General features: G+C 63.4%; 43 protein-coding genes, 2 rRNA genes, 1 other RNA gene and 1 riboswitch (1 of these 47 cut by a window edge). Of the genes, 19 read left to right on the forward strand and 27 right to left on the reverse strand.

Going from position 1 to position 41,826, the window contains the following annotated elements:
* Positions 1-962, reverse strand: the 5' portion of a protein-coding gene (locus tag ABNW52_RS11720; RefSeq protein ID WP_349587891.1) for a SulP family inorganic anion transporter. 748 nt of this gene lie to the left of the window's left edge; 962 of the gene's 1,710 nt are visible here — the first part of the coding sequence; it begins with the start codon at positions 960-962; the stop codon falls past the left edge of the window.
* Positions 959-1,297, reverse strand: a complete 339-nt coding sequence (locus ABNW52_RS11725; RefSeq protein WP_349587893.1) for an ArsR/SmtB family transcription factor — start codon at positions 1,295-1,297, stop codon at positions 959-961. The genes ABNW52_RS11720 and ABNW52_RS11725 overlap by 4 nt, the downstream gene beginning before the upstream one ends.
* A 111-nt stretch (positions 1,298-1,408) precedes the next feature.
* On the opposite strand from ABNW52_RS11725, the gene ABNW52_RS11730 reads away from it, so the two are divergent.
* The 12 genes from ABNW52_RS11730 to ABNW52_RS11785 all read left to right on the forward strand — a co-directional run bounded on the left by ABNW52_RS11730 (position 1,409) and on the right by ABNW52_RS11785 (position 10,329).
* Positions 1,409-2,269: an MBL fold metallo-hydrolase gene (locus ABNW52_RS11730; RefSeq protein ID WP_349587896.1), complete on the forward strand. Its 861-nt coding sequence runs from the start codon at positions 1,409-1,411 to the stop codon at positions 2,267-2,269.
* Positions 2,270-2,317: 48 nt separating this feature from the next.
* Positions 2,318-3,310, forward strand: a complete 993-nt coding sequence (locus ABNW52_RS11735; RefSeq protein ID WP_349587899.1) for a DUF2804 domain-containing protein — start codon at positions 2,318-2,320, stop codon at positions 3,308-3,310.
* Between the two features lie 130 nt (positions 3,311-3,440).
* The gene (accB, locus tag ABNW52_RS11740) at positions 3,441-3,887 is read left to right on the forward strand and encodes an acetyl-CoA carboxylase biotin carboxyl carrier protein (RefSeq protein ID WP_349587902.1); all 447 of its coding nucleotides are present in this window, start codon (positions 3,441-3,443) and stop codon (positions 3,885-3,887) included.
* Positions 3,888-3,950: 63 nt separating this feature from the next.
* Positions 3,951-4,613 carry a 5-oxoprolinase subunit PxpB gene (gene pxpB / locus ABNW52_RS11745; protein ID WP_386107775.1) on the forward strand — a complete coding sequence of 221 codons (663 nt, stop codon included), beginning with the start codon at positions 3,951-3,953 and terminating at the stop codon, positions 4,611-4,613.
* A complete protein-coding gene (locus tag ABNW52_RS11750; RefSeq protein WP_349587905.1) occupies positions 4,606-5,550 on the forward strand; it encodes a 5-oxoprolinase subunit C family protein in 945 nt (314 codons plus the stop codon). The genes pxpB and ABNW52_RS11750 overlap by 8 nt, the downstream gene beginning before the upstream one ends.
* 13 nt (positions 5,551-5,563) lie before the next feature.
* Positions 5,564-6,301 (forward strand): 5-oxoprolinase subunit PxpA, encoded by a 738-nt coding sequence (pxpA, locus tag ABNW52_RS11755; protein WP_349587908.1) that lies wholly within the window; start codon positions 5,564-5,566, stop codon positions 6,299-6,301.
* A gap of 64 nt (positions 6,302-6,365) precedes the next feature.
* Positions 6,366-6,812, forward strand: coding sequence for a GNAT family N-acetyltransferase (locus ABNW52_RS11760; RefSeq protein WP_349587911.1), 447 nt, complete (start codon positions 6,366-6,368; stop codon positions 6,810-6,812).
* 120 nt (positions 6,813-6,932) lie between these two features.
* The gene (locus ABNW52_RS11765; RefSeq protein WP_349587914.1) at positions 6,933-7,502 is read left to right on the forward strand and encodes a beta-class carbonic anhydrase; all 570 of its coding nucleotides are present in this window, start codon (positions 6,933-6,935) and stop codon (positions 7,500-7,502) included.
* Positions 7,502-8,209: a nicotinate-nucleotide adenylyltransferase gene (gene nadD, locus ABNW52_RS11770; protein ID WP_349587916.1), complete on the forward strand. Its 708-nt coding sequence runs from the start codon at positions 7,502-7,504 to the stop codon at positions 8,207-8,209. The genes ABNW52_RS11765 and nadD overlap by 1 nt, the downstream gene beginning before the upstream one ends.
* Before the next feature lie 287 nt (positions 8,210-8,496).
* Positions 8,497-8,865, forward strand: coding sequence for a ribosome silencing factor (rsfS, locus tag ABNW52_RS11775; RefSeq protein WP_349587919.1), 369 nt, complete (start codon positions 8,497-8,499; stop codon positions 8,863-8,865).
* 71 nt (positions 8,866-8,936) lie between these two features.
* A complete protein-coding gene (rlmH, locus tag ABNW52_RS11780; protein WP_349587922.1) occupies positions 8,937-9,407 on the forward strand; it encodes a 23S rRNA (pseudouridine(1915)-N(3))-methyltransferase RlmH in 471 nt (156 codons plus the stop codon).
* Between the two features lie 229 nt (positions 9,408-9,636).
* Entirely contained in the window at positions 9,637-10,329 is a 693-nt protein-coding gene (locus tag ABNW52_RS11785; protein ID WP_349587925.1) for a lytic transglycosylase domain-containing protein, read from the forward strand.
* 60 nt (positions 10,330-10,389) lie between these two features.
* Here ABNW52_RS11785 and holA read toward each other — a convergent pair whose 3' ends face one another.
* The 13 genes from holA to ABNW52_RS11850 form a co-directional block, all read right to left on the reverse strand.
* The gene (gene holA, locus ABNW52_RS11790) at positions 10,390-11,403 is read right to left on the reverse strand and encodes a DNA polymerase III subunit delta (RefSeq protein WP_349587928.1); all 1,014 of its coding nucleotides are present in this window, start codon (positions 11,401-11,403) and stop codon (positions 10,390-10,392) included.
* Positions 11,384-11,923 (reverse strand): LPS-assembly lipoprotein LptE, encoded by a 540-nt coding sequence (locus ABNW52_RS11795; RefSeq protein WP_349587931.1) that lies wholly within the window; start codon positions 11,921-11,923, stop codon positions 11,384-11,386. Before ABNW52_RS11795 ends, holA begins: the two co-directional genes overlap by 20 nt.
* An 82-nt stretch (positions 11,924-12,005) precedes the next feature.
* Positions 12,006-14,621: a leucine--tRNA ligase gene (leuS, locus tag ABNW52_RS11800; RefSeq protein ID WP_349587934.1), complete on the reverse strand. Its 2,616-nt coding sequence runs from the start codon at positions 14,619-14,621 to the stop codon at positions 12,006-12,008.
* Positions 14,622-14,781: 160 nt separating this feature from the next.
* Complete coding sequence (locus ABNW52_RS11805; RefSeq protein WP_349587937.1) at positions 14,782-15,594, reverse strand: sulfite exporter TauE/SafE family protein; 813 nt, start codon at positions 15,592-15,594, stop codon at positions 14,782-14,784.
* Positions 15,594-16,052 carry an EVE domain-containing protein gene (locus ABNW52_RS11810; protein ID WP_349587940.1) on the reverse strand — a complete coding sequence of 153 codons (459 nt, stop codon included), beginning with the start codon at positions 16,050-16,052 and terminating at the stop codon, positions 15,594-15,596. The genes ABNW52_RS11805 and ABNW52_RS11810 overlap by 1 nt, the downstream gene beginning before the upstream one ends.
* Positions 16,053-16,233: 181 nt before the next feature.
* On the reverse strand, positions 16,234-16,755 hold the full coding sequence (locus tag ABNW52_RS11815; protein WP_349587943.1) for an anti-virulence regulator CigR family protein: 522 nt from the start codon (positions 16,753-16,755) through the stop codon (positions 16,234-16,236).
* Between the two features lie 97 nt (positions 16,756-16,852).
* Positions 16,853-17,446, reverse strand: a complete 594-nt coding sequence (locus tag ABNW52_RS11820; protein ID WP_349587944.1) for a 5-formyltetrahydrofolate cyclo-ligase — start codon at positions 17,444-17,446, stop codon at positions 16,853-16,855.
* Between the two features lie 24 nt (positions 17,447-17,470).
* Positions 17,471-17,651, reverse strand: a non-coding RNA gene (ssrS, locus tag ABNW52_RS11825) — 6S RNA.
* Between the two features lie 28 nt (positions 17,652-17,679).
* Positions 17,680-17,994 carry a cell division protein ZapA gene (locus tag ABNW52_RS11830; protein ID WP_349587947.1) on the reverse strand — a complete coding sequence of 105 codons (315 nt, stop codon included), beginning with the start codon at positions 17,992-17,994 and terminating at the stop codon, positions 17,680-17,682.
* Positions 17,991-18,194 (reverse strand): hypothetical protein, encoded by a 204-nt coding sequence (locus tag ABNW52_RS11835; RefSeq protein WP_349587950.1) that lies wholly within the window; start codon positions 18,192-18,194, stop codon positions 17,991-17,993. Before ABNW52_RS11835 ends, ABNW52_RS11830 begins: the two co-directional genes overlap by 4 nt.
* 21 nt (positions 18,195-18,215) lie before the next feature.
* Positions 18,216-19,088, reverse strand: a complete 873-nt coding sequence (locus tag ABNW52_RS11840) for a cobalamin-binding protein (protein WP_349587952.1) — start codon at positions 19,086-19,088, stop codon at positions 18,216-18,218.
* Positions 19,085-19,615: a bifunctional adenosylcobinamide kinase/adenosylcobinamide-phosphate guanylyltransferase gene (gene cobU, locus ABNW52_RS11845; RefSeq protein WP_349587954.1), complete on the reverse strand. Its 531-nt coding sequence runs from the start codon at positions 19,613-19,615 to the stop codon at positions 19,085-19,087. Before cobU ends, ABNW52_RS11840 begins: the two co-directional genes overlap by 4 nt.
* Before the next feature lie 7 nt (positions 19,616-19,622).
* The gene (locus ABNW52_RS11850; RefSeq protein WP_349587957.1) at positions 19,623-21,590 is read right to left on the reverse strand and encodes a TonB-dependent receptor; all 1,968 of its coding nucleotides are present in this window, start codon (positions 21,588-21,590) and stop codon (positions 19,623-19,625) included.
* Between the two features lie 120 nt (positions 21,591-21,710).
* Positions 21,711-21,912: riboswitch (cobalamin riboswitch) on the reverse strand.
* Positions 21,913-22,059: 147 nt separating this feature from the next.
* Between ABNW52_RS11850 and cobT the strand changes: the two genes are divergently transcribed.
* From cobT to ABNW52_RS11880, 6 genes are all read left to right on the forward strand, one after another.
* Positions 22,060-23,097 carry a nicotinate-nucleotide--dimethylbenzimidazole phosphoribosyltransferase gene (gene cobT, locus ABNW52_RS11855; protein WP_349587958.1) on the forward strand — a complete coding sequence of 346 codons (1,038 nt, stop codon included), beginning with the start codon at positions 22,060-22,062 and terminating at the stop codon, positions 23,095-23,097.
* Positions 23,094-23,702 (forward strand): histidine phosphatase family protein, encoded by a 609-nt coding sequence (locus ABNW52_RS11860; protein WP_349587961.1) that lies wholly within the window; start codon positions 23,094-23,096, stop codon positions 23,700-23,702. The genes cobT and ABNW52_RS11860 overlap by 4 nt, the downstream gene beginning before the upstream one ends.
* A gap of 22 nt (positions 23,703-23,724) precedes the next feature.
* A complete protein-coding gene (locus ABNW52_RS11865; RefSeq protein ID WP_349587964.1) occupies positions 23,725-24,546 on the forward strand; it encodes an adenosylcobinamide-GDP ribazoletransferase in 822 nt (273 codons plus the stop codon).
* Between the two features lie 186 nt (positions 24,547-24,732).
* On the forward strand, positions 24,733-27,744 hold the full coding sequence (locus ABNW52_RS11870) for a beta strand repeat-containing protein (protein WP_349587966.1): 3,012 nt from the start codon (positions 24,733-24,735) through the stop codon (positions 27,742-27,744).
* Between the two features lie 58 nt (positions 27,745-27,802).
* Positions 27,803-29,479: a type I secretion system permease/ATPase gene (locus ABNW52_RS11875; RefSeq protein WP_349587968.1), complete on the forward strand. Its 1,677-nt coding sequence runs from the start codon at positions 27,803-27,805 to the stop codon at positions 29,477-29,479.
* A complete protein-coding gene (locus ABNW52_RS11880) occupies positions 29,472-30,761 on the forward strand; it encodes an HlyD family type I secretion periplasmic adaptor subunit (RefSeq protein ID WP_349587970.1) in 1,290 nt (429 codons plus the stop codon). The genes ABNW52_RS11875 and ABNW52_RS11880 overlap by 8 nt, the downstream gene beginning before the upstream one ends.
* A gap of 133 nt (positions 30,762-30,894) precedes the next feature.
* On the opposite strand, the gene speB is transcribed toward ABNW52_RS11880, so the two are convergent.
* From speB to ABNW52_RS11895, 3 genes are all read right to left on the reverse strand, one after another.
* The gene (speB, locus tag ABNW52_RS11885; RefSeq protein WP_349587972.1) at positions 30,895-31,863 is read right to left on the reverse strand and encodes an agmatinase; all 969 of its coding nucleotides are present in this window, start codon (positions 31,861-31,863) and stop codon (positions 30,895-30,897) included.
* 176 nt (positions 31,864-32,039) lie between these two features.
* The gene (locus ABNW52_RS11890; RefSeq protein WP_349587974.1) at positions 32,040-32,657 is read right to left on the reverse strand and encodes a LysE/ArgO family amino acid transporter; all 618 of its coding nucleotides are present in this window, start codon (positions 32,655-32,657) and stop codon (positions 32,040-32,042) included.
* A gap of 58 nt (positions 32,658-32,715) precedes the next feature.
* Positions 32,716-32,976, reverse strand: a complete 261-nt coding sequence (locus tag ABNW52_RS11895) for a hypothetical protein (protein WP_349587977.1) — start codon at positions 32,974-32,976, stop codon at positions 32,716-32,718.
* A gap of 217 nt (positions 32,977-33,193) precedes the next feature.
* Here ABNW52_RS11895 and ABNW52_RS11900 point away from each other — a divergent pair, with 217 nt between their 5' ends.
* Entirely contained in the window at positions 33,194-34,366 is a 1,173-nt protein-coding gene (locus tag ABNW52_RS11900) for a helix-turn-helix transcriptional regulator (RefSeq protein ID WP_349587980.1), read from the forward strand.
* A gap of 90 nt (positions 34,367-34,456) precedes the next feature.
* Here ABNW52_RS11900 and ABNW52_RS11905 read toward each other — a convergent pair whose 3' ends face one another.
* The 9 genes from ABNW52_RS11905 to rrf (ABNW52_RS18620) all read right to left on the reverse strand — a co-directional run.
* Positions 34,457-35,221 carry a hypothetical protein gene (locus ABNW52_RS11905; protein ID WP_349587983.1) on the reverse strand — a complete coding sequence of 255 codons (765 nt, stop codon included), beginning with the start codon at positions 35,219-35,221 and terminating at the stop codon, positions 34,457-34,459.
* 218 nt (positions 35,222-35,439) lie between these two features.
* Entirely contained in the window at positions 35,440-37,401 is a 1,962-nt protein-coding gene (locus ABNW52_RS11910; RefSeq protein ID WP_349587987.1) for a PhoX family protein, read from the reverse strand.
* Positions 37,402-37,501: 100 nt separating this feature from the next.
* Positions 37,502-38,296, reverse strand: coding sequence for a YoaK family protein (locus ABNW52_RS11915; RefSeq protein WP_349587989.1), 795 nt, complete (start codon positions 38,294-38,296; stop codon positions 37,502-37,504).
* Between the two features lie 60 nt (positions 38,297-38,356).
* Positions 38,357-39,238, reverse strand: coding sequence for an SPOR domain-containing protein (locus ABNW52_RS11920; RefSeq protein ID WP_349587992.1), 882 nt, complete (start codon positions 39,236-39,238; stop codon positions 38,357-38,359).
* Positions 39,238-39,948, reverse strand: coding sequence for a type III pantothenate kinase (locus ABNW52_RS11925; RefSeq protein WP_349587995.1), 711 nt, complete (start codon positions 39,946-39,948; stop codon positions 39,238-39,240). The genes ABNW52_RS11920 and ABNW52_RS11925 overlap by 1 nt, the downstream gene beginning before the upstream one ends.
* Complete coding sequence (locus ABNW52_RS11930; RefSeq protein WP_349587998.1) at positions 39,945-40,910, reverse strand: biotin--[acetyl-CoA-carboxylase] ligase; 966 nt, start codon at positions 40,908-40,910, stop codon at positions 39,945-39,947. Before ABNW52_RS11930 ends, ABNW52_RS11925 begins: the two co-directional genes overlap by 4 nt.
* Positions 40,907-41,404: a D-glycero-beta-D-manno-heptose 1-phosphate adenylyltransferase gene (gene rfaE2 / locus ABNW52_RS11935; protein WP_349588001.1), complete on the reverse strand. Its 498-nt coding sequence runs from the start codon at positions 41,402-41,404 to the stop codon at positions 40,907-40,909. Before rfaE2 ends, ABNW52_RS11930 begins: the two co-directional genes overlap by 4 nt.
* A 144-nt stretch (positions 41,405-41,548) precedes the next feature.
* Positions 41,549-41,661, reverse strand: a 5S ribosomal RNA gene (gene rrf / locus ABNW52_RS11940).
* Positions 41,662-41,740: 79 nt separating this feature from the next.
* Positions 41,741-41,826 (reverse strand): 5S ribosomal RNA (gene rrf / locus ABNW52_RS18620); the annotation flags it as partial.

Raw genomic sequence — 41,826 nt, forward strand, 5'->3', positions numbered from 1 at the left:
CCGCCGGTCACCGGCAGGCCACCACACAGGCCGGCGCCGATATTACAGGCGCCCAGCGCCAGCAGTTCGCGGTCCGGGTCTACCGTCTCGCGCCGGGGAATGGCCAGCAATTGCGCCACCGACAGGCTCTGCACGTAGTTGATCAGGGCAATGAAGAAGGCCGGCAACACCAGCGCCGACAGGCCGCCCGCCGGCAGCGCCGGCCAGGCCAGTGCCGGCAGCCCGGCGGGAATGCGGCCAACCTGTGGCAGCTGTCCGTGCCAGCCCAGCACGCCGACGGCCAGCATGCTGCCCAGCACCACCAGCATCGGCATGCCGCGCGCCAGCAACAGCAGCGGCGACGCGCCCAGACCCAGCGCCTGCAGGCTGCGCGGCAAACCACTGCGCGCCCACCACAGCAGCAGCAAGGCGGGCACGCCCAGCAGCAGCGCGTGGGGAGAATAATGCGCCGCCTGGTGCCACAGGGTCGCGAGGATGGCCGGCAGGCTGGCACCGCCACTATGCAGCCCCGCCAGCGGTGCCAGCTGCGACAGCACGATCAATAACGCCGAGGCGGCGGTGAAGCCGGCCAGCACCGGCTCCGACAGCACATCGGCCAGAAAGCCCAGCCGGAACAGGCCGAACAGCAGCAGCATGGCGCCGGACAGCAAGGCCAGCCACACCGCCGCCAGCAGATAATCCGCCGGTGTGGCCAGCCCCAGCTTGCCCAGCGTGGCCGCCACCAGCAGCGAGGTCACCGCCATCGGCCCCACCGACTGCGCGTGGCTGCGCCCCAGCAGCGCGTACAGCGGTAACGGCAACAGGCTGGCATAAAGGCCAACCTGCGGCGGCAGCCCAGCCACCAGCGCATAGGCCAGCCCCTGCGGCACCAGCAGCAACGTCACCAGCAGCCCGGCGCTGACATCGCCCGCCAGCCACTGCCGGCGGTAATGCCGCACCCAGGGCGGCAGCCAGTCGATCATACCGTCTGCTGGCTGTCGGTCGCCGCCGTCGGCAGCGGCTGCGGTTCGCAATACAGCTGGTACAGCGTGCCCAGAATCGCCAGCGCCTGGTCGCTGGCCACGCTGTAGTAGATCCACTTGCCTTCGCGGCGGGTATTCACCAGCGCCTCGTTGCGCAACACCCCCAGCTGCTGCGACAGCGTCGGCTGGCGGATGCCGGTGAGGCGCTCCAGCTCGGACACGGTTTTCTCGCCCGGCACCAGCTGGCACAGCAGCAGCAGCCGGTCCTCGTTGGCCAAGCTCTTGAGCAAGGCCGCCGCGCGGGCAGCGTTGTCATGCAGTACAGTCAAATCCATGGCGATCCCCACTCTGTCTTCCATTACCGTGTGGCGCTGCGCCAGCAGCGCATACATTATATTTTGATATATAGTGAAACGGGTAGTTTTTGTCAGCCACCAGGAGCGGCAATGCAAGCACAAATCGCACCCTTCTTCGACCCGGTCACCGGCACCTACAGCTATGTGCTATACGACCACCCCGGCGGCCACGCCGCCATCATCGACCCGGTGCTGGACTACGACCCCAAGGCCGGCCGTACCTCGCACCGCAGCGCCCAGCAACTGGTGGACTTCATCCAGGCGCAAGGCTTGCATCTGGCGTGGATTCTGGAAACCCACGCCCATGCCGACCACCTGTCCGCCGCCGCTTGGCTCAAGGCCCGGCTGGGCGGGCGCACCGGCATCGGTTGCCATATCGATAGCGTACAGCGCGTGTTCAAGCCGATTTTCCAGCTGGAAGACGACTTTGCCACCGACGGCCGGCAATTTGACCAGCTTTTGGCCGATGGCGACAGCCTGCCGCTGGGCGAGTTGACGCTGCAGGTGCTGGCGCTGCCCGGCCACACCCCAGCCGATATCGGCTACCGGGTCGGCGATGACATTTTCATCGGCGATACATTATTCCAGCCGGACGTGGGCAGTGCACGCTGCGATTTTCCCGGTGGCGATGCCGCCACACTGTACCGCTCGGTGCAGCGCCTGCTGTCGCTGCCGGAACACACCCGGCTGTGGCTGTGCCACGACTACCCGCCGGCCGAGCGCGCCGCCAGCCCCTGCAGCACGGTGGCCCAGCAAAAAGCGGCCAACGTGCACCTGCGCAGCGGTGTCAGCGAGGCCGACTTCATCGCCCTGCGCCAGGCGCGCGATGCCACCCTGGCCGCCCCGGTGCTGCTGATCCCGGCGATACAGATCAACATTCGTGCCGGTAACATGCCGCCAATTGCGGCGAACGGGCATGCATATTTAAAGATTCCACTGAATCTGCTGTAGACTGCGGTGCTCGATCACACCACGGGCGGAGCCTGGCCGCCCACCCGCATGGCGCCAACCCTACTGCCCGCGGCCCCGCCGCGGCTGGTGCACGAACGCGGCATTCCGGCCTTCGGCATGTACCGCGGCATCGTGCCGGAGCTGTCCTGGCACGCGCTGCAGCTGCCGCTGGGGCGTCGTTTGACGCGCAAGCTGCACCACAAGCGCTGGCAATACGCCGCCTTTGCCCATGCCGACTACTTTATCGGCGTGGCGGTAGTAGATGTCGGCTGGGCCGGCAGCGCCTTCGCCTACCTGTTCGACCGCCGCCGCGGCACGCTGCTGGCCAGCTTCGACGCCACCGGCCTGCCGCTGCTGTCCACCCGGCTGGAAGACCGCGCCTTCGGCGACGCCACCTTCCGCCGTGGCAGCGACTGCATCGCCTTCCGCCATGCCGGCCAGCGGCTGGAACTCACCATCAATACCCGCGAACTGAAACTGGCGGCGCACATCGCGCTGCCCGCCGCCGACAGCGTGCTGGCCGCCATTGCCCCGGCCAACTGGCAGGCGCACGCCACCCACAAGAGCGGCGCGCTGCACTGCAGCGGCTTTGCCGAGTGCGGCGGCGAGCGCTGGCTGCTGGATGGCTGCCACGCCAGCCTGGATGCCTCCAACGGCCTGCTGGCACGCGACACCCGCTGGCAATGGGCCAGCGCCCATGCCGGGCCGCTGGGTTTCAACCTGCAGGCCGGCTATATGGGCGACGCGGAAAACGCCATCTGGCTGGACGGCGTGCCGTGGCGGGTCAGCGCCGTGCAGTTCGATTTCGATGCGGCCAACCCGCTGGCGCCGTGGCAGATCCACAGCAGCGATGGCGCGGTGGCGCTGCGCTTTACCCCGGAAGGCGCCCGCCGCGGCGACAAGAATCTGCTGCTGGCCGCCAGCCGCTACATCCAGCCGGTGGGGCGCTTCGACGGCCGGCTGCGCCACCCGCAGACCGGTGCCGTCTACCCGGTCACCGCACTGGCCGGCGTCACCGAAGACCACCATTCCCGCTGGTGAACGCCGCCGCCCGCTGGCGGCGTCTGCATGTCGACACTGATACATACTGCCAACAAAGCGCGCGCACTAATGCGGCACTATGGCAGCGGCCGCCGCCCGAGTACGGTTGGCCGCAACGAAGCGAGAGCGCATGGAACTACGCAAACTGAAGCAACTGATCCAGCTGGTGCAGCATTCCGGCGTCACCGAACTGGACATCAGCGTCGGCGGCGAACAGGTCCGCATCCGCCGCGGCTGCAGCGCCACCCTGGCGCCAGCCCTCTACCCCGCCATGGCCACCGCCATCAATGCCCCGCAACTGACGGCCGTCGCGCCCGCGGCGCCGGCGCCCAGCGTCGCCGAGCAGCACACCCAGTGCGCACCGATGCCCGGCAGCTGCTACCTGGCACCGGCGCCCGGTGCGGCGGCGTTCGTGCAGCCGGGGCAGCAGGTGCAAGCCGGCGACACGCTGTGCATCATCGAGGCGATGAAGCTGATGAACGCCATCGAGGCTGAACGCAGCGGCACGCTGCGCGCCATCCTGGTGGCCGACGGTGACGCTGTGCAGACCGGCACCCCGCTGTTCCGCATCGACTAGCGCCGCCACCGGCCGCGTGGCGATGGTACAGTGGCAGCGACCGTCAGCCGGCAAGGAAACCCCGTGACACACGCCGCAGTCCACTGCCACCTGCTGGGCGAGCGCGCCGTGGTGCTGAGCTCGCCGCCGCCCGCCACCCTCGCCTGCCAGCGCCGCATCTGGTGGCTGGCCGATGCGCTGCGCACGCACGGCGGCTTTGTCGACATCGTGCCGGCGATGAACAATCTCACCGTGGTACTGGACCCGGCGCGCCACGACGCGGAGGCGGTGCTGGATCTGCTGATGACGCTGTGGCAGCAAGCCGGCAGCGCCAACCCGCCGCAGCGGCGGCTGGACATCCCGGTGCGCTACGGCGGCGAGCACGGCCCGGATCTGGCGGCGGTAGCCGCGCACTGCGGCTTGACGGAGCAGGAGGTGATCGCCCGCCACTGTGCCGCGTGCTACACCGTATTCTTTCTTGGCTTCCAGCCCGGCTTTGCCTACCTCGGCGGGCTGCCGCCGGCGCTGGCCACCCCGCGCCGCGCCGAACCGCGGCTGACGGTGCCGGCCGGCAGCGTCGGCATCGGCGGCGGGCAGACCGGCATCTACCCGGCCTGCAGCCCCGGCGGCTGGCAGCTGATCGGCCACACCGAACTGACCTTGTTCGACCCGCAACGCGAGCCGCCGTCGCTGCTGCGGCCGGGCGACCGCGTGCGCTTCCAGCCGCTGGAGGACACGCATGCTTGAGATCATCCGCCCCGGCATCCAGACCACGGTGCAGGATCTGGGGCGCCACGGCCGGCGCCACCTCGGCATTGCGCAGAACGGCGCGCTGGATGTGCCGGCGCTGCTGCTGGGCAACCGCCTGCTGGGCAATGCGGCCAACCTGGCCGCGCTGGAAATCGCACTGGGCCCGGTGGAGATCCGCTTTGGCCGCGACGGCTGCTTCGCGCTGACCGGCGCCGACTTCGACGCCACGCTGGACGGCGAACCAGCCTGGTGCGGCTGGCGCCAGCCCTGCCGTGCCGGCCAAGTGCTGCGCCTGGCCGGCGCCCGCCACGGCATGCACGCCTACCTGTGCGTGGACGGCGGCATCGATATGCCGCTGGTGCTGGGCGCGCGCGCCACCGACCTCAAGGCCGGCTACGGCGGCCATCACGGCCGCGCGCTGCAGGCCGGCGACCGGCTGCCGCAAGGCGCCGCCAGCCAGCAGCTGGGCCGGCTAGGCGTGCGCCAGCGGCCGTGGCAGCCGCTGCTGCGCGCCCTCCCCGGCCCGGAATATCATGAATTCGACGCCGCCAGCCGCCAGGCGCTGTGGCAGCAACCATGGACGGTCAGCCCGCACAGCAACCGCATGGGCTACCGGCTGCAGGGCACGCCGCTGGTGCGCAACCACAGCGGCGAGCTGCTGTCTCACGCGGTACTGCCCGGCGTGGTGCAGGTGCCACCCGGCGGCCAGCCCATCGTGCTGCTGGCCGATGCCCAGACCACCGGCGGCTACCCGCGCATCGCCAGCGTGATCGACGCCGACCTGTGGCTGCTGGCGCAGGCGCGCCCCGGCAGCCGGCTACACTTCGTGGAATGCGACCTGGCCACCGCCCGCGCCGCGCGCGAACTGTGGCTGCGCGACTGGCGCCGCTTCGAACTGGCGGCCTGGGGCAGCGGCCAGCTACCCGCCCTTTAACCGGAACACAGTAATGCACATCGACCTGAATGCCGATCTGGGCGAAGGCTGCGGCGACGATGCCGCCATCCTGGCCTGCGTCAGCTCCGCCAATATCGCCTGCGGTTGGCATGCCGGCGATGCCGCCACCATGCGTGCCGCGGTGCGCGCCGCGCTGGCGCTCGGCGTGGCCATCGGCGCGCATCCCAGCTTTCCCGACCGCAACAACTTCGGCCGCAGCGCCATGCAGCGCACGCCGGCGCAGGTGCATGCCGACATCAGCGCACAGTTGGCCGCACTGGCCGCCATCGTGGCGGAAGAAGGCGGCCGGCTGGCGCACGTCAAACCGCATGGTGCGCTGTACAACCAGGCGGCGCGCGACGCGGTGCTGGCCGATGCCATCGCCGCCGCGGTACGCGATTTCGACCCGGCACTGAAGCTGATGGGGCTGGCCGGCAGCGAGCTGACCGCCGCCGCCCGCCGCCACGGCCTGATCGCGATCGAAGAAGTGTTCGCCGACCGCGGCTATCTGGCCGACAGCAGCCTGGCGCCGCGCGACACACCCGGCGCCGTCATTGCGGATGCCGACCGCGCGCTGGCGCAGACGCTGCAGCTGGTGCAACACGGCAGCGTGCACAGCCTGGACGGCCACCGCATCGCGCTGCGCGCCGACAGCGTGTGCCTGCACGGCGACGGCGCCCACGCGCTGGCCTTCGCCCGCCTGCTGCGGCAGCAGTTGCAGGCGCGCGGCATCGCCATCCACCCGGCCTGACGGCCACTGGTCAGCCGCGCCGCGCGCGGCGACACTGCGGCCAACCTTGCAACGGAGACCGCCCATGCCCCCGATCCTGCGCCCGGCCCGCGCCACCGATGCCGCCGCCCTCGCCACCCTGGCCACCGCACTGGGCTACCCGACCGACAGCGCCACCCTGGCCGCGCGGCTGAGCGTGCTGCTGGCGGCGCCGGAACAGCACCTGCTCTGCGTGGTCGAAACAGAAGGCCGCGTGTGCGGCTGGATTCACGGTTATCTGCGACCGCTGCTGGAATCCGACAGCTGTGTGGAAGTGGGCGGCCTGGTGGTGGCCGCCGACTGCCGCGGCCAGGGGCTGGGTGCGCGGCTGCTGGCCGCCTGCGAAGCCTGGGCCGCCGCGCGCGGCGTGGCCGAGGTCAGCGTGCGCTGCGCCGAGCATCGCCTTGATGCGCATCGCTTCTACCAGCGCGAAGGCTACAGTCATATCAAGACCCAGCTGACCTTCCGCAAGGCAGTGGCGAAATCCTCATAGCGCACGGGGTTGGCGTGCGCCGTGGTCGTGGTAGCATGGCGCCCGACCAAAATCGAGCAAACGCACCAATCCCTGCCGCCACCCGCTAGCCGCGGGCAGGCAATTGAACAGGAGTACACCATGGGCCTGCTAAACAGCCTGCTGGATCACAACCGTGCCTTTGTCGAGGCACGCGAGTACGAACAATTCGAAACCGACAAATTTCCGGACAAGAACCTGGCGGTGCTGGCGTGCATGGATGCGCGCCTGGTAGAGCTGCTGCCCAAGGCCATGGGCCTGAAAAACGGCGATGCCAAACTGATCAAGAACGCCGGCGCGCTGGTTACCCACCAGTGGGGCTCGGTGATGCGCAGCCTGCTGATTGCCGTCTACGAGCTGCGCGCCGAAGAAATCTGCGTGGTGGCACACCACGACTGCGGCATGCGCGCCATCGACCCGAACCGCATCCTGGCCAATGCCCAGGAACGCGGCGTGTCCGCCGAGACCATCGCCACCCTGCGTGGCGCCGGCATCGACCTGGATGCCTGGCTGAAAGGCTTCGACAACGTGCAGGACAGCGTGCGCCATACCGTGGCCACCATCCGCAGCCACCCGCTGATGCCGAAAGACATTCCGGTGCACGGCCTGGTGATCCATCCGGCCACCGGCAAGCTGGACCTGATCATCGACGGCAACCTGCCGCAGGCCTGATGTCCAGCGGCAAGCAGCAGCCGACAGCGGCAGCACCTGCGCACAGCGGGGCTGCCGCTGTTGCCATGCGCCGCGTCGGCATGTTCGGCGGCACCTTCGACCCGATCCATGCCGCCCACCTGCGCATGGCGGAAGCCTTCGTCGCGCAGTGCCGGCTGGACGAGCTGCGGCTGATCCCGGCCGGCAATCCCTACCACCGCGACAGCGGGCCGCAGGCCAGCGCCGAACAGCGGCTGGCCATGGTGCAGCTGGCCATTGCCGGCCGCGCCGGCTGGCAGGCCGACGACCGCGAGGTGCGGCGCAGCCGCCCGGCCTACACCGTGGAAACGCTGGAAGAACTGCGCGCCGAGCTGGGGCCGGCTTGCCAGCTGTGGCTGCTGATCGGCGGCGACTCGCTGCACCAGCTGCCCGGCTGGCAGCGCTGGCAGCACATTCTGCAGCTGGCCAATATCGCGGTGGCGGTGCGCCCCGGTTTCGATGCGGCCAACCTGCCCGCCGTACTGCAGCCGTACTGGCGGCAAGTGCCTGATTTTTCAAACAGCGCGGCTTCCGGTACAATCCGCGCCCTGACCTTGCCCCCCGTCCCCCTTTCCGCCACCTTACTGCGCCACAAGCTGGCCGGCGGCGAGGACTGCAGCGGGCTGATCGCACCCGCGGTGATGCAGTACATCACCCGCCATCGGCTATACCGGAGTACGGCAAGGTAAGGGGCGCCATGAATGGGTTCACGATCTAGCGAGCTAGGGCGAGACAAGGCGAAAGCGGCTGAGAAAGCGGAATTGACCTGGAGTCAATGAGCATTTCGAAGACGGTTTCAACGCCGTATCGCCGACGCGCAGCAGATCGTGCACAGATTCTGAAGCGTCCCGCCGCCGGGCACCCGCCCGTGCTGCCAATCGCCGCTGTCCCGCGGCACCCCGATCTTTTACGGAACCTCTGGCCGCAGCCACCGCTGCCCTGCCGCCATGTCCCGCAACGTATTGCAAGGAAAAACATGGAAGTTCAAGACATCGCCAAACTGGCCGTCGAAGCCCTGGAAGACGTTAAGGGCAAGGATATCGTCGAGCTCGACACCACCAACCTGACCTCGCTGTTCGCGCGGCTGGTGGTCTGCACCGGCGACTCCAACCGTCAGGTGAAGGCACTGGCCAACAATGTGGCCGTGACCCTGAAAGAGGCCGGCGTGGAGCTGGTGGGCACCGAAGGCCACGAAAGCGGCGAATGGGTGCTGGTGGATGCCGGCGACGTGGTGGTACACGTGATGCTGCCGGCCGTGCGCGACTACTACGACATCGAAGCGCTGTGGGGCGGCCAGAAGCCGTCCTTCAACCCGGTGGGCCGTCCGTGGAACGCTGCCGTTTAAGCTAGCCGCATGACCCGAAGTTGGCCGCATCGTCGCAAGGCGCTGCGGCCAACCTTGTTTTGGAAGCCGACATGAAAATCACGCTACTGGCGGTGGGCAGCAAGATGCCGCGCTGGGTGGACGAGGCCTTCGGCGACTACGCCAAGCGCTTCGGCCGCGACATCAGCTTCGAGCTGAAAGAGATCAAACCGGAAAAACGCGGCGGCGGCGTCACCGCCGAGAAGGGCATCGCCGCCGAGCACGAGCGCATCGTGGCCGCCATCCCGCCGCGCAGCAAGCTGGTGATCCTGGACGAGCGCGGCAAGAACTGGACCTCGGTGCAGCTGTCTGCGGCGATGAAGGAGTGGATGGCCGGCGGCGACGACATCACCATCGTCATCGGCGGCGCCGACGGCCTGTCGCAGGAGCTGAAGCAGCGCGCCGACATCATGCTGCAGCTGTCGGCGATGACCCTGCCGCACGGCATGGTGCGGGTGCTGCTGGCCGAGCAGCTGTACCGCGCCTACTCCATCCTCAACAACCATCCCTACCACCGCGAATAAGCGTCGCCGGCAAGCAACAAGTGCTTGTTTTTTCGGTCGGATTCGCCGCGGGCTGTCACAAGCTGTTTAATGGTACAGCCCGCGCCAGTGCTCGTTTCCCCGGCCCGCCGCTACCGTTTTCGCCATGCTGGCGGCGTTATTTGTAAGCATCTGTTACTGGAAATTTCGCGTTTGTCTTATTAATATGCAGACATCGGTCCGCGCGGCCACCAGGTTCTTTATTGTCATCATGATCACACGCTCACTACTGGCCGGGCTGCTGGCCGCCATGCTGCTTCCTGCCGCTCATGCCGCCGACAGCCTATCGCTTGGCAGCGATTACGATGTCCGCGCCGACGCCATCGCCCCCGGTCTGGGTGCCACCCTGAGCTACGACGTGCCGCCGGCACCGCTGCAGCCGCAGGTAATCGCCCCCAGCCAGCCGATGCCGCAAGTGAACGCGCCGGGCTACAACCGGCAGATGGCCGCGCTGTTCAACAAGCTGATCAACCGCATCGCGCAGGAACAGAAGCTCGATCCACAGCTGCTGCACTCCATCATTACCGTCGAATCCGGCTACAACCCGGGGGCCATCTCGCCCAAGGGCGCCATCGGCCTGATGCAGCTGATGCCGGACACTGCCAGCCGCTTTGGCGCCAGCAACCCGGGCGACCCGGTGGAAAACATTCGTGCCGGCGCGCGCTATGTGCGCTTCCTGCTCGCCTTGTTCAACCGCGACATGCCGCTGGTGCTGGCCGCCTACAATGCCGGCGAGGGCGCGGTGAGCAAGTACCGCAACACCATTCCGCCGTACCCGGAAACCCGCGAATACGTCGCCAAGGTGCTGGCATCGTACGAACGCCGTACCGGCCAGAGCCTACTGCCGGTGCAATACCAGCAGCAACGCGTGAAGCTGGTGATTCCGGCGGATACTTCGCTGTAAGCCTTTGCCGCCACGCATGAAAAAAGCCCGGATCGCTCCGGGCTTTTTGCTGCGCACTGCTCAGCGTGCGGCCAACCTGGCCGCCAGCCGTTTCAGGCTGTGCCATGCCTCGCCCGGCTCCACGCCCTTGATCTGGCGGTCGATGCGCGCGCATTCCGCCAGCGCCGCCATCAGCTGCTTGCCGCCGATGCGCTTCAGCGCCGGCTCCGCCACCCGCTGCTTGTCGCCCCACAGTCGCAGCTCATTCGCCATGTCGCGCACGGTACGCCCCTCCTGCAGGCCGCGCCCCAGCTTGATCAGCATGCGCACGTCCTCGGTAAACGACCACAACACCAGCACCGGCGCCTCGCCTTCCGCTTCCAGCCCGTCCAGCATGCGCGTGGCACGCGCCACGTCACCGGACAACCAGCTTTCCGACAGGTGGAACACGTCGAAACGCGCCACGTTGGCCACCGCCGCGCGCAGCTGCTCCAGCGTCAGCTCGCCCGGTGGATGCAGCAGCGCCAGCTTGTCGATTTCCTGCTTGGCCGCCAACAGATTGCCTTCCACCCGGTCGGCAAAGAAGGTGGCCGCTTCGTGACTCAGCGTCTGGCCCTGCAGCTTCAGCCGCCGCGCGATCCACGCCGGCAGCTCGCTGCGGCCCACCGGCCGCGCCTCCACCAGTACCGCCACCTTTTCCAGCGCGGTGAACCATTTGCTTTTCTGCTGCGTCTTGTCCAGCTTGGGCAGCTGGATCAGGGTGATGGTGTCCTGCGGCAGCCTGGCCGCCAGCTGCTGCAGCGCCTCGCCGCCCTCGGTGCCGGGCTTGCCACCGGGAATGCGGATTTCTAACAGCTTGAGCGAGGCGAACAGCGACACGCTGCTCATGGCGTCCGTCAGCTGCGACCAGTCGAAGTTGCCGCCTTCCACCGTCAGCACCTCGCGCTCCAGGTAGCCGGCGGCGCGCGCGGCGGCGCGGATGCTGTCGGCGGCCTCCAGCGCCAGCAGCGCTTCCTCGCCGTACACCAGGTACAGCGGCGCCGGCGCGGCGCGCGCCAGCTGCTCCTTCAGCGCCTCAGGGCTGTTTGCCGGCATCGGCCTTGGCCTTGCTTGCTGCCGGCAGGTAGCCCAGACGGCGTACCAGCTGCTCGGCGGCTTCCTTGCGCATGTCGGCGCGCAGCAAGGCCTCTTCGCGCTCCTTGCCCAGCGTCACCGAGTCGCTGTAGCTCATGGTGCGACGCAGGGTCACCGTCAACGGCAGCGGCACTTCGTCCTGCAGGCGCTGGATGGTGGCGGACACACTGTAGATCAGCATGTATTCGTTGACGTCGCCGGCCAGACTCACCCCCAGCACGTCCTTGCGATCTTCTTCCGCGACGATATTCAGCACCGCGTCGGTATTGCCCTGCACATCCTCGAACCGGATGCGGCCATCACGGCGCAATGCCGTCTGCAGCGCGGCATCCAGCGAGCCGGCCTTGGCGACGCGCAGGGTGGTGAAGCTTAACGGCGCGCTCTGCGACAGCGGCGTGACCAGGCCGCGCAGCTGGAAACCGCAGGCGGACAGGGTGCCGATGCAAGCCAGCAGGGCGATGTTGCGCAGCATTCGTTTCATTGCATCTCTTCCAGATGACAGCGGCGCGGGCCTGCCCGCGCCGCCGGAAAACCGTTGCGGCACCAAAGTGCCGCGTGACGTGTTACACCACGATGTTGACCAGACGGCCCGGCACCACGATGACTTTCTTGGCCGGCTTGCCTTCCATGAACTTCACCACGTTGTCGTGCGCCAGCGCCGCCGCCTCGATGGCATCCTTGACGGCGTCGGCGGCCACGGTGATGCTGCCACGCAGCTTGCCGTTGACCTGGATCATCAGCTCCAGCTCGCTCTTCACCAGCGCGGCTTCGTCTACCTGCGGCCACGGCGCGTTCAGCAGCTCGCTGCCCGGCTGCAGTTCACTCCAGAGCGCATCGGTGATGTGCGGCACAATCGGCGACAGCAGCACGGTGGCGGCTTCCAGCACTTCCTGCGCCACGGCGCGGCCAACGTCACCGCTGGTATCGGCCTTGTCGTAGGTATTGAGCAGCTCCATCACCGCGGCGATGGCGGTGTTGAACTGCTGGCGGCGGCCGTAGTCGTCGCTCACCTTCTGGATGGTGCTGTGCAGCTTGAAGCGCAGCTCCTTCTGGCTGGCGTTCAGCTCTCCGCCGCGGTACGGCGCGGTGATGCCGGCGGCCACGTGCTCGCGCGCGGTTTTCCACAGCCGCTTCAGGAAGCGGTGCGCGCCTTCCACACCGGCGTCCGACCATTCCAGCGACTGGTCCGGCGGCGCGGCGAACATCATGAACAGGCGCGCGGTGTCGGCGCCGTATTTCTCGATGAATTCCTGCGGGTCCACGCCGTTGTTCTTGGACTTGGACATCTTCTCGATGCCGCCGATCTGCACCGGCTGGCCGTCCACGCGGTGGGTAGCGGCAATGATCTTGCCCTTGCCGTCACGCTCCAGCACCACGTCCTGCGGCGCGATCCAGTCCTTGGCGCCGTTGGGCAGGTCACGGTGGAAGGTTTCGCACACCACCATGCCCTGGGTGAGCAGGCTCTTGAACGGCTCGTCGCTGTCCACCAGGCCTTCGTCACGCATCAGCTTGTGGAAGAAGCGCGCGTACAACAGGTGCAGGATGGCGTGTTCGATGCCGCCCACGTACTGGTCCACCTGCAGCCAGTAGTTGGCCGCATGCTTGTCCAGCATCGCGGTGTCGCACTGCGGGCTGGCGTAGCGCGCGTAGTACCAGCTGGACTCCACGAAGGTGTCCATGGTGTCGGTTTCGCGCTTGGCGGCGCCGCCACACTTCGGGCAGCTGGTTTCGTAGAATTCCGGCATCTTGGCCAGCGGGCTGCCGGCGCCATCCGGAATCACGTTCTCCGGCAGCACTACCGGCAGGTCTTTTTCCGGCACCGGCACGTCACCGCAGCACGGGCAGTGGATGATGGGGATCGGGCAGCCCCAGTAGCGCTGGCGGCTGATGCCCCAGTCGCGCAGGCGGTACTGGGTTTTCTTGGCGCCGGCAGCCTTGGCTTCCAGGTCGGCAACGATGGCGTCGAAGGCGGCGCTGAAATCCAGACCGTCGTACTTGCCGCTGCCGACGGTGATCAGGCCTTCCTTAGCGCCGTACCACTCCTGCCAGTTGGCCGCATCAAAACCGTCGTCGCCGTCGGCCTTGCGGTACACCTGCTTGATCGGCAGGCTGTACTTGTTGGCGAACTCGAAGTCGCGCTCGTCGTGTGCCGGCACCGCCATCACTGCGCCTTCGCCATAGCCCCACAGTACGTAGTTGGCTACCCATACCGGCAGCTTGGCACCGGTCAGCGGGTGGATCACGAACAGGCCGGTATCCATGCCGCGTTTTTCCTGGGTGGCGATGTCGGCTTCGGACACGCCGCCCTTCTTGCATTCGGCGACGAAGGCCGCCAGCTCGGCATTGCCGGCCGCGGCCTGGGTGGCCAGCGGATGCTCGGCAGCCACTGCCACATAAGTGGCACCCATCAGCGTGTCCGGACGGGTGGTGTACACCTTCATCTCGCCGCCGTGGCCGATGCTGGCCTGGTCATAGGCAAAGGTGACATCGGCGCCGAAGCTCTTGCCGATCCAGTTGCGCTGCATGGTCTTGACCTGTTCCGGCCAGCCATCCAGCTTGTCCAGATCGTTCAGCAGCTCGTCGGCGTAGCGAGTGATGGCGAAGTAGTACATCGGGATTTCGCGCTTTTCCACCAGCGCGCCGGAGCGCCAGCCGCGGCCATCCACCACCTGCTCGTTGGCCAGTACGGTGTGGTCCACCGGGTCCCAGTTCACCACGCCGTTTTTCTTGTAGATCACGCCCTTCTGGAACAGGCGGGTGAACAGCCACTGTTCCCAGCGGTAGTAGTCCGGCTTGCAGGTGGCCAGCTCGCGCTCCCAGTCCAGCGCAAAGCCCAGGCTGTCCAGCTGCTTCTTCATGTACTCGATGTTAGCGTAGGTCCACGCCGCCGGCGCGCCGCCGTTCTTCATCGCCGCGTTCTCGGCCGGCAGGCCGAAGGCGTCCCAGCCCATCGGTTGCAGCACGTTGAAGCCCTGGTGGCGCTTGAAGCGCGCCAGCACGTCGGTGATGGAGTAGTTGCGCACGTGGCCCATGTGCAGCTTGCCGGACGGGTACGGGAACATGGACAGCGCGTAGTACTTGGGACGCGAGGTATCTTCCACCGCCTTGAAGGCTGCGGTTTTCTGCCATTTCTGTTGCGCGGCGGTTTCGATCTCGCGCGGGCTGTAATGTTCTTGCATGATGTTCTTTGTCTGAGAAAGGCGAAAAATGGCGAGCAAAATCAATCGGCCCATTATAACGACGCATGGCAGCGGCGGCGAGGAGCTACACCATTGCCCTTGCCCAAAAAAGCAGCAGGGCTGACCTTGCGGCCAACCCTGCAACATGGCCGGCGGGTTTTCAGCCCTGCCGCAGCAGTCCGAGCAGCATCTGGCTGGCCATCACCACCATCAGCACGGCAAAGGCCTTTTTCAGCTTGGCCACCGGCAGCGCATGCGCCGCACGCGCGCCCAGCGGCGCCAGCAGCACCGTCATCAGCATCAGCGCCAGCATTGCCGGCAGATAGACAAAGCCGGCGGCGCCCCACGGCAGGCCGGGTTGCTGCCAGCCGCTGGCCAGGTAGCCGATAGCGCCGGAGATCGCGATCGGCCAGCCCAGCGCGGCGCTGGTGGCAATGGCGGTGTGCACCGGCACATTGCACCAGCCCATGAACGGCACGCTCATCGAGCCGCCGCCGATGCCCACCCAGCTGGACACCATGCCGATGACGCCGCCGGCGGCGCTTTGCCCGACCTGGCCCGGCATCTCGCGGCTGGCTGCCGGCTTGGCGCCGAAGAACATCTGCGCGCCAATCACGTAGGCATACAGCACGAAGAACCAGCGCAGTTCATGGCTGGGAATCAGGCTGGCCAGCAGGCTGCCGCCAAAGGTGCCCAGCACCATGCCCGGCGCCATGCCGCGCACGATGCGCCAGTCCACCGCCCCCTTCTTGTGGTGTGCTAGCACGCTGGAAAAGCTGGTGAACACCATCACCGCCAGCGAGGTGCCCACCGCCAGGTGCTGCACGTGGTTGCCGCCCAGATGCGCCGCCTCCAGCACGCCCACCACCACCGGCACGATCACCAGCCCCCCGCCGACGCCGAGCAGGCCGGCCAGAAAGCCGGCCACGGCACCGAAAGCCAGCAATACCGCAAACATAGTCAACGACAGCATCAGAGCACCACCTCGTGCAGGTAGGTCCACTCCTCTGCCGTCACCGGGGTAATCGACAAGCGGTTGCCGCGCTTGAGCACCCTCATCTCGGCCAGCAGCGGGTGCTGGCGCAGCTCTTGCGGCGACACCAGCCGCGTCTTCTTCACAAAGCGCACATCCACGCACAGCCAGCGCGGATTGGCCGGGTCGGATTTGGCATCGTGATACGGGCTGGCGGCATCGAACTGGCTGGAATCCGCATGTGCGGCGGTCGCCACCTCGGCGATGCCGGCGATGCCGGGCTCGGGGCAGGAGGAATGCCAGAACAGCAGCAAGTCGCCCGGCTGCATGCCGTCGCGCATGAAATTGCGGGCCTGGTAATTGCGCACGCCGGTCCATTCGAACAGCTTGTCAGGGTTGGCCGCCAGGTGGTCGATGCCCACCTCGTCCGGCTCGGACTTCATCAGCCAGTAGCGCATGGCTCTCTCCGTCGGCTGGCATCGCCGCCAGCCCTGTGATTGCAACAATGCCGGCATTATCCCCGCCAGCAGCCGCGGCCGTCATCCCTTTTGGCCAGCCGCCCGCCAGACCTGCGCGCCGGAAAACGACAAGGCCGCCCGGCATGCCGGGCGGCCTTGTAACTGGGGACGATAGCGCTGCTTAGTGCAGGAACACGTCTTTCAGTATCTCGTGCACGATCAAGGTGCCGACGGTGACCAGCAACAGGTCGGTTCCCACCACCTGCCATTCGTAGCCCGGGTGCTGTGGCAGGCGCACCAGCAGGTCGTGCGGCACCTGCCGCTTGGCAATCCCCGGCGGCAGCGGTTTGCCACGAGCCAGGTTCATGCGGATGCCCGGCGGCAGCGCGCGGTAATCGCGGTAGTCCAGATGCGACTCGTAAGCGAAGCGGCGGGCGTCGGTTACGCTGATGCCGCCACGCTGATAGCGCTGCTCACCAGTGCTGTGTTTGCTCTGTTTGTCGTGGCGCTGGCCGTGCTCGGGCTTGCCATGCGACTTGCCATGCTGCTGCCCCGACAGGATCACCGTCTTGCCATAGCCGTCGTCCTGACCATGGTTACCGTTATTGCCCTTGCCTTCCGGCGGGGCGGCCAACACCGGCATGCCCACCAGGGACAGACTGATGGCGGCCAACAGTGCCTTTTTGTGCCAATCGCTTTTCATCGGGCGACTCCTGTGAAATGACAGTTTCAGCCTATCAGACTGCGGCGCAGTTATCGTTACGAAAAGTGTGCGGCTATGTGACCGAATGCGACAGCATTCAGCGGAAGCGGTAGAGCCCGCTCTCGGTCACCAGGTAGTCCAGACGCACATCCCACGACTCGCGCGGCACGCGCGCCACGCGCTGGCAGTCATAGGCCACACCGATCAGCACCGGGCGGCGCCACAAGGGATGGCGCTGACGGAAGGCCAGCGTGGTGTCGTAAAAGCCGCCACCCTGCCCCATGCGGTAGCCCTGCTCATCTACCGCCAGCAACGGCACAAACAGCACGTCCAGCTTCTCCGCCCGCAGGCAGACGCCATCGTACTCGGCAATGCCGTAGCGCGGATGCTGGTACCAGCGCCGCTCGCCACCCAGCCGGCTAAACCACAGCCGGCGGCTACCGGCCGGAATCTGCGGTAGGAAGATATTGCTGCCGCGCCACAAGGCGGTACTGATCAGCACATCCAGATCGAGTTCGGAGCCGGCGGCAAGATAGGCACCGATACGCTTGTCGCGGCGCAGAAAACGGGAGGCATGCCGCGTCACCGCGCGCATCGCGGCCGCGCGCTGTTGCGGCGTCAACGCCATGCGCGCGCGGCGCACCAAGCGGCGTAACGCCTGTTTGTCGGCAACGGGATGATTAACAGTCATGAGGCAGACTTGGCCGGGGGATGGGAGTCCCCCGCGAGTGTCGATCCGGCAAAATTCGCTTGTACCCTGTTTCCAGGGGGTCGCCTGCACGCTGCTTCGGGCACACCCACGAGGGGCGCGGCACACCTGCAACTTCTACTAGCAACCAAAGCGAACGCATTGGTACAAAGGAATTTAGGAGCCTTCTCGAACACCGCAGGGGGTAAACGAATGTTCTGTATCGTCAGCAGCGGCTAGAACAGCTTTTGCTGACTGGCGGACAGCGCCTGATCGGCTGCCTCGCTCATGGTGTGTATTTTACGCTGGATTGTGGCCATCTCCAAGCCACCATCACCAACTTTTACCTTCAGCAGATCGTGGGCGATATTCAGTGCCGCCATGATCGCCACCTTGTCGGCGTCCATCACCCGGCCACCGGCCTGAATGGTGTCGATCTTGTCGGCCAGCAGACGCACCGCCTGCTCCAGCGTGGCGCGCTCATCACTGGGCGTGCCGATGGTGAACTGACGCCCCAGCAGGGTCACGTCGACCTGAACCACATCGCTCATGCCTCTTCCTCCTTGGGCAGCCGCTCCATCAGCGCGGCCACGCGGTGGCGGGTTTCTTCCAGCGCAAACTTCAGCTCGGCATTGTCGCGCAGCGATTCGCCCAGCGCGGCGGCAAGGCGACTGTTTTGCGCATCCAGCTCGTGCAGGCGCGCAATCAGCGCGGCGACACGGCTTTCCAGATAGTCGAGTTCATGTTCCATGGCGGCGAGGATAACGGGGCGTCAGGAGGGCGTCAAACCCAGCTTGCGCCGGGCGCTGTTCAACGCGGCACACACGTTGGCCGCACCTTGCAGCAGGCGCGGGCCGGGCCGGCTGACCGGATCGGGCGCCAGCGTGAACTGCAGCCGCTCGCGCACCGCCGGCAGCTGCGGCCAACGTTGCCAGCGCGCGTGCAACGTGGCATCGAGCGCCAGCATCACTTGCGGCCGGGCGGCCAATACCGCCTCGGTGCTGACCTGCGGTGCCGGCAACGGCGCATCGGCAAATACATTGCGCCCGCCGCACAGCGTCAGCAAGGAGCCAAGAAAGCTGCGACTGCTGACGGTAAACAGCGGGTTGTCGCCCACCTGCACGAACACCCGCAACGGTGCCGCGCGCGCATGCTGTCGCTGCAGCGCCCGCAGCCCGGTTTCATAACGCCGCGCGGCCGCCTCGGCAGGTGCGACGCGGCCGGTCAGCGTGCCCAGCCGGCGCAATTCGCTGGCGACATCCGCCAACGCCACCGGCGCACTGATGTACACCGGCACGCCCAGCTCGCGCAGCCGCGCCAGCTCGCGGCCATTGCCGCCATCGCGCCAGGCCACCACCAGGTCCGGCTGCTGGCGCAGCACCGCCTCCAGGCTGATACCGCTGTAACCGCCGACGCGCGGCAGCTGTCGCGCCGCCGGCGGGTAATCGCTGTAATCCACTGCCGCCGCCAGTTGCCGCTCGGCACCGATGGCGTACAAGTCTTCCACCAGATGCGGTGTCAACGCCACGATGCGCTGAGCCGGCAGCGGCAGCGACACGGTTTGTCCCATGCCGTCGCGCACGCTGACCTGCGCCAGCGCCGGCCAGGCCGCCAGCACGCCGGCGGCCAACAGCAGCCGTCTCATGCCGGCCCTTTCAGACACAAAGGTTGGCCGCAGGCCACCAGGGTGACCTGCTGGCACACGGTCGCCAGCGCCTGATTCAGCCAGCCCAGTTCATCCACAAACACGCGGGTTTCCGCCCCCAGCGGCACCACGCCCCAGCCGATCTCATTGGTCACCAACAGCACGCTGGCCGGCGTCGCCGCCAGCGCTGCCAGCAAGGCGTCGCGCTGCCGCTGCCAGCCGGCCTGATCAAAACCACCATCAGCACCGAAAAAACGCATCAACCACATGCCCATGCAATCCACCAGCAACAGCTCGCCAGCCGCGGCACCGGCCAGCACCGGCGCTAGCGCCTGGCCGGCTTCGGTCAGCTGCCAGTGCGCCGGCCGCCGCTGCTGATGCCGGGCGATACGCTCGGCAAACGCCCCATCGCCGGCACGCCGCTCGGCGGTGGCCACGTAGCGTACCGGGCCGGCATGCGCCAGCGCCAGTTGCTCGGCATGACGGCTCTTGCCGCTGCGGGCGCCGCCGGTGATGAGGTGTTTCATTGCAGGATCAGTAGCTCAGGGTCAGCGAAGCCTGCATGGTACGCCCGCTACCCGGGTACAAGTTGTAGTAGTCAGGGCCCGTAGCACCGTGGCGGATACCATAGCTGGCGTACTGCTTGTCGAACAGGTTGTTCACCGCCAGGCTCACATCGACATGCTTGCTGTACTGGTGGCTAAGCTTGAGGTTGGTCAGGGTATAGGCGGACAGCTGGGCGGCGAACTGGTTGGCCTGGTCGTTATCCAGGCGCTGTTTGCCGACATACTGCAGCTCCATGCCCACACGGGTGGCCTGCTGCGGCAGCCAGGTCAGGCCGACGTTAGCCAGCCAGTGCGGCACCATCGGCACGGTGTTGCCGGCAAGATCGACACCTCCAGCCACGCCGGAACGGAACTTGGCCTGCTGCCAGGTCAGGTTACCGTTGAGCTGCCACTGCGGCGCCAGCTGGGTCTTGCCTTCCAGTTCAACACCCTGGCGGCGGGTCGGGTCCAGGTTGACGTTGGCACCATAGTCCCCTGCAAGTGGGTTGTAATGAATTTCGTTGTTCAGATCGTAGCGGAACAGCGCGGCACGTGCGCTGCTACTGCCCTGCTGCCAGGCCACGCCGATTTCCTTGTCATGTGAAGTCTGCGGTACCAGAAACTGGATAACACCTGCCTGCTCGTCGGTATTGGCAATGCGGAAGCTCTGGCCCAGCTTGGCATATACGTCCAGATTGGTATTCAGCGCCTGGCGGATACCCAGTTGCCAGGCGTGCAGCTCCTGCTGTTTCTGGTAGCTGGGGGCATAACCAGTCAGATCGTGCACATCGTCATCCACATGCTGGTTACGCACGCCGATATTCACGGTGGTGCCTGCCTGCGGGCGCAGCAGGGCATCGGCGAATACACCCAGCAGCTGCTGCTTGATACGGCTGGCCGGGCTCAGCGTCATGCCATTGTCCACGTCGGTGGCGGTATTCTGCCCATCCACCCCCACTGCCAGGCGGTGAGCGCCCAGCTCACGTTCGTAGCGCAGGCTGCCATTGCTTTCATCGGTGCTGCGCTGATCCAGCCAACTACTCTGGCTACTGAAGATATTTTTGTGACGCTGGGCCAGATCCAGGTACAGCAGGCCACCGGCCAGTTCCTGTCGCGCCTGCAGGCCATAGTCCTGGGTGCGGGTTTCCGCGTAATCGTGCGGCTTTTTGGTGCCGCGCGGGTCCTGTACGAACTCGTCCACCCCGGTAGTCGGGTCAACTTTACGCGCCCCCGGCAAGCGCAGGCCCTGGTTGCTGTTGCGCGCGTAGAAGCGCACATCGCCGCCATCGTGGCGCCAGATGGCGCTGATGCCGCCGTTATCGTTGCGCTCGGCATTGTTACGGCGATAGTTATCGCTGGTCATCGACTGCACGTAGGCATCCAGTGCCACCTGTGCGCTAGCCTGGTGCACAGCCACGTCCAGCTGCTTCAGGTCCTGGCTGCCCACGGTAAAGGTGGCACGCACGCTGGGCTGATCCTTGAAACCATTGCGGGTAATGATGTTGATCACACCGCCGGTGGTGCCGCCGCCATAAGCCACCGCACCGCTACCACGCACTACTTCGATGCGCTCGATCGCCTGCAGCGGGATACCGGACAGGTTAGGCGGAGCCAGGTCATTGGTATTCTGCTTGATGCCATCCACCAGAATCAGCGTGTTGCTGATATCTGTCACACCAAAACCACGCAGATCCACCTCCGCGTTAGCAGGAGAACCAGTTCTATTGAACACATGTACGCCGGCCACGGTGGACAGCAGTTCCTGCACGGTGCGTGCCGGGCTGCTGGCGATGTCGGCGGCGGTGATCACGGTAACGTTGGCCGGCAGTTCGCTGGCCTTGTCGGCCACGCGGGTAGCCGTCACCACCACTTCGTCCAGCTGGGTAACGGCAGCGGCCAGGACGGCCGGGGCACAGGCCAGCGCTACCAGCGCGGCCAACGGTTTGTAGTTGAACATTGAGTCACACTCCAGGAAGAAAAAAACGGAGTGCGGAGAAATAAAGGACAACGCCAGCGGCAATAACGGCTGCGGACTGTCAGATCGCCTCCCCGCGATGCTCCAGCAAGGACGCGATTCCGCCACGTCCGATTGCAGGCCGGTCTCCGGGCTTGGCCTTGCGGGGCGACGCCTTCCCGCCCATCGGGCAGTGGCTATGTGGTCGCTCCTGGATGACGGGCGTCATCAGGCCTTACCGTTGCGGGGGCAGCGCCGGACTTGTACCGGCTTCCCGTTTCATCCGGCATGTTACATACCGGACACCTGCAGGACACAGATTATACCCGCAGCCGGCAGTGCCTGCCGCAGCGCGCGGCAATTTGCTTATTCCGTCTCAAGACAATTGCCAGCACGCAGAGGCTGCCGTATGGTCGCGCCATAGTCATCCGCCGGCCACGCCCATGCGCGCGCCGCGTCAGAAGGAAGTAGCATGCCCCGTATTCCCGCCCCCGATTCCGCCGCCTGCCTCGCCGCCGCCGCGCGTCAGCAACAGCTGACCAAGCCCGCCGGCAGCCTGGGCAAGCTTGAGGAGCTCGCCATTACCCTGGCCGGCCTGCAAGGCCGCGACATTCCGCTGCCGCTGAAGCCGGCCATCACCGTCTTCGCCGGCGACCACGGCGTATGCGCCGAAGGCGTGTCCGCCTACCCGCCGGAAGTCACCGCCGCCATGGTGGCCAACTTCGTGCACGGCGGTGCCGCCATCAGCGTACTGGCGCGCGCCAACCAGGCGCGGCTGGAGGTGGTGGATGCCGGCGTCGCCGCCGACCTGGCCGCGCTGCCCGTGGTGCACGCCAAGGTGCGTGCCGGCAGTGGCAACATCCGCCGCGAACCGGCGATGAGCGCCAAACAGTGCGCCGCCGCGCTGGAGGTTGGCCGCATGGCTGCACGCCGCGCCATTGCCGACGGTGCCAGCCTGCTGATCGCCGGCGACATGGGCATCGGCAACACCACGCCGTCGGCGGCGCTGATCTGCCGCCTGACCGGCCACCGTCCGGAAGCCATTGTCGGCCGCGGCACCGGCGTCGGCGACCAGGCGCTGCACCTGAAATGCCAGGTGGTCGCCGATGCGCTGGCGCGCGTCGGCTCGGCGCCGCTGGACGGCATCACGCTGCTAGCCGAGCTGGGCGGGCTGGAAATCGCCGCCATCGCCGGCTTCTACCTGGAAGGCGCGGCACAAGGCGTGCCGCTGCTGCTGGACGGTTTCATCAGCACCGCCGCCGCGCTGGCGGCGCAGGCCATCGCCCCGGACATCACCCCGTGGCTGCTGGCCAGCCACTGCTCGCAGGAAACCGGCCACGCGCTGGCACTGGCCAGCCTGGGGCTGACGCCGCTGATCGACTTCGGCCTGCGCCTAGGCGAGGGCTCCGGCGCCGCGCTGGCGCTGCCGCTGCTGCAGCAGGCCATTGCCCTGCATGCCGGCATGGCCACCTTTGCCGAGGCTGGCGTGGCAGGCAAAAGCGCGCCGTGAACCCGTACACCCTGACCCTGCTGCGCCACGGCGACATCGACCACCATGGCCGGCTGATCGGCAGCAGCGACCTGCCGCTGAACGATGCCGGCCGCGCGGCAATGGCCGCCAGCTGGCAGCGCATCGTGCGCCACGCACCGGTAACCTGCATCGCCACCTCGCCGCTGCAACGCTGTCGCGAGTTCGCGGTGCAACAGGCGCTGGCCTGCGGCGTGCCGCTGCATGTGGCACCGCTGCTGGCCGAATGCGACTTCGGCAGCTGGGAGCAGCGCCCGCTGGCGGAGATCGCCGCCACCACGCCGGATTGGCAGACACTGCTGGCCCGCGGCCTGCTGACGCCGGAAGGCGGTGAGCGCTTCGATGCCTTTCGCACCCGGGTGCTAGCCGGCTTCAGCGCGTGGCAGCAGCAGGCGCGCGGCAGCCACCGCGTACTGGTCAGCCACGGCGGCGTGATCAACGTACTGCTGGCCGAGCTGCTGGGTACCGATTTCAATGTCGCCCGGCTGATGGCGGTGCAGCGCGGCGGCTTCGTACAGCTGTCTATTCTCGACGGCCATCCGGCCTACCTGCTGCGGCTGGAAACGCCGGACCTCTCCACCCCATGACAGCCTGCGGCCAACCTTTGCCATGCGTTCGCTGATTCTTGCCATCCAGTTCCTGACCCGGCTGCCCACGCCGCAGCTGAAAACCTTCGACCCGGCCTGGCTGGCCGATGCCGCGCGCTGGTTCGCACCGGTGGGCCTGCTGGTCGGCGCGGTGGTGTGGCTGGCGATGCTGGCCGGCAGCCTGTTCGACCCATGGCTGGCGGCCTTGCTGGGGCTGCTGGCCTGGCTGTGGGTCACCGGCGGGCTGCACGTCGACGGGCTGGCCGATCTGGCCGATGCCCAGGGCGCGGCGCACCGTTCGCGCGAACGCTTTCTGGAAGTGCTGAAAGACCCGCACCTGGGCAGCTTCGGCGTGATGAGCATGGCGATGCAGCTGATCGCCAAGCTGGTGCTACTGATGCTGCTGCTGAAGTTCTCGCTGACGGCGGCCGGTTATCCCCCAGATGGACTGCGCTTATCCGGGCTAGCAACTCTATCCGGGCAGGCAGGCGAGACAGCTGGCGGGGTGAGCACCCTGGCGGTCAAGCTTGCGCCGCTGCTGCTGCTGCCGGCGTGGGCGCGGCTGTTCACCGTGGCGTGGTCGGCGACGCTGCCCAGCCTCGCCGCCGGCAGCGGCGAGCGCTTCGCCTGGCGCACGCACTGGCCCAGCTTCTGGCTGAGCGCCGCGCTGCTGGCCGCCGCCTCGTACTGGCTGGCGCCGGTACTGTTGCTGGCGCCGCTGGCCGGGCTGTGGTGGTGGGCGTACCTGAAGCGGAAACTGGGCGGCATGACCGGCGACTGCCTCGGCGCCGGCATCGAGCTGTGCGAGAGCCTGTTGTTGCTGCTGTTGCTGATCCCGCACTGAACCGGCCACCCCATGAAAAAACCGCGCCCGGGCTGCATCCGGCGCGGTTTTGTGTTGGCGGCCAACGTTGGCCGCAGGCAGGCGGCTTACAGCGTGCCCGCCACCTTCTTGTTGCGCAGCAGGCACAGCATGTCACAGGCGATGTGCGCGGCGGCGATGGCGGTGATTTCGCTCTGGTCGTAGCTCATGATCGAGTCCTTGAAAACCCATGCTGTTGCTTTATATCACCAGCGTCAACCATCCCATACAAACCAGACACAATTTCTTGCATTAGTACAAAACACATGGAAACATTACATATGCAAATCAATTGTCTTGGAGCATGACATGGCAACTTTCCAGGGGCTGGATACCACCATCGTGGAATCCCCAAATTTTGGCTTTTCCTATAGTGAATTCGTGGCCAGCTTGGATGACACCCAAGTCAACATGCTAAAAGCCATTCAAGAGCTCCAAGCGGGGGCCTATGGCACACCATATGCAGATGCCAATCCAGATGATTCTGGAGCAGCCATCTGGATAGATTTTGGTAATTTCAATGGTTGGGTTCACATCAAGCCTCTGGCTCTAGCATCCAGCAATTCTTTCTCTGCAATCGTTGATGCCGTAGACATAAACTCAATCAAGTACGACGCCAACTTCGGCTGGAATGGCAACGTCGGCATGTCCATAACGCTGAGAGATCCCGTCGAGAACACATCGGTCGTAATCACCAAGAATACTGCAACCGAAGTTTATTTTGGCACCAATAGTAACCATGGTTCCAATATCGCATTCATCGGCAGTTTCAAGCTGGGCTACAACAGTGGCAGCTTGGCCATGCAGAGTGTCATCAGCAGTCCCATGCAGTTTTCCGGTCAAGCCAGTGAGGTGTATCTGGTTTACTTCAATGAAGAAACTACCGACATCACCAATGACTGGAACTATGTAAAAATCAAAGGCAGCTTTGCGGTAAAGGATGGTGAGATCACCACCGGCACCATCACGAGCTACGAATATGGAACCGGTGTCGGCGGCGAAGAGGACTCTAATGCACCAGTTTTTGTGAAAACTGGCGGAGTTGACAAATTGTCTGTTTCTGCTGCCGATTTAATTTCACAATTGAACAGCGATGGCTTCGATGCCTTGTCCAAACTGACCTACGCTGGCAACGACACTATTTCTGGCACAGATAGTGATAATTATCTGGATGGCGGCCTTGGAAATGACACGATCCAGGGCTTGGCGGGAACTGACCAGATATTTGGAGGCTTGGGCAATGACATCCTTGATGGTGGCGAAGGGGATGACACCATCGACGGTGGCGCCGGCATAGACAAGATTACCGACCTCAGCGGCAACAACATCATCACCGATATGGAAGGTGTAGCCACCATCACTACCGGCGCAGGTGATGACAACATCCACGCTGGCAATGGTAGCAACAAGATCATTGCCGGAGATGGCAACAATCATATCTTAGCTGGCTACGGAAAAACTGAATATGCTCTCTGGAATTGGGGGAACAACGGTACTGGCAGTAACTTCGTTACCACCGGAAATGGCAAAAACTTCATTGTTACGGGAAATGGTAACGACAAGATTGTCACCGGTGACGGGGGAAATTACATAGATGCTGGAGAGGGAAGCAATCAAATTACAGCCGGCGATGGCAATAATGAGATCTTTAGCGGAAAAGGAAATGATATAGTTATCTCTGGCAATGGAGACAACTATATTGATGTGTGGAATGGAAACAATCAAGTTTCTGTTGGCAATGGCCAAAATATAATTTATGCCATCAATGGCAATAATAAAATTGTGGCCGGTGATGGTAAAGCTGCCGTAGATGAAAATCTCAATCCGATTTTAGACGCAGACACCAACCAACCAGTCATCCTCGGCAACCAGATTTATGTTGTATATGGCAATAATATCATCACCACCGGCAAGGGTAATGACCATATCGAAGCTGGCAGCGGCACCAACAAAGTCGTTGCCGGCGATGGTGACAATGAAGTCTGGGCAGGGATTTCCTTCGAAGAAAATGCCGAATTTTTCAACCCTATTCCTGCGGAGAATGCCGGTAACAATACCATCACTACCGGCGCCGGGAATGATCATATTCTGTCGGCCAATGGGCATGACAAAATCACAGCCGGCAATGGCAACAATTATGTAAACGCTTTTGGCGGCAATAACACTATTACGACTGGTACAGGTAACGATACCATTGCAGTTGGCTCCGGCAACGACAAGATCACCGCAGGGGACGGCAACAATATCATCACCGCGGGCGATGGCAGCAACACCATTACCACTGGCGCCGACAACGATAGCATCACCACAGGCAGTGGCAACGACAAGATCACTGCAGGAGATGGCAACAATATCATCTCCGCGGGCGATGGTATCAACACCATCACCACTGGTAGCGGTAACGATAACATCACCGCGGGCAGCAGCAATAACAAGATCACGGCCGGCAATGGCGACAATATCGTCACCGTAGGTAATGGTGCCAACACCATTACCACTGGCACCGGCAACGATAGCATCACTACAGGTAACAGCAATGACATGATTGCTGCCGGCAATGGCGACAATATTGTCAGCGCCGGCAATGGCGCGAACATAATCACTACGGGCATCGGTAACGATGACATCACCGCAGGCAGCGGCAATGACAAGATCACCGCAGGGGATGGCAACAACACCGTTCACGCCGGAGCCGGCAATGACCTTCTCAAAGGAGGTGCGGGAGTAGATCACTTGTCCGGAGAGAGTGGCAACGACACACTTGTCGCCGGGGCCGGTGACGACATCCTCTCCGGTGGCGCAGGCAAAGATGTACTGACGGGCGGCACTGGCGCAGACATTTTCCGTTTCGACTTCCTCGAAACTGATGCCCTCCTGCTCGACACCGTTACTGACTTCAAGAGTGGCGAAGATCAATTGCAGTTCGATACAGAGGTATTCACTGCTCTGCAGAATATCACGACAATTAACGATCTGGGGAAGGCTCTGCTCATCGGTTCCGGAAAAACAACCGCCGAGGACACTGATCAACACCTGATCTATGACAGCAAGGCCGGCAAGCTGTATTACGATGCAGATGGCAATGGTACCGATGCTTCATCTATCCTCGTTGCCAACGTCAAAGGTGTAACAATAGACGACTTTGCGAAGTCTTTTGGCCTCGTTGGTGCCCCCATCTAAGTAAAGTCGATAAAACCCTTCAGGGCCTCTGCCAGCAGCAGGGGCCCTTTTTTGCATAATGAAAATCTATTCCCTGATCCATCAATTTTTCGGCAAACACATCACGCACTGCATCCTGTTTAGCGTGTTTATCAACCTTGCCAACCTCGCACCATCTGTTTACATGCTGCAGGTCTACGACCGCGTTTTGCCAAATCGTAGCAATGAAACCCTGATCATGCTGACCCTGCTTGCGGCCTATTTCCTGGTCGCGCAATCAATTCTTGACTACCTGCGGGGGCGTCTGCTGTCTGAAGCGGCTATGCAACTAGAACAGACCATCAGCACACAGGCCATCCAACAGCACCTTCAGGACAAAATTTCCATTAAAAAGCAACCAGATCATCCACTATTGAAAGATATTGCCACCCTGCGTCACTTTATTGGGGGTCACAGCCTAGTCGCTCTGCTGGATGCACCATGGTTTATTTTCTACCTCTTAGTGATTTACTGGTTTCATCCGCTTTTAGGCAATATTGCTCTGGCAGGCAGCCTACTACTGGTCATACTTGCCCTACTGAGTGAGCATAGTAGCAAGCAATTTGTTCAGACAAGTCAGCCGCTCATCAGACAGGCCAGTCAGATGATCGATGATGCTTATCAGCACAGTCAGGTCATCTGTTCGATGCACATGCAACCAGCCATCATCAACCGCTGGCAACAGCAACAGCAACAGATCAGTTCTGTTATCCGCACATTTGGGAAATTAGCCGGAAAAATCAGTAGTCATAGCAAACTGATCCGGCAACTACTGCAAATTGCCATGATGGGTGCCGGTGCCTATCTGGTTATCGACCAGCATCTTTCATCTGGCGTCATGTTAGCTACTACTATCATTCTAGGTAAGGCACTGGCCCCCGTGGAAAGCCTGACCGGAAGTTGGAAAACGATCGTCCAGGCCATGATCGCATTACGCAACCTCAGCCCACTGCTTGCCAGCCCTACCAGCAAGTCACCTACCCTGCCTTCAGCGATTGCAGGACATCTGACTGTAGAAAGCGTCACGATTTTTGGTCAGCGCCCAGATATCCAGATCCTGAGAAATATCAGTTGGCGCCTTGAGGCAGGCAAGCAGCTTGCCATCATCGGTCCCAGTGGTTCTGGCAAGACCACCCTGGCACGAGTCATCGCGGGTGCCACCTACTGTGATACTGGCAGTGTACGTTTGGATGGCATCGACTATGCTAATGGCACCACTCCTCAAATGGGGCGGCACATCGGCTATCTACCTCAAGACCTGTCGCTGATGTCGGGCACAGTGGCAGAGAATATCAGTCGGTTCCAGCAAGCAGACCATGACAAGACCATCACTGCCAGTTGCATGGCAGGTGCCCATGAAATGATCCTGAAGTTGCCCGCCAGTTACGAAACCTTAATCGGTGAAGGGGGTATTCAACTATCAGGCGGCCAACTACAACGCATTGCCTTGGCTCGCGCACTCTACGATCAGCCTGCGTTGGTCGTTTTGGATGAACCCAACACATATTTGGATCATGAAGGTGAACAGGCCTTGCAAGCGACGCTCTTGCAACTGAAAGCGCAGGGCACCACTACCGTTATCATCACCCATCGCCCCAGCCTGACTCAACACGCCGACCAGCTTCTGGTCATGAATGCCGGTCGTGTCGAAAAAATGGGTAATCGCGCCGACATCCTGGCACTAGCACATCCCTCCCAGCACGTAAGCCATGCATAGCGAACTCAACTCCATCAAGCAGCGCGGAACATTTGTCATCATCACTGCATTTGTCATTGCTGGCGCATGGCTAGCACTCGCCCCCATTAGCAAAACTGTTACCGCCAGTGGGATGTTGAAAGTTAGCGAATACAAAAAGGTCATCCGCCACCAAAATATTGCCACCGTCACAGCCATTCATGTGCGAGATGGTGAGCATGTTCATCGCGGACAACGTCTGCTCTCCCTTGAAAACAGTGAGCAATTGGCCAACCTCAATAATCTCACTACTGAAATTTTTGCAGAACACGCCAAGATTAGCCGCTTGCAGGCCGAAATTAATGGCAAAACGGCCATCGCTTTTGATACCACCCTGATTACCGCAGCCAAGCTGGATACTAATCTCGCCAAGATACTGCAACAGGAAAGCCTGCTATTCAAATCCAGGATGGCACTACAGATATCTATGCAACAGAATATCCGCGATAGCCTGCAGGCGATTTCATTTGAGATTCAATCCCGGAATAGCAGACTGACTACGATCCAACAGTCCAGAGCCATCGCTGAACACGATCTGGAAAACTTCAAGCGTCTCAAAGAAGAGAATTTTTTTTCGGAAAACAAAGTGAATGAACAGCGCCGCGTCGTCAACGACTATATTGACAGACAACAAGAAGCATATTCCGATATTGCCCAAGCCCGTCAGCGGCTGGCACAATACCGGACACAGCTCGCGGAAATTCGGGATAATTTTATTTCCAACAGCGCCGCAGAGCTTAAAGATGCAAGTAAGCGCTTGGCTACCTTGCAAGTAAGCAATCTTCCGGCGAATCAATCATTCAAGGACACGACCATCCTCAGCCCGGTCAATGGCACCGTGATGGGGCTTAAAGTTCATACCATCGGTTCTGCCATCGGCGCACTGGACGCCGTGCTTGAAATTGTGCCGGATAGCCAGCAGATGAGTATCGATGCCCGGCTGGACCTCAACTCAATCAGGCACATTCGGCTGAATCAGCAAGCTGAAATCCGCTTCCCGGCATTACCCATCAAGAGTACCCCCCTAGTCAAGGGCATCATCACTTATATTGCCTCTGACGCCACGATTGATGCAAATTCTGGCGAAGCCTATTATGCGATCAAGGTTTCACCGCTACTTGATGCAACAAATCGTGCGTTGCACAGAGATTTCAGGCCCGGCATGCTGGCTGAAATCTACATTCAGACGGGTAACAGCACGCCTCTGCAATACCTGATGGAGCCGTTACGTGATGCGGTTCCCAAGGCATTCCGCGAGTCGTAAGCAACATCCGACGACGAGTAACCGCCCCACCTATTATTGAATCGGCAGCTTGCCACCCCATGAAAAAACCGCGCCCGGTCTGCACCCGGCGCGGTTTTGTGTTGGCGGCCAACGTTGGCCGCAGGCAGGCGGCTTACAGCGTGCCCGCCACCTTCTTGTTGCGCATCAGGCACAGCATGTCACAGGCAATGTGGGCGGCGGCGATGGCGGTGATTTCGCTCTGGTCGTAGCTCGGCGCCACTTCCACCACGTCCATGCCGACGATGTTCAGATCGCCCAGGTTGCGGATGATCTTCAGCGCCTGCGCGGTGGTGAGGCCGCCCGGTACCGGGGTGCCGGTGCCCGGCGCAAATGCCGGGTCGAGACAGTCGATGTCGAAGGTGACGTACACCGGCGCGTCGCCGATGGTTTTCTTGATCTCGGCGATGGTGGCGTCGACGCCGTTGTCGTGCACCCACGGCGCGCCCAGCACGTTGAGGCCCATGAAGTCGTCGTTCCAGGTGCGGATGCCGACCTGTACCGATTTGGCCGGATCGATCAGGCCTTCCTTCACCGCCTTGTAGAACATGGTGCCGTGGTTGAGGCTGTCCGGATCGTCATCCTGCCAGGTATCGCAGTGGGCATCGAAGTGCAATAATGCCAACGGCTTACCGTATTTTTCGGCGTGTGCGATCAACAGCGGGTAGGTGACGAAGTGGTCGCCGCCGAAGGTCAGCATCTTGGCGCCGGAGGCGAGGATGGTGCGCGCGTGCTCGACGATGGACGGCTTGATGGTGAGCGGGTTGTGCGCATCGAACCAGCAATCGCCGTAATCGATCACCGCCAGATCGTCGAACGGGTCGAAGCCCCACGGGTAGGGCTTCAGCTCGGCCAGCTGCACGCTGGCAGCGCGGATCGCCTGCGGGCCCTGACGCGCGCCGCTGCGGAAGGTAACGGACAGGTCCAGCGGAATGCCGGATACCACCACGTCCGCGCCTTCCAGATTGCGCGTGTAGTTGCGGCGCATGAAGGACAGCACGCCGGCGTAGGTATTTTCGATGGAGGAGCCGTACAGGCTCTGGCGGCGGATGGCGCCATCACCCTTGATTTGATCGTCAGACATGTTCGCTCCTGATAGAGAGCACGCCGTGGTGACGCCACGGCGATTACCGTCCATCTGTACAGCCGACGGTTTGAGGCTGGCGCACCCCGCGGCACGCAGGGCGCAGTGTGCCGTGTTGCTCCCCATGCCGCAAGCGGCACACGCCGCCAGTGTCGTGATGGCCGCCGGCACCACAATCAGATCGCGCCAGACCGCCCCAGCAACATACCCGCAGTCAACAGCATGATGCTGCCGATCGCAATATCCAGCAGCCGCCAGCTGCCCGGGCGCTGGAACCACGGTGCCAGCCTGCCGGCGCCAAACCCCACCGTAAAGAACCACATCACCGATGCGGCCAACGCCCCCAGCATGAATGGCAATCGCCCCTGGGCACCGTGCATGACGGACATGCTACCAATCAGGACGACGGTATCCAGCCACACATACGGATTGAGCAACGTCACCAGCAACAGATTGCGGATCACCCCGTTGCGGCACAGCCTGGCATCCTGCTGCAGTTGCAGCGCCTTGCCGACAAACGCAGCGTGAAACGACTGGTAGCTCAACCACAGCATCAGCCCGGCGCCACACCACACCAGCAGGCTGGTCAATGACGGCAAGCTGGCCAGCAACCGGCCAACGCCAAATACCCCCAGGCTGATCAGCAACACATCACAGGCAATGCAAATCAGCACGATGGTCAGGACATGTTGCCGCGCCAGCCCCTGCCGCAACACAAAAGCATTCTGCGGCCCGATGCCGACAATCTGGCTGGCCGCCAATGAAAACGCCGAAAAGAAAACCTGACTGCTCACTGCACACTCTCCTGTTAGCAACGCCCCGGCCACTCATCAGCGCCGGGGCATGGGCAGATCAACCTTCGGTTTCGGCAAACGTGCGGACATCCATCAGCCAGCCATCCGCTTTTGCGCCCTTCCAGCGCTTCAGATACTTCTTGTAATCCGCCGCGGACGCCTGCTTGCCGGCGACCTCCGCGTACTGCTGCAAGAATTCGGCTTGCGCCAGCGGCTTGTAGGTCTTGTTGGCCGCAATACGGTTTGCCGCCGACGGGTCCGCCATCCCCGCTTGCGCCGCCAGCAGCATTGCCACACCCAGCATCCACAGCTTTTTCATTTCCGTTCTCCCTGATGTCACCAGTCGCCATACCGCCCCATCGCCAATCCGACAGGGCAAAAATTGTCATTGGCAATTTAATAGGCATTATTTGATCTTTCATCATCACTTTTGATGAGGAAACCTTTAAGCTTCTGTGACAAAAGAAAACCATCAGTGACATCAATAAAACTGCGGCAAAAAAGATCGCAGCCATTGAAACCAAAGGGAGATCGCAGTGCTCACTGCAGAAACACGGGACAGTGTCATCGTCGGCCTGTACGACTCGGTACTGGACACATCGCAAGCACTGCCAGCCATTGAACGGCTCAACAGCTGGCTGGACTGTGACGGCATCCACATCATTGGCTGGTCCAGCCGCCTGCAAAGCTTTTCCATCAATCTGGCCAGCCGGCAAATTGCCAACCATGCGGGGAGTTACGATAACTACTATCGGCAAATCGACCCACGTTGGCCGCAGGTTTCGCGTCTGCCGGTTGGCCAGATCCTGGCCTGTCATGATTTTTGCGACGACCGCTTTGTCGATCGCAGCGAGTTCTTTCAGGATTTGATGATCCCGCGTGGCTACCGCTACACCCTCGGCGGCAACATTTTCAAGGACGATTCCGAAGAGGTGGCCATTGCCATCAACTACGCCTTGGGGCGGGACAAGTTCAGTGACGACAAGCGTCAAACGCTGAGCCAGCTGATGCCGCACCTGGGGAGCTGGCTGCGGCAACTGCGCCACACCGAAACGCTGCGCCGCGCCGCCTGGGCCGGTGAAACCGGCCTGGAGGGCATGGAACAGGGCGTGGTGCTGCTGAATGCAGAGCGCCGCATCCTGTACCTGAACAAACTGGCCGAGCGCTTCTTCCCCACCCATCCCGGCAGCGAACGCGGCCAACATGCGCTGCAGGAGTCGCGGCAGATCGACGATGCCATCCGCCGCGTGCAGCTCAGTCGCCAGCCGGAAAACCTGCTCGCCACGCCACGCCGGCACCCCGAACAACCCTGCGTCATCAACATCCTGCCGGTACCGCAAGCCGGCTACAGCCACGGTGTATTGTTGCCGGGCTTCACCAGCCGCGAAGAGTTGGCCGCACACGCCGGCCGCAGTCACCCGCAAGGGCTGAACCTGCATCCGCGCGGCGACGTGATCCTGCTGATCCGCCCCAAGCACCGCCAGACTGCGGCCAGCGCCACCTCACTGGCCGAGCTGTTCGAGCTGACCGTGGCCGAAAGCCGCCTCGCCCGCGCACTGGCGCTGGGGGCAAGCGCCGAAGACTATGCGCAGGAGAACGGCGTCAGCATCAATACCGTACGCAGCCAGATTCGCGCGCTGCTGGCCAAGACCGGCGAGGACAGCCTGCAGGATTTGCTGCGCTTGCTGGCGCTGTTGCCGGGGGTGTAACTGCCGGAAGCACAGCGAGTTTCCTGTTCACCTCCAGCATGACAAAGCCCGGCAATTGCCGGGCTTTGTCATAGCAAACCATCTCGCGATCTAGAAGCGCATCCCCAGGTTGATACCCAGTTCCTTGGTCTTGTTGTCCGGCTCGTAGGTGTCCAGTACGACCTCGGAATCCCGAATGTGCCAGGTGCGCATGTACGGAGTGATCAGCCACTCGGTTTTACCGCTGGTCTTGGCAAACTCCAGGCTCAGATCGTAGCCACTGCCCTTGTTCTGGGTATGCGTCAGTGTGCCGGAGGTCAGTTTCGAGTCCTGCTGGCCGTCCAGCAGATACTTGTACTTGAACGCTGGCGTCATGCTCCAGCCACCATCCAGCTGGGTCGGGCGCTCCATGCTGAAGATCGCATAATCCAGCGTGTTTTCACGACGATAGCCAGTGGGGGTCTTGTCCAGATGATCTTCCAGGTAGCGGCTGCCGATACCCAACCCCAGCTTCACACCATCCCAATCTGGCACCAGCCGCTTGTAGCTGGCGGCAAACTCCCAAGTACGACGCTTGATGCTGCTGACCTTCAGCGAACCATACGGATCCGCCTGTTGTGCGGCCCCGGTATAGTCGGAATTACCACGCGCATAGCGCCCTTCCAGCAGCACTTCGTCCAGCGGACTGGTGCTGATGATGATGGCGCCGTTCAGGCCGGTCATGTTGGCCTCTTCCTTCATGAACGGCTGGCTGTTGACGGTTTCCTTGTAGGTCTCGTTGTAGGCTTCCACCCCCAGCTGGTATTTGACAGTCGCGGCGGAGGCCACGGTACTTCCGGCCAGCAGCAGGCTGGCGGCAATCATGTGGTAGTTCATTTTTTTATCCTGAGTGTGCCAGTGCGTCTGGCGTATCCGGTTCGATAACGGGTACTCGATATTGCCAAACCCACACCGATTTTTCACCTGACATAAATCAAAAATCGCCACTTGTTGCGCCGCAACAACCACATGAATGAACCACAACGGCACGCTGGACGCCAGCACAAACAAAACCGCCCTGCAATGCAGGGCGGTTGTCCAGGTACACGACCGGTTTAGCTGCCGATCACGCCGCCATCCAGCTTGCGCACCACCACGGTGGCGGCACGCGGGCGGCCGGCAGTCGGGCCATCCGGCCAGCTGGAGATCGCGGTCGGCTTGGCCGGGTCGTTGCGCTCGGAGTCCGGCTCGCCCGGGTGCTGGATGTTGACGAACATGGTCTTGTTGTCCGGGGTAAACGCCAGGCCGGTGATTTCGCAACCGTTCGGGCCGGTAAGGAAGCGGCGGAACTCGCCACTTTCCGGCACCACCGCCACCATCTGGTTGTTACCCATGCCCTTGTATTCCTTCATGTTCACCGTGGAGGTGGACACGTCGGTCTGCACCCACAGCACGCCGTTGTGGTCGAATTTCAGGCCGTCCGGGCTGCCGAAGGCATCGCCCTTGATATTGCCGACATGCTCCGCCTTGCCGGCATCCGGGCGACCGGCCAGCACGAAAATGTCCCACTTGAAGCCGGCGGCAGTGGCATCGCCACCGTTTTCGTTCCAGCGAATGATGTGGCCGAACAGGTTGCTGTTGCGCGGGTTGGCCGCATCGGTGCCCGGTTTGCCGTCCTTGCCGCGATCGCTGTTGTTGGTCAGCGTGCAGTACACCTCGCCCGGCTTGTGACTGTGCACGGCGATCCACTCCGGGCGGTCCATCTTGGTGGCACCGAGAATGTCCGCCGCCATGCGCGCCTTGATCACCACGTCGCCCTGATCGGCAAAGCCCTTGTCGACGGTGAGACCGTGCTGGCCATGCACCAGCGGCAGCCACTGGCCGCTGCCGTCGGCATCGAAGCGCGCCACGTACAGCGTACCCTCTTCCAGCAGCTGCATATTGGCCTTGCGGTTGTTCGGGTGGTACTTGTTCTTGGAGACGAACTTGTAGATGTATTCGAAGCGCTGGTCATCACCCATGTACACCACAGCGTGGCCGGACGGGGCGATGGTCACGGTGGCGCCTTCGTGCTTGAAGCGGCCGAGCGCAGTGCGCTTAACCGGCTTGGCCTTGGGGTCGAACGGGTCGATTTCCACCACCCAACCAAAGCGGTTGGCTTCGTTCGGGTTCAACTGCAAGTCGAAGCGGAAGTCTTCCCACGCCCAGCGATAGCCGGCGTCCTTGTTGCTGATGCCGTAGCGCTTTTCCAGCTCGGTGAGGTTGCCGGATTCGTTGACGAACACGCCGTCGAAGTTTTCTTCACAGGTCAGGTAGGTGCCCCACGGCGTCGGGCCGCTGGCGCAGTTCTGGAAGGTACCGAGGATTTCCACGCCTTGCGGATCGGCCTCGGTTTTCATCAGCGCATTGCCGCGTGCCGGGCCGCCGATGGCGATCGGGGTATTGGCGGTGATGCGGCGTGCGTATTTGGACGGGCGCACCACTTGCCAGCCCTTGGCGGTGGCTTCCACCTCGATGACGGACACCCCCACCGCGGCCTGGGCCTTTTTCACCTTGTCGCCGTTCCACGGCTGCATGCCGCCGACGTGCAGCAGGCCGTCATCGGTGTATTCGTGGTTGATGGCCATCAGTCCGTGCTTGGAGCCGGTAGCGCCCAGCGGCAGCGGGAAGTAGGCCATGCCGTCGTGGTGCATGCCGGCCTGTAGCGCCTGCTCGGCGGCAGTATTGGACGCATCCTGCTTGAAAGCCGGCATATTGCCGGCGATGCCCACCGGGTCGCCCCAGGCGTACAACACCTCGGCTACGTAGCCGTCCGGCACCACTACCTTGTCGGCAAAACCAAACGGCACCGGCTTGAAGCCCAGCTGCGGCGTCTTGTGTGCAAATGGCAGCGGCGCCGCCTCGGCCAGCGCGGCAAAGCTGCCGGCCAGCACGCCGGCAAGCCCGGCGGCGCTGGAGCCCTTGAGCAGGCCGCGGCGGGAAAAACGTGCTTCCAGCACATCGGAAAGCAGCGGATTGGCAGATTGGTTGGCCGCGGCTTCGACACCGTGGTGTTTGATTTTGTAGCTGTCGGACATGGTGACCTCGTTGGATGGCAAGCAGTGGTTTGAGCGCTGCCAACCATAAGTGATCAACATGACAGCCAGATCAAGCCGTCATGACAAAACCATGGCAAGTTCATGACAGTTCGGTGGATGAGCGCCCTGTACGTTGGCCGCGCCACCAGCGCCAGCGCAGCTTCAGGTCGTACCACAACGGACGCAGCCCCAGCAGCAACAGAAACAGCGCCAACGGCACGCTGAAGCTGTAGCCCAGATGCTTGAAGCCCAGCGCCCCCACCACGCCGCCGACGAAGAAGCAGCCCAGAATCCACAGGTAGATCTGCAGCCGCTCGCGGTTGGCGCGCACCTCCGGCACCTTGCCGCTGCCACCGCGGTTGATGTAGCTGGCCTTGGCCAGTTCGATGCCGATATCGGTGGCAATGCCGGTCATATGCGTGCTGCGCAACAAGCCGCCGGACAGCTTGGTGACGATGGTGTTGTGCATGCCCATGATGAAACACAGCAGCAGCACGATCGGCGGGGCAAAGAAATCCGGAGCGATGGCCAGCGCGGCACCGGCCAGGCCAAACAGCAGCAGCAAGGCAGCTTCTTCTAGCAGCGAGACACCGTAGCCGCTGCGCAGGCGCTGCCGCCGCGCCCAGTTGATTAGCCAGGCGGCATGCGCGGCACCGGCAATGAAACTCAGCAGCGAGGCCAATGCGGCCAACGTCGCGCCGACATCGCCCAGCACCAGGTTGTCCGCCATTGCCGACACCACCCCGGACACATGCGAGGTGTAGCGCTGCACCGCCAGAAAGCCGCCGGCATTGAGCGCGCCGGCGATAAACGCCATGGCGCCGCCCAACAGCCAGGTCAGCGGCTCGCGATACAGGCTGCGGCTACGGACGCGTTGGTCCAGTAGACGGGTCAAGTGCTGTCGGCGCATGGTAGGCCATAAAAAAGGCAGGCCGTAATGGCCTGCCAGTGGGAGTTAGCGGCAATCCTGCAGCGGAATGCCCGGCAACAAGCGCTGTTGCAGCGCCTTCAGCCGCGCCAGCGTGGCCTCGTCCAGCGCCTTGAAGCTCAGCGTGGTGATGCGGGCATGCTCGCCACGCACATCCAGCTTGGCCTTGTCGTAGCCAGCCGTCTTCAGGCGCTGCAACAGCGCCTGCGCAGCATCCAGCTTGCTGAACAGCCCCAGCGACAAATGGTTCTTGAACGCGCCATCGGTTTTCACGATGTAGCTGTCGAAACCCTTGCTGCGCAATTCGGACACCAGGGTCTGCGTCTCGGCCTGGGTCGCCAGCGGCGGGTAGAACACCCAAATGCGGCCAGAGCCACGCAGTTCTTCCTTCACGCTGGCGGCCGGCGCGGTGGCCAGTTGCAATGACGGCAGGCCGCCCTGCACCCGCTCCAGCTGTTTCGGATCCAGCGGCCCCCAGTTACGGCACAGGTTGGCCGCAACCTTGGCAGTCGCCTGCTTGGCATCCGCCGGGTTGAGCGGTGCAGCCGGTTGGCCGTCCACCGCTTTGGCCGGTGCCAACGGCGGCGTCACACTCTGGGCGACGGCGGGCTTGGCGACGGTTTTCGGTGGCACAGCCGCAGGCTGCGACGCCCCCTTGTCCGCTGCCGGCTTGGCCACCGCCGGCGCCGATGCCGGCTGTGCCAGTGGCGCGGACGCGGTTTCCGCCAGCGGCGCACTGGCCATGGCGGACGATGCCAGTTGCGGCGGCTGCCAGTCCGGCGGCAGCAGTTTCAGCTGCGCCGCGTTGACTTCCTGCGCCTTCAGGTCCCGTTCCGGTTTTTGTTTGATCAGCGCGTATAACCCCGCGAACAGGTTGAGCACCAGCAGTGCCCCCAATAGCCACTTCATCAGCAGTCTGCCACGCTAGCTAAGCCATAAAGCACCAGATTATCCACCATCCGCGCCTCCGGCGGGAGGGCCGCCGCCAATCGTTCGGCATCGCCGCCGGTGAGCAGCAGTTGCGGCGGGCGCCCGGTGTGCGCCGCCAGCCGCTGCTGCATGCGCAGGATGGCGCCACACAAGGCATCGATGGCCCCCGATGCCAAGGCATCCTCGGTGCCCTGCGGAAAATCGCAGACCTGGCCGGCCGCGCGATCCAGGTTGGCGGTATTCTGCGCCAGCGACTGCAGCATCAGCCGGTAGCCGGGCAGGATCAGGCCGCCCAGATAGTCACCTTCCGCCGTCAATGCCTCCACCGTCAGCGCCGTGCCGGCACAGGCCACCACTACATCGGTTGCATACAAGCGGCGGGCGCCCAGCACCGCCAGCCAGCGGTCGGCGCCCTGCTCCGCCACGTTGCGATAATGGTTGCGCACGCCGAGTGCCGCCGGCTGCGCACGCTGCCATTGCACCGGCAGTGGTGCGGCCTGCTCGATCTGCTGCCGCACCTGGGTGTGCGCCACGTTGGCCGCATACACCGCCGTTACCGCCAGCCCACGCCAGTCATCCGCCAGCCGCGACAGCACGTCATGTGCCAGCGCCGTCACCGGTCCGAGCTGCGCGCCATCCCACAGCGCCCATTTCACCCGGCTGTTGCCGGCGTCGATCAGCAGCTTCATGGCGCCGCCCGCAGGCTGACTTCACCGACATGGAACACGCGGGGCCCGGCGGCAGTAGCCACCTGCAGTGCACCGTGATCATCCACCCCCAGTGCCACGCCTTCTACCGGCTCGCCGTGGCTGAAACGCAGCAGCACCGGCTGCTGCAGGAATGCCGCGCAAGCAGTCCATTCGGCATGGAAAGCGGCAAAGCCGTCGCGGTCAAACGTGGCCAACACGTCGGCCAATTGGTTCAACAATTCCGCCAGCAAGGCGTTGCGGCCAACCTGGTAACCGGCATCTGCCAGGTTGGCGACCGGCTGGTCCACCTCGCCCGGCGATGCCATGTTGAGGCCGATGCCGATGACCACGGCCGCCGGCCCCAACGCATCGCCCGACAACTCGATCAGGATGCCCGCCAGTTTGCGGCCATCCAGCAGTACGTCATTCGGCCACTTCAGCTGCACCGGCACGTCAAAGCTGCGCAAGGCGCGCACCATGGCCACGCCCACCACCAACGACAGACCGGCCAGACCGGACAAGCCACGCTCGAAGCGCCACAGCGCCGAGAAAGTAAGGCCGGCGCCCAGCGGCATCTGCCAGCGCCGCCCCAGACGGCCACGGCCAGCGGTCTGCCGCTCCGCCGCCAGCACCAGGCCATGCGGCGCACCCTGCGCCGCACGCGTCATCAGCTGGGTATTGGACGAGTCGATCTCGTCGGCGGTGGCCAGCGTCCACACGTTGGCCGCAAGCTCGTTCAGCCCGGCACGCACGCGCGTCACCTCCAGCAGTTCGAATGGCTGCGGCAGGCGATAGCCCTGGCCTCGAACACTGAACACGGTGATGCCGAACTCGCTCTCCAGCTTGTGCACCGCCTGCCAGATCAGCGTGCGCGAACAGCCCTGTGCCTGCGCCATGTCCTCACCGGAATGGAAACGCCCATCCGCCAGCTGGCGCAGCACGGCAAATGCAAGGTCGTTCATTGGCCGTCCACGGTACGAATTTTCTTGATGGTCGCCGTGGTGGAGGTATCAAACAGGAAGGGAATCGAGTGCACCTCGCCGCCACGGACCAGGGTTTCGGCACTGCCGACGATCTTGTCTACAGCCCAGTCGCCACCTTTTACCAGCACGTCCGGCTGCACCAGTTCGATAAGCTCTGCCGGGGTGTCGCTGTCAAACCAGGTCACCAGGCTGACACTTTCCAGCGCCGCCAACACCGCCGCCCGGTTCAGCTCGTTATTGATCGGGCGGTCGTCGCCCTTGCCCTGCCGCTTCACCGAGGCATCGGTATTCAGCCCCAACACCAGACTGGCACCCAGCGCGCGGGCCTGCGCCAGATAGGTCACATGGCCGCGGTGCAGGATATCGAAACAGCCATTGGTAAACACGATGGGGCGCGGCAATGCGGCCAACCTTGCCGCCAATTGCTGCGGCGGGCAGATTTTGTCTTCAAACGCAGGGGTGGGATACGGCATGACAATACTCTCGGCAGATGCCGGCCACAGGGCCGGCGCAAGGTGATAAGCAAACGGGAGGATACCATCGGCCATCCGGCCATCCCAGACACAACGCGACAAATGCAAAAAGCCCAGACGCATGTCTGGGCTTTTTTTATGGGGCTCTGGCGATGTCCTACTTTCACACGGGTATCCGCACTATCATCGGCGCTAGAGTGTTTCACGGTCCTGTTCGGAATGGGAAGGCGTGGGGCCACTCTGCTATGGTCACCAGAAAAACTGGTCGTTTACCGGCAATCGGCCGGGTAAACCTAAGCCCAGCTTGATCTCTCAAGCTGGGCTGTTTGTGGGGGAGTCTGGCGGTGTCCTACTTTCACACAGGTATCTGCACTATCATCGGCGCTAAGGCGTTTCACGGTCCTGTTCGGAATGGGAAGGCG

Source organism: Vogesella oryzagri (assembly GCF_040148885.1).
Taxonomy (GTDB): Bacteria; Pseudomonadota; Gammaproteobacteria; order Burkholderiales; family Chromobacteriaceae; genus Vogesella; species Vogesella oryzagri.

Bases quoted from the DNA above. Each gene is read 5' to 3' on its own strand.
- ABNW52_RS11805 (WP_349587937.1), bottom strand. From the start codon at position 15,594: ATGCTGTCGTTGACTATGTTTGCGGTATTGCTGGCTTTCGGTGCCGTG.
- ABNW52_RS11925 (WP_349587995.1), bottom strand. From the start codon at position 39,948: ATGAAGCTGCTGATCGACGCCGGCAACAGCCGGGTGAAATGGGCGCTG.
- ABNW52_RS11920 (WP_349587992.1), bottom strand. From the start codon at position 39,238: ATGAAGTGGCTATTGGGGGCACTGCTGGTGCTCAACCTGTTCGCGGGG.
- ABNW52_RS11875 (WP_349587968.1), top strand. From the start codon at position 27,803: ATGAAAATCTATTCCCTGATCCATCAATTTTTCGGCAAACACATCACG.
- ABNW52_RS11810 (WP_349587940.1), bottom strand. From the start codon at position 16,052: ATGCGCTACTGGCTGATGAAGTCCGAGCCGGACGAGGTGGGCATCGAC.
- rfaE2 (WP_349588001.1), bottom strand. From the start codon at position 41,404: ATGCCGTATCCCACCCCTGCGTTTGAAGACAAAATCTGCCCGCCGCAG.
- ABNW52_RS11895 (WP_349587977.1), bottom strand. From the start codon at position 32,976: ATGAAAAAGCTGTGGATGCTGGGTGTGGCAATGCTGCTGGCGGCGCAA.
- rlmH (WP_349587922.1), top strand. From the start codon at position 8,937: ATGAAAATCACGCTACTGGCGGTGGGCAGCAAGATGCCGCGCTGGGTG.
- rsfS (WP_349587919.1), top strand. From the start codon at position 8,497: ATGGAAGTTCAAGACATCGCCAAACTGGCCGTCGAAGCCCTGGAAGAC.
- ABNW52_RS11880 (WP_349587970.1), top strand. From the start codon at position 29,472: ATGCATAGCGAACTCAACTCCATCAAGCAGCGCGGAACATTTGTCATC.
- ABNW52_RS11735 (WP_349587899.1), top strand. From the start codon at position 2,318: ATGGCGCCAACCCTACTGCCCGCGGCCCCGCCGCGGCTGGTGCACGAA.
- ABNW52_RS11840 (WP_349587952.1), bottom strand. From the start codon at position 19,088: ATGAGACGGCTGCTGTTGGCCGCCGGCGTGCTGGCGGCCTGGCCGGCG.
- leuS (WP_349587934.1), bottom strand. From the start codon at position 14,621: ATGCAAGAACATTACAGCCCGCGCGAGATCGAAACCGCCGCGCAACAG.
- ABNW52_RS11870 (WP_349587966.1), top strand. From the start codon at position 24,733: ATGATCGAGTCCTTGAAAACCCATGCTGTTGCTTTATATCACCAGCGT.
- cobU (WP_349587954.1), bottom strand. From the start codon at position 19,615: ATGAAACACCTCATCACCGGCGGCGCCCGCAGCGGCAAGAGCCGTCAT.
- ABNW52_RS11725 (WP_349587893.1), bottom strand. From the start codon at position 1,297: ATGGATTTGACTGTACTGCATGACAACGCTGCCCGCGCGGCGGCCTTG.
- accB (WP_349587902.1), top strand. From the start codon at position 3,441: ATGGAACTACGCAAACTGAAGCAACTGATCCAGCTGGTGCAGCATTCC.
- ABNW52_RS11910 (WP_349587987.1), bottom strand. From the start codon at position 37,401: ATGTCCGACAGCTACAAAATCAAACACCACGGTGTCGAAGCCGCGGCC.
- ABNW52_RS11930 (WP_349587998.1), bottom strand. From the start codon at position 40,910: ATGAACGACCTTGCATTTGCCGTGCTGCGCCAGCTGGCGGATGGGCGT.
- speB (WP_349587972.1), bottom strand. From the start codon at position 31,863: ATGTCTGACGATCAAATCAAGGGTGATGGCGCCATCCGCCGCCAGAGC.
- ABNW52_RS11795 (WP_349587931.1), bottom strand. From the start codon at position 11,923: ATGAAACGAATGCTGCGCAACATCGCCCTGCTGGCTTGCATCGGCACC.
- ABNW52_RS11760 (WP_349587911.1), top strand. From the start codon at position 6,366: ATGCCCCCGATCCTGCGCCCGGCCCGCGCCACCGATGCCGCCGCCCTC.
- ABNW52_RS11815 (WP_349587943.1), bottom strand. From the start codon at position 16,755: ATGAAAAGCGATTGGCACAAAAAGGCACTGTTGGCCGCCATCAGTCTG.
- ABNW52_RS11905 (WP_349587983.1), bottom strand. From the start codon at position 35,221: ATGAACTACCACATGATTGCCGCCAGCCTGCTGCTGGCCGGAAGTACC.
- cobT (WP_349587958.1), top strand. From the start codon at position 22,060: ATGCCCCGTATTCCCGCCCCCGATTCCGCCGCCTGCCTCGCCGCCGCC.
- ABNW52_RS11750 (WP_349587905.1), top strand. From the start codon at position 4,606: ATGCTTGAGATCATCCGCCCCGGCATCCAGACCACGGTGCAGGATCTG.
- ABNW52_RS11865 (WP_349587964.1), top strand. From the start codon at position 23,725: ATGCGTTCGCTGATTCTTGCCATCCAGTTCCTGACCCGGCTGCCCACG.
- holA (WP_349587928.1), bottom strand. From the start codon at position 11,403: ATGCCGGCAAACAGCCCTGAGGCGCTGAAGGAGCAGCTGGCGCGCGCC.
- ABNW52_RS11765 (WP_349587914.1), top strand. From the start codon at position 6,933: ATGGGCCTGCTAAACAGCCTGCTGGATCACAACCGTGCCTTTGTCGAG.
- pxpA (WP_349587908.1), top strand. From the start codon at position 5,564: ATGCACATCGACCTGAATGCCGATCTGGGCGAAGGCTGCGGCGACGAT.
- ABNW52_RS11730 (WP_349587896.1), top strand. From the start codon at position 1,409: ATGCAAGCACAAATCGCACCCTTCTTCGACCCGGTCACCGGCACCTAC.
- nadD (WP_349587916.1), top strand. From the start codon at position 7,502: ATGTCCAGCGGCAAGCAGCAGCCGACAGCGGCAGCACCTGCGCACAGC.
- ABNW52_RS11835 (WP_349587950.1), bottom strand. From the start codon at position 18,194: ATGGAACATGAACTCGACTATCTGGAAAGCCGTGTCGCCGCGCTGATT.
- ABNW52_RS11820 (WP_349587944.1), bottom strand. From the start codon at position 17,446: ATGACTGTTAATCATCCCGTTGCCGACAAACAGGCGTTACGCCGCTTG.
- ABNW52_RS11785 (WP_349587925.1), top strand. From the start codon at position 9,637: ATGATCACACGCTCACTACTGGCCGGGCTGCTGGCCGCCATGCTGCTT.
- ABNW52_RS11850 (WP_349587957.1), bottom strand. From the start codon at position 21,590: ATGTTCAACTACAAACCGTTGGCCGCGCTGGTAGCGCTGGCCTGTGCC.
- ABNW52_RS11830 (WP_349587947.1), bottom strand. From the start codon at position 17,994: ATGAGCGATGTGGTTCAGGTCGACGTGACCCTGCTGGGGCGTCAGTTC.